Source organism: Caulobacter sp. 602-2 (genome assembly GCF_011043625.1).
In the GTDB taxonomy this organism is placed as follows: Bacteria; Pseudomonadota; Alphaproteobacteria; order Caulobacterales; family Caulobacteraceae; genus Caulobacter.
This window is the reverse complement of sequence record NZ_JAAKGT010000013.1, coordinates 1-53,754: the sequence shown is the minus strand read 5'-3', so window position 1 is coordinate 53,754 and position 53,754 is coordinate 1. Positions and strand designations below refer to the sequence as shown.

61 protein-coding genes and 1 tRNA gene (1 of these 62 only partly in view) are annotated in these 53,754 nt (G+C 69.7%); 32 read left to right on the top strand and 30 right to left on the bottom strand.

Features of this window, described 5'->3' with window-relative positions:
• The 3 genes from nagZ to G5B46_RS20885 all read right to left on the bottom strand — a co-directional run.
• A protein-coding gene (gene nagZ / locus G5B46_RS20895; RefSeq protein WP_165262069.1) for a beta-N-acetylhexosaminidase crosses the window boundary here: on the bottom strand, positions 1-634 show its 5' portion. It extends 395 nt beyond the left edge of the window; the window shows 634 of its 1,029 coding nt (coding positions 1-634); its start codon is at positions 632-634; its stop codon lies beyond the left edge, outside the window.
• A gap of 11 nt (positions 635-645) precedes the next feature.
• On the bottom strand, positions 646-1,449 hold the full coding sequence (locus G5B46_RS20890) for an SPOR domain-containing protein (protein WP_165262067.1): 804 nt from the start codon (positions 1,447-1,449) through the stop codon (positions 646-648).
• Positions 1,450-1,584: 135 nt separating this feature from the next.
• Entirely contained in the window at positions 1,585-2,769 is a 1,185-nt protein-coding gene (locus G5B46_RS20885; RefSeq protein WP_165262065.1) for a deoxyguanosinetriphosphate triphosphohydrolase, read from the bottom strand.
• Between the two features lie 77 nt (positions 2,770-2,846).
• Here G5B46_RS20885 and erpA point away from each other — a divergent pair, with 77 nt between their 5' ends.
• The 5 genes from erpA to xth all read left to right on the top strand — a co-directional run bounded on the left by erpA (position 2,847) and on the right by xth (position 5,968).
• The gene (gene erpA / locus G5B46_RS20880; RefSeq protein ID WP_165262063.1) at positions 2,847-3,179 is read left to right on the top strand and encodes an iron-sulfur cluster insertion protein ErpA; all 333 of its coding nucleotides are present in this window, start codon (positions 2,847-2,849) and stop codon (positions 3,177-3,179) included.
• A gap of 18 nt (positions 3,180-3,197) precedes the next feature.
• Positions 3,198-3,716, top strand: coding sequence for a hypothetical protein (locus G5B46_RS20875; RefSeq protein WP_165262061.1), 519 nt, complete (start codon positions 3,198-3,200; stop codon positions 3,714-3,716).
• Between the two features lie 68 nt (positions 3,717-3,784).
• A complete protein-coding gene (locus G5B46_RS20870) occupies positions 3,785-3,868 on the top strand; it encodes a hypothetical protein (RefSeq protein WP_165262165.1) in 84 nt (27 codons plus the stop codon).
• A 97-nt stretch (positions 3,869-3,965) separates the two neighbouring features.
• Positions 3,966-5,063, top strand: a complete 1,098-nt coding sequence (locus G5B46_RS20865) for a 3-deoxy-7-phosphoheptulonate synthase (RefSeq protein ID WP_165262059.1) — start codon at positions 3,966-3,968, stop codon at positions 5,061-5,063.
• 116 nt (positions 5,064-5,179) lie between these two features.
• Complete coding sequence (gene xth, locus G5B46_RS20860) at positions 5,180-5,968, top strand: exodeoxyribonuclease III (protein ID WP_165262057.1); 789 nt, start codon at positions 5,180-5,182, stop codon at positions 5,966-5,968.
• Here the strand turns inward: xth and G5B46_RS20855 are convergent.
• Positions 5,965-6,297, bottom strand: a complete 333-nt coding sequence (locus G5B46_RS20855) for a hypothetical protein (RefSeq protein ID WP_165262055.1) — start codon at positions 6,295-6,297, stop codon at positions 5,965-5,967. The genes xth and G5B46_RS20855 overlap by 4 nt on opposite strands.
• Positions 6,298-6,418: 121 nt before the next feature.
• Between G5B46_RS20855 and G5B46_RS20850 the strand changes: the two genes are divergently transcribed.
• The 4 genes from G5B46_RS20850 to G5B46_RS20835 all read left to right on the top strand — a co-directional run bounded on the left by G5B46_RS20850 (position 6,419) and on the right by G5B46_RS20835 (position 11,512).
• Positions 6,419-7,324 (top strand): hypothetical protein, encoded by a 906-nt coding sequence (locus G5B46_RS20850; protein ID WP_165262053.1) that lies wholly within the window; start codon positions 6,419-6,421, stop codon positions 7,322-7,324.
• A 67-nt stretch (positions 7,325-7,391) separates the two neighbouring features.
• A complete protein-coding gene (locus tag G5B46_RS20845; RefSeq protein WP_165262051.1) occupies positions 7,392-7,766 on the top strand; it encodes a hypothetical protein in 375 nt (124 codons plus the stop codon).
• Positions 7,767-7,936: 170 nt separating this feature from the next.
• Positions 7,937-10,429: a TonB-dependent receptor plug domain-containing protein gene (locus tag G5B46_RS20840; RefSeq protein ID WP_165262049.1), complete on the top strand. Its 2,493-nt coding sequence runs from the start codon at positions 7,937-7,939 to the stop codon at positions 10,427-10,429.
• A gap of 3 nt (positions 10,430-10,432) precedes the next feature.
• On the top strand, positions 10,433-11,512 hold the full coding sequence (locus G5B46_RS20835; RefSeq protein ID WP_165262047.1) for a cytochrome c peroxidase: 1,080 nt from the start codon (positions 10,433-10,435) through the stop codon (positions 11,510-11,512).
• 138 nt (positions 11,513-11,650) lie between these two features.
• Here G5B46_RS20835 and G5B46_RS24765 read toward each other — a convergent pair whose 3' ends face one another.
• Both G5B46_RS24765 and G5B46_RS20825 read right to left on the bottom strand, forming a co-directional pair.
• Positions 11,651-12,322, bottom strand: coding sequence for a TonB family protein (locus G5B46_RS24765; protein WP_165262045.1), 672 nt, complete (start codon positions 12,320-12,322; stop codon positions 11,651-11,653).
• 134 nt (positions 12,323-12,456) lie between these two features.
• Positions 12,457-13,194 carry a glutathione S-transferase family protein gene (locus G5B46_RS20825; protein ID WP_165262043.1) on the bottom strand — a complete coding sequence of 246 codons (738 nt, stop codon included), beginning with the start codon at positions 13,192-13,194 and terminating at the stop codon, positions 12,457-12,459.
• A gap of 95 nt (positions 13,195-13,289) precedes the next feature.
• On the opposite strand from G5B46_RS20825, the gene G5B46_RS20820 reads away from it, so the two are divergent.
• Positions 13,290-14,030 (top strand): YafY family protein, encoded by a 741-nt coding sequence (locus G5B46_RS20820; protein ID WP_165262041.1) that lies wholly within the window; start codon positions 13,290-13,292, stop codon positions 14,028-14,030.
• Here G5B46_RS20820 and G5B46_RS20815 read toward each other — a convergent pair.
• Positions 14,008-14,670: a hypothetical protein gene (locus G5B46_RS20815; RefSeq protein ID WP_165262039.1), complete on the bottom strand. Its 663-nt coding sequence runs from the start codon at positions 14,668-14,670 to the stop codon at positions 14,008-14,010. The two genes, G5B46_RS20820 and G5B46_RS20815, sit on opposite strands and share 23 nt — an antisense overlap.
• Positions 14,671-14,853: 183 nt before the next feature.
• Between G5B46_RS20815 and G5B46_RS20810 the strand changes: the two genes are divergently transcribed.
• The 5 genes from G5B46_RS20810 (at position 14,854) to G5B46_RS20790 (ending at position 20,125) form a co-directional block, all read left to right on the top strand.
• A complete protein-coding gene (locus tag G5B46_RS20810) occupies positions 14,854-17,166 on the top strand; it encodes a TonB-dependent receptor (protein ID WP_165262037.1) in 2,313 nt (770 codons plus the stop codon).
• Entirely contained in the window at positions 17,163-17,738 is a 576-nt protein-coding gene (locus G5B46_RS20805) for a hypothetical protein (protein WP_346764957.1), read from the top strand. Before G5B46_RS20810 ends, G5B46_RS20805 begins: the two co-directional genes overlap by 4 nt.
• On the top strand, positions 17,738-19,234 hold the full coding sequence (locus G5B46_RS20800) for a PepSY-associated TM helix domain-containing protein (protein ID WP_165262035.1): 1,497 nt from the start codon (positions 17,738-17,740) through the stop codon (positions 19,232-19,234). The genes G5B46_RS20805 and G5B46_RS20800 overlap by 1 nt, the downstream gene beginning before the upstream one ends.
• A gap of 136 nt (positions 19,235-19,370) precedes the next feature.
• Positions 19,371-19,445, top strand: a tRNA-Gly gene (locus G5B46_RS20795).
• An 86-nt stretch (positions 19,446-19,531) separates the two neighbouring features.
• Positions 19,532-20,125 carry an HD domain-containing protein gene (locus G5B46_RS20790; RefSeq protein WP_165262033.1) on the top strand — a complete coding sequence of 198 codons (594 nt, stop codon included), beginning with the start codon at positions 19,532-19,534 and terminating at the stop codon, positions 20,123-20,125.
• A gap of 7 nt (positions 20,126-20,132) precedes the next feature.
• Here G5B46_RS20790 and G5B46_RS20785 read toward each other — a convergent pair whose 3' ends face one another.
• The 9 genes from G5B46_RS20785 to G5B46_RS20745 form a co-directional block, all read right to left on the bottom strand.
• Entirely contained in the window at positions 20,133-21,023 is an 891-nt protein-coding gene (locus tag G5B46_RS20785; protein WP_165262031.1) for a TraB/GumN family protein, read from the bottom strand.
• 51 nt (positions 21,024-21,074) lie between these two features.
• A complete protein-coding gene (locus tag G5B46_RS20780; RefSeq protein WP_165262029.1) occupies positions 21,075-21,749 on the bottom strand; it encodes a hypothetical protein in 675 nt (224 codons plus the stop codon).
• A 1-nt stretch (position 21,750) separates the two neighbouring features.
• The gene (locus G5B46_RS20775) at positions 21,751-21,945 is read right to left on the bottom strand and encodes a helix-turn-helix transcriptional regulator (protein WP_058348510.1); all 195 of its coding nucleotides are present in this window, start codon (positions 21,943-21,945) and stop codon (positions 21,751-21,753) included.
• A gap of 7 nt (positions 21,946-21,952) precedes the next feature.
• Positions 21,953-22,546: a hypothetical protein gene (locus G5B46_RS20770; protein ID WP_165262027.1), complete on the bottom strand. Its 594-nt coding sequence runs from the start codon at positions 22,544-22,546 to the stop codon at positions 21,953-21,955.
• 13 nt (positions 22,547-22,559) lie between these two features.
• The gene (locus tag G5B46_RS20765) at positions 22,560-23,012 is read right to left on the bottom strand and encodes a hypothetical protein (RefSeq protein WP_165262025.1); all 453 of its coding nucleotides are present in this window, start codon (positions 23,010-23,012) and stop codon (positions 22,560-22,562) included.
• Positions 23,013-23,094: 82 nt separating this feature from the next.
• Positions 23,095-23,361 carry a hypothetical protein gene (locus G5B46_RS20760; protein ID WP_101716499.1) on the bottom strand — a complete coding sequence of 89 codons (267 nt, stop codon included), beginning with the start codon at positions 23,359-23,361 and terminating at the stop codon, positions 23,095-23,097.
• A gap of 169 nt (positions 23,362-23,530) precedes the next feature.
• Positions 23,531-24,415, bottom strand: coding sequence for a kinase (locus tag G5B46_RS20755; RefSeq protein WP_165262023.1), 885 nt, complete (start codon positions 24,413-24,415; stop codon positions 23,531-23,533).
• A 27-nt stretch (positions 24,416-24,442) separates the two neighbouring features.
• Positions 24,443-25,318, bottom strand: a complete 876-nt coding sequence (locus G5B46_RS20750; protein WP_165262021.1) for a TraB/GumN family protein — start codon at positions 25,316-25,318, stop codon at positions 24,443-24,445.
• A 76-nt stretch (positions 25,319-25,394) separates the two neighbouring features.
• Positions 25,395-26,423 carry a 2'-deoxycytidine 5'-triphosphate deaminase gene (locus tag G5B46_RS20745; protein ID WP_165262019.1) on the bottom strand — a complete coding sequence of 343 codons (1,029 nt, stop codon included), beginning with the start codon at positions 26,421-26,423 and terminating at the stop codon, positions 25,395-25,397.
• Positions 26,424-26,581: 158 nt separating this feature from the next.
• On the opposite strand from G5B46_RS20745, the gene metZ reads away from it, so the two are divergent.
• From metZ to G5B46_RS20725, 4 genes are all read left to right on the top strand, one after another.
• A complete protein-coding gene (gene metZ, locus G5B46_RS20740; protein WP_165262017.1) occupies positions 26,582-27,766 on the top strand; it encodes an O-succinylhomoserine sulfhydrylase in 1,185 nt (394 codons plus the stop codon).
• The gene (apaG, locus tag G5B46_RS20735; RefSeq protein ID WP_165262015.1) at positions 27,747-28,211 is read left to right on the top strand and encodes a Co2+/Mg2+ efflux protein ApaG; all 465 of its coding nucleotides are present in this window, start codon (positions 27,747-27,749) and stop codon (positions 28,209-28,211) included. Before metZ ends, apaG begins: the two co-directional genes overlap by 20 nt.
• A gap of 73 nt (positions 28,212-28,284) precedes the next feature.
• A complete protein-coding gene (locus G5B46_RS20730) occupies positions 28,285-28,920 on the top strand; it encodes a hypothetical protein (protein ID WP_165262013.1) in 636 nt (211 codons plus the stop codon).
• Positions 28,921-29,013: 93 nt separating this feature from the next.
• A complete protein-coding gene (locus G5B46_RS20725; RefSeq protein ID WP_165262011.1) occupies positions 29,014-29,301 on the top strand; it encodes a hypothetical protein in 288 nt (95 codons plus the stop codon).
• A gap of 113 nt (positions 29,302-29,414) precedes the next feature.
• Here the strand turns inward: G5B46_RS20725 and G5B46_RS20720 are convergent, their stop codons facing one another.
• Complete coding sequence (locus G5B46_RS20720; RefSeq protein ID WP_165262009.1) at positions 29,415-30,323, bottom strand: Hsp33 family molecular chaperone; 909 nt, start codon at positions 30,321-30,323, stop codon at positions 29,415-29,417.
• Positions 30,324-30,491: 168 nt separating this feature from the next.
• A complete protein-coding gene (locus G5B46_RS20715) occupies positions 30,492-31,790 on the bottom strand; it encodes an amidohydrolase (RefSeq protein ID WP_165262161.1) in 1,299 nt (432 codons plus the stop codon).
• Between the two features lie 126 nt (positions 31,791-31,916).
• Here G5B46_RS20715 and G5B46_RS20710 point away from each other — a divergent pair, with 126 nt between their 5' ends.
• The 4 genes from G5B46_RS20710 to G5B46_RS20695 all read left to right on the top strand — a co-directional run bounded on the left by G5B46_RS20710 (position 31,917) and on the right by G5B46_RS20695 (position 34,174).
• Positions 31,917-32,636 (top strand): NUDIX hydrolase, encoded by a 720-nt coding sequence (locus G5B46_RS20710; RefSeq protein WP_165262007.1) that lies wholly within the window; start codon positions 31,917-31,919, stop codon positions 32,634-32,636.
• Between the two features lie 2 nt (positions 32,637-32,638).
• Positions 32,639-33,082 carry a DUF6265 family protein gene (locus tag G5B46_RS20705; RefSeq protein WP_165262005.1) on the top strand — a complete coding sequence of 148 codons (444 nt, stop codon included), beginning with the start codon at positions 32,639-32,641 and terminating at the stop codon, positions 33,080-33,082.
• Positions 33,083-33,163: 81 nt separating this feature from the next.
• The gene (gene rpmG, locus G5B46_RS20700) at positions 33,164-33,331 is read left to right on the top strand and encodes a 50S ribosomal protein L33 (protein WP_004620056.1); all 168 of its coding nucleotides are present in this window, start codon (positions 33,164-33,166) and stop codon (positions 33,329-33,331) included.
• A 90-nt stretch (positions 33,332-33,421) separates the two neighbouring features.
• Entirely contained in the window at positions 33,422-34,174 is a 753-nt protein-coding gene (locus G5B46_RS20695) for a glutaminyl-peptide cyclotransferase (protein ID WP_346764956.1), read from the top strand.
• Positions 34,175-34,181: 7 nt separating this feature from the next.
• Here the strand turns inward: G5B46_RS20695 and G5B46_RS20690 are convergent, their stop codons facing one another.
• Positions 34,182-35,546, bottom strand: a complete 1,365-nt coding sequence (locus G5B46_RS20690) for a PleD family two-component system response regulator (protein WP_165262003.1) — start codon at positions 35,544-35,546, stop codon at positions 34,182-34,184.
• A gap of 6 nt (positions 35,547-35,552) precedes the next feature.
• Positions 35,553-35,921: a response regulator gene (locus G5B46_RS20685; RefSeq protein WP_101711412.1), complete on the bottom strand. Its 369-nt coding sequence runs from the start codon at positions 35,919-35,921 to the stop codon at positions 35,553-35,555.
• 123 nt (positions 35,922-36,044) lie between these two features.
• Between G5B46_RS20685 and G5B46_RS20680 the strand changes: the two genes are divergently transcribed.
• Together G5B46_RS20680 and G5B46_RS20675 are read left to right on the top strand one after the other, a co-directional pair.
• Positions 36,045-36,701: a hypothetical protein gene (locus tag G5B46_RS20680; protein ID WP_165262001.1), complete on the top strand. Its 657-nt coding sequence runs from the start codon at positions 36,045-36,047 to the stop codon at positions 36,699-36,701.
• Positions 36,698-37,954, top strand: coding sequence for a DNA polymerase IV (locus G5B46_RS20675; RefSeq protein WP_165261999.1), 1,257 nt, complete (start codon positions 36,698-36,700; stop codon positions 37,952-37,954). The genes G5B46_RS20680 and G5B46_RS20675 overlap by 4 nt, the downstream gene beginning before the upstream one ends.
• Before the next feature lie 139 nt (positions 37,955-38,093).
• Here G5B46_RS20675 and G5B46_RS20670 read toward each other — a convergent pair whose 3' ends face one another.
• The gene (locus G5B46_RS20670) at positions 38,094-39,005 is read right to left on the bottom strand and encodes a LysR family transcriptional regulator ArgP (protein ID WP_165261997.1); all 912 of its coding nucleotides are present in this window, start codon (positions 39,003-39,005) and stop codon (positions 38,094-38,096) included.
• Positions 39,006-39,074: 69 nt separating this feature from the next.
• Between G5B46_RS20670 and G5B46_RS20665 the strand changes: the two genes are divergently transcribed.
• The 4 genes from G5B46_RS20665 (at position 39,075) to G5B46_RS20650 (ending at position 41,318) form a co-directional block, all read left to right on the top strand.
• A complete protein-coding gene (locus G5B46_RS20665) occupies positions 39,075-39,713 on the top strand; it encodes a LysE/ArgO family amino acid transporter (RefSeq protein ID WP_165261995.1) in 639 nt (212 codons plus the stop codon).
• A gap of 256 nt (positions 39,714-39,969) precedes the next feature.
• Complete coding sequence (locus tag G5B46_RS20660) at positions 39,970-40,539, top strand: hypothetical protein (RefSeq protein WP_240903593.1); 570 nt, start codon at positions 39,970-39,972, stop codon at positions 40,537-40,539.
• Between the two features lie 2 nt (positions 40,540-40,541).
• Positions 40,542-40,838: a transcriptional regulator gene (locus G5B46_RS20655; RefSeq protein WP_165261991.1), complete on the top strand. Its 297-nt coding sequence runs from the start codon at positions 40,542-40,544 to the stop codon at positions 40,836-40,838.
• A gap of 51 nt (positions 40,839-40,889) precedes the next feature.
• Entirely contained in the window at positions 40,890-41,318 is a 429-nt protein-coding gene (locus G5B46_RS20650; protein WP_165261989.1) for an OmpA family protein, read from the top strand.
• On the opposite strand, the gene rodA is transcribed toward G5B46_RS20650, so the two are convergent.
• From rodA to G5B46_RS20615, 7 genes are all read right to left on the bottom strand, one after another.
• On the bottom strand, positions 41,319-42,476 hold the full coding sequence (gene rodA / locus G5B46_RS20645; protein ID WP_165261987.1) for a rod shape-determining protein RodA: 1,158 nt from the start codon (positions 42,474-42,476) through the stop codon (positions 41,319-41,321).
• Positions 42,473-44,512 carry a penicillin-binding protein 2 gene (gene mrdA / locus G5B46_RS20640; RefSeq protein ID WP_165261985.1) on the bottom strand — a complete coding sequence of 680 codons (2,040 nt, stop codon included), beginning with the start codon at positions 44,510-44,512 and terminating at the stop codon, positions 42,473-42,475. Before mrdA ends, rodA begins: the two co-directional genes overlap by 4 nt.
• Before the next feature lie 4 nt (positions 44,513-44,516).
• Positions 44,517-45,026 carry a hypothetical protein gene (locus tag G5B46_RS20635; protein WP_165261983.1) on the bottom strand — a complete coding sequence of 170 codons (510 nt, stop codon included), beginning with the start codon at positions 45,024-45,026 and terminating at the stop codon, positions 44,517-44,519.
• The gene (mreC, locus tag G5B46_RS20630) at positions 45,023-46,123 is read right to left on the bottom strand and encodes a rod shape-determining protein MreC (RefSeq protein ID WP_165261980.1); all 1,101 of its coding nucleotides are present in this window, start codon (positions 46,121-46,123) and stop codon (positions 45,023-45,025) included. Before mreC ends, G5B46_RS20635 begins: the two co-directional genes overlap by 4 nt.
• 49 nt (positions 46,124-46,172) lie before the next feature.
• Positions 46,173-47,216: a rod shape-determining protein gene (locus G5B46_RS20625; protein WP_010919417.1), complete on the bottom strand. Its 1,044-nt coding sequence runs from the start codon at positions 47,214-47,216 to the stop codon at positions 46,173-46,175.
• A gap of 367 nt (positions 47,217-47,583) precedes the next feature.
• A complete protein-coding gene (locus G5B46_RS20620; protein ID WP_165261978.1) occupies positions 47,584-48,462 on the bottom strand; it encodes a DMT family transporter in 879 nt (292 codons plus the stop codon).
• Positions 48,459-49,043: a class I SAM-dependent methyltransferase gene (locus tag G5B46_RS20615; RefSeq protein WP_101716523.1), complete on the bottom strand. Its 585-nt coding sequence runs from the start codon at positions 49,041-49,043 to the stop codon at positions 48,459-48,461. The genes G5B46_RS20620 and G5B46_RS20615 overlap by 4 nt, the downstream gene beginning before the upstream one ends.
• Before the next feature lie 123 nt (positions 49,044-49,166).
• Between G5B46_RS20615 and G5B46_RS20610 the strand changes: the two genes are divergently transcribed.
• Positions 49,167-49,640, top strand: coding sequence for a hypothetical protein (locus tag G5B46_RS20610; RefSeq protein ID WP_165261976.1), 474 nt, complete (start codon positions 49,167-49,169; stop codon positions 49,638-49,640).
• A gap of 69 nt (positions 49,641-49,709) precedes the next feature.
• On the opposite strand, the gene G5B46_RS20605 is transcribed toward G5B46_RS20610, so the two are convergent.
• Positions 49,710-51,299 (bottom strand): 2-isopropylmalate synthase, encoded by a 1,590-nt coding sequence (locus tag G5B46_RS20605; protein WP_165261974.1) that lies wholly within the window; start codon positions 51,297-51,299, stop codon positions 49,710-49,712.
• A 245-nt stretch (positions 51,300-51,544) separates the two neighbouring features.
• Positions 51,545-52,258, bottom strand: coding sequence for a TVP38/TMEM64 family protein (locus tag G5B46_RS20600; RefSeq protein WP_165262157.1), 714 nt, complete (start codon positions 52,256-52,258; stop codon positions 51,545-51,547).
• A gap of 217 nt (positions 52,259-52,475) precedes the next feature.
• Between G5B46_RS20600 and G5B46_RS20595 the strand changes: the two genes are divergently transcribed.
• On the top strand, positions 52,476-53,141 hold the full coding sequence (locus tag G5B46_RS20595) for a ParA family protein (protein WP_165261972.1): 666 nt from the start codon (positions 52,476-52,478) through the stop codon (positions 53,139-53,141).
• Between the two features lie 61 nt (positions 53,142-53,202).
• Positions 53,203-53,736 (top strand): NADPH-dependent FMN reductase, encoded by a 534-nt coding sequence (locus tag G5B46_RS20590; RefSeq protein WP_165261970.1) that lies wholly within the window; start codon positions 53,203-53,205, stop codon positions 53,734-53,736.
• The last annotated feature ends 18 nt before the right edge of the window (positions 53,737-53,754 follow it).

Genomic DNA, 53,754 nt, shown 5'->3' with positions numbered 1-53,754 from the left:
TGTCCGACAGCACCCGGAACGGGGCGAAGTCGCGCGCGTCGAGCTCGGCCAGCTTGGCCTTCACCACCGGCAGTTCCAGGTGGCTGTCGCTCATGGCGCGGCCGTGGCCGGGGATGTGCTTGATGATCGGCAGCACGCCGCCGGCCAGAAGGCCCTCGGCGGCGGCGCGGCCCAAGGTCGCCACCTGCTCGGGCGTGTCGCCATAGGCGCGGTCGCCGATGATCTCGTGGCCCTTGGGATCGGGCACGTCCAGCACCGGCACGCAGTCGACGTTGATCCCCAGCGAGGTCAGGTCGTGGGCGATCAGGCGCGCGCCCAGGCGGGTGATCTCGCGCGCGACCAGCGGGTCGTTGGCGACGAGTTCGCCATAGGCGCGGCCCGGCGGATACTTGTTCCAGTGCGGCGGCTGCAGGCGGGCGACGCGGCCGCCCTCCTGGTCGATCAGGATCGGCGCGTCGGGGCGGCCGACCGTATCGCGCAGCGCGGCGGTCAGCTTGCGAACCTGGTCGGGCGTGTCGATGTTGCGCTTGAAGAGGATGAAGCCCCAGGGCCGCACGTCGCGGAAGAAGGCGGCTTCCTCGGCCGACAGGACGGTCCCGGCGCAGCCGAGGATGGCGGCGGACGACGTGCTCATGGGCCCCTCGCCTACTTCACGAAGCAGGATTTGCCGGCGGCGCTCAGGGCGTCGCAGAACGCCTTGGCGTCGGCGCGGCTGGAGAAGCCCGTGACCGAGGTGCGGTAGAGGGTCGAGCCGTTCTTGTCGATCGCCTCGACCTTCTTGCCTTTGCCGGCGGCCAGGCCCGGCGCGATGCGGGCGGCGTCGTTCCAGGCCTTGTCGGCCAGGGCGGTCGACGACAGGGCGCCGATCTGGACGCTGGCCGGACCCGAGGCGGCGGCGGCCGGCTTGGGCGCGGCGACGGGCGCCGGCTTGGGCGGCGCGACGGCGGCGGTGGCCAGGCTTTCGATGCTGGGCGCCGGCGCGGGCTTGGCGGCCGGCTTGGCCGCGGGCGGCGCGGCCACGGGAGCGCTGGGCGCCGTGGCGGCGGGCTTGGCCGGCGGCAGGCTGGCGCTCTGCACCGGAGCGGCCGGCGGCGGCGCGGTCGGACGGGCCATCGGCTCTTCCGGCGGCGCGGCGTAGGTCGGCGAGGCCGTCGGGTTCTCGTGGCTGTAGATCTGCAGGCCGGCGGCTTCGTCGGGCTTGTTCTGGTCAGGCGCCGGGGCGGCCTTCATCTCGGCCACCGGCTCGCCCACGGTGCGCGGCGGCTCGTTGGGGCCGCGGATGCCGTTGCGGTAGATCAGGAAAACGGCCACCAGCAGGGTGCCCAGCACCACGGCGCTGATGATCAGGGTCAGCGGCAAGGGCCGCGACCCGCGCACCGGCTGGCGCGCATCGAACGAAAGCGGCGCATCGGTGGGCGGCGCATAGGCGCCGCGGTGCGGGTCGGACATCGAAAAAGGCTCCAGAATTCCGGCGCGCGTTCACCATGTGCGAATCACGCGCGCAAGTTCCTACTCTACTGGACCCGATGGCCGTTCAGAACTGTCGCACCCTCGACGGTCGTGCGTCGCCCGGCGCTCGCCCCGTCAGCTCCACACATCCAGATGGAACAGCTTGCGGTGTTCCTCGATGGCGAAACGATCGGTCATGCCGGCGATGTAGTCGCACACCACGCGAGCCCTTCCGGCTTGGTCGCGGTTCTGCGACTTGGCGAACCATTCCGATGGCAGCACCTCGGGTTCGGCCAAGAACAGCGTGAACATCTCGGCCAGAATGCGGCGCGCCTGGCTGCGGGTGCGGTTCACACGCCAGTGGCGGTACATCCGGGCATGCAGGAACTCGCGCAGGCGGGCCAGGTCCTCAAGCATGTCGGACGAGAACGACACCAGCGCGTGCGGCAGGGCCCGCACCTCGTCGGCCGAGGCGACGCCGGTGATGGCGGCCCGCTGCAGGGTTTCGCCCATCACGTCGTCGACCATGGCGCCGATCATCCGGCGCACGGCTTCCAGGCGGGTGATGCGGGCGTCGAGGTCGGGCCGCTCGCTGCGAACGGCCGCCAGGATCGGACCGATCAGCGGCACGTCCATCAGCTCGTCCAGCGTGAAGAGCCCCGCCTCGACCCCATCGTCGATGTCGTGGTTGTTGTAGGCGATGTCGTCCGACAGGGCCGCCACCTGCGCCTCGGCCGAAGCCCAGGTGTCGAGCTTGAGCCCGTACTCGCCGTCGTACTTGGAGATCGCCTTCCACGACGGCTGGCCCAGCTTATGGATGACCGGGCCGTTGTGCTTGATGACCCCTTCCAGGGTCTCCCAGGTCAGGTTCAGGCCGACGAAGTCGGGATAGCGGTGCTCCAGCTCGGTCACGACCCGGAAGGTCTGGACGTTGTGGTCGAAGCCGCCGAACTCCTTGGTCTGCAGCTCCAGCTCGTCCTCGCCGGCGTGGCCGAACGGCGGGTGACCCAGGTCGTGGGCGAGCGCAATGGTCTCGGCCAGGTCGGCGTCCAGGCCCAGCGCGGTGGCCAGCGAGCGGGCGATCTGGGCCACTTCCAGCGAGTGGGTCAGGCGGGTGCGGAACTGGTCGCCCTCGTGGGCGACGAACACCTGGGTCTTTTCCTTCAGGCGGCGGAAGGCCGAGGTGTGGATGATGCGGTCGCGGTCGCGGGCGAAGGGCGTGCGGGTGCGGCTCTCGTCTTCCTGGTAGCGCCGCCCGCGCGACTTGCTCGGATCTTCGGCGTAGGGGGCGCGGGGGACGGCGAACGGAGACGTCGACATGAGCGGCCTTTGCTGATCGCCCCTTTTCCCGGGACGCGGTCGCCCTCATATATGCGATAGATCAAGTTTCCACAGCCATGACCGACACCACCGTTACGCTTTCTTCCAACGCCGCACGCCGGCTGCACGCCCTTTCCCAGGCCGAAGGCCGCGAAGTGATGCTTCGCGTGGCCGTCGACGGCGGCGGCTGCTCGGGCTTCCAGTACCGGTTCGACCTGGTCGAGGCCGCCGAGCAGGACGACCTGAAGATCGAGCGCGACGGCGCCTCGGCCCTGGTCGACGTGGTCTCGCTGGCCCTGCTGAAGGGCTCGGAGATCGACTTCGTCGACGAATTGGCCGGCGCCGAGTTCCGGGTCAGGAACCCCAACGCCAAGTCCAGCTGCGGCTGCGGCGTCAGCTTCTCGATCTGACGCACGGGCCCAAGGGCCATGTGCCACTTCATCACCCTGATCGTTCCCACCGAGGACGAGGCCGCCTTGCGGGCGGTGATGAAGCGGCATGGCCGAACCGCCGAGGCGATCGACAATCCGTCCGTGCGCCGCGTCCTGCGCGCCGACGAGCGCCAGTACCTGACCTGCATGCGAGAGTGCGACTGCGGCACGGTCCTGGCGCCGTCGCTCGAAGGCCCCGCCGAAGGGGACGAAGCCCGGCGCCTGGCCGCCAAGGGATGGTCCAAGGCCAAGATCGACCGCGCGCTGGCTGATCGCCGCAAGGCCTCGACCCGCTCGCAGGAGGGCGTCGACAGCTTCGAACTGTGGGCGGCCGTGATCGCCGACGTCCAATCCTCCCTGCGCCTGCCCCGAGCGGGCCTCTTCCTGCACCTCTATTCCGGCGGCCTCGAGGACGAGATCACGCCGCCGCGCCGTCGCGACGCCCCGCCGCGCGGCGACCGGCTGGACGCGCTGCGCTCGCTTGCCCCCGACGAAGTGCTGATCTTCCCCGCCTGAACGCGGCTGGACGCTCGCGACGCAGTAAGGGGGTGACAGGCCGCAAACTACGCTCTACGGTCAGGTCGATGACCCTCGCCGCCAGCCAACAGCTGTTTTGGTACTTTAGCTATCCGACGCCTCTGGCGCCGGGAGGGGATCGTTTGGCCTGAGATCTGGCCGCCAAAAACGCCTTTCACCAGCCGCCAGGGGTTCCCCGGGCGGCTTTTTTGATGGCCGCCGGACCCCGCGAATTTTCCGGAGCACGCCATGCCATCCTCGACCGCCGCCAATCTCGTCTCGCTGCCCGTCCCCACCGACGACCTGCGCATTTCCCGCCTGCAGACCCTCAGCCCGCCCGCCCAGGTGATCGGCGAGGCGCCGGCCACCTCGACGACCGCCGAGATCGTCAAGGACTCCCGCCAGGCGGTGCACGAGATCCTGCACGGTCGCGACGACCGCCTGGTGGTGGTGATCGGCCCCTGCTCGATCCATGACCCCAAGGCCGCCATCGACTACGCCAGCCGCCTGGCCGCCGAACGCGAGCGCCACGCCGGCGAGCTGGAAGTGATCATGCGCGTCTACTTCGAAAAGCCGCGCACGACCGTGGGCTGGAAGGGCCTGATCAACGATCCGGGCCTGGACGGCGGCTTCCACATCAACGAGGGCCTGCGCCTGGCGCGCCGGGTGCTGCTCGACGTCGCCGCCCAGGGCCTGCCGGCGGCCTGCGAGTTCCTGGACGTCACCACCCCGCAGTACATCGCCGACCTAGTGGCCTGGGGCGCGATCGGCGCCCGCACCACCGAAAGCCAGATCCACCGCGAGATGGCGTCTGGCCTGTCGTGCCCCGTGGGCTTCAAGAACGGCACCAACGGCGACGTGAAGGTGGCGGTCGACGCGGTCACCGCCGCGGCCCAGCCGCACCATTTCCTGGCCGTGACCAAGGAAGGCCGCGCCGCCATCGCCACCACCACCGGCAACGCCGACAGCCACGTCGTGCTCCGCGGCGGCAAGACGCCCAACTACGACGCCGCCAGCGTCGCGGCGGCGGCGGAGGCCCTGACGAAGGCCGGCCTGCCGCCGCGCCTGATGGTCGACGCCAGCCACGCCAACAGCGGCAAGAACCACGAGAACCAGCCGGCCGTGGTCGCCGACATCGCCGCCCAGGTGGCGACCGGCGCCTCGCCGATCATGGGCGTGATGATCGAGAGCAACCTCGTGGCCGGCCGCCAGGACATCGTTCCCGGCAAGGCCCTGACCTACGGCCAGTCGGTCACCGACGCCTGCATCGACTGGGACACGTCGGTGCGCGTGCTGGACGAACTGGCCGCCGCGGTGCGCGCCGGTCGCCAGGCCCGCAACGCCTGACCGCGCGAACGGAGGGACGCCCTGCGGCGTCCCTCCCTATCCCCGGAAATCTCCTTGCCATGGCTTGAGCGCGAGGCCGCCGCCCCCTAGCCTCCGCGCGCCTATCGGAGCCCGCCATGCGCATCGCCACCTGGAACGTCAATTCGGTCAACGCCCGCCTGGAAAACGTCCTGGCCTGGTTCGAGGCCGAGGCGCCCGACGTCGCGGTGCTGCAGGAGATCAAGTGCGTCGACGAAAAGTTCCCGGCCGAGGCCTTCGAGCGCCTGGGCTACAACGTCGTCGTCCATGGCCAGAAGACCTATAACGGCGTGGCCCTGCTCTCCAAGCACCCGGTCGAGGACGTCCGCAAGGGCCTGCCGCTGCTGGACGGCGACGCCGAGGACGAGCAGGCCCGCTATGTCGAGGCGGTGATCTCGGGCCCCAAGCCGGTGCGGGTGATCGGCATCTACCTGCCCAACGGCAATCCGATCGGCACCGAGAAGTTCGCCTACAAGCTGTCGTGGATGCGCCGCCTGCACGAACACGCCAAGGGCCTCCTCGCCTTCGAGGAGCCGTTGGTCATCGCGGGCGACTACAACGTCATCCCCGAGGTCGAGGACGTGGCCAATCCCGAGGCTTGGCTGGGCGACGCCCTTTTCCAGCCCGAGAGCCGCGCGGCCTTCCGGGCGCTCAAGAACCTCGGCTTCACCGACGCCTACATGCAGGCGGACGGGACGCCCGGCGGCTACACCTTCTGGGACTACCAGGCCGGCGCCTGGCCCCGGAACCTGGGCATCCGCATCGACCACCTGCTGCTGTCGCCGCAGGCGGCCGACAAGCTGGCCGAGGTGAAGATCCACCGCGACGAGCGCGACAAGGAAAAGCCCTCCGACCACGTGCCGGTGGTGGCGACGCTGGCGCTCTAGGAGCCCGGACGGTCCACCTGGGCCCAGAGTCCGGCCGCGTCGCGACGGTAGCTGACCGTAACGGACCTCCACGGCCGATTCAGGAACTTGCGCTGAGTGCGACAGACCGCGAGGGTCGGATCGCCCGCCGCCCAGCGGCAACGGGCCGTCGAGTAATCCATCGCCGGATAACTCACCGAGCCTCCCGCGGCGAGAATGCCGGCGTCGAACCCGGCGCGCACCCGCTCGACGTCGTCGATCTGATCTTGCCTGGAGATCTCGAACGAGGCCGAAGCGCACCCTGAGAGCATCGCCGCGCCGATCGCCATTCCGATGAGCGGCATCCGCATATCGCGCTCCATAGTTGTGCGCAGCTAGAATGTCCTTCTGAAACGGCGCCGCGCAAGCGCTCACGGCGCCGGTAGCCGGCGCCTCTGTCGCGAATCCGCGAACGCCGCTAGCCTCCGCGCCATGAGCGAGTTCTGGCGCCTCCTGTTGCTTGTCGCCATCGCCGGGTCGGCCGTCACCTTCATGGGCAGCGCGGCCATCTGGTTCATGGACGAAGAGCGTCGCATCCGCCGCGCCCTGCGCCATGTGCTCAAGGGCGAGCCGGAGACCGTCATCATCGCTCGCGGCCGCGGCAAGGGCGTGGGCTTCTCGTTCGACACCAACACCGCCGCCGTCGCCTGGGACAGCGGGACCTGGTGCCTGCTCTATCGCATCGACGAGCTGATGGGCGCCGAGCTGTCGGTCGACAACCAGGTGGTGGGCCGGGTGTTCCGCGGCGAGCAGCGCCGGGCGATCGACCAGATCGTGCAGCAGGCCGCCCGCGTCTGCCTGCGGCTGATCTTCGACGATCCGCGCCACCCCGACTTCGAACTCGACCTCTGGCTGGAGGGCGACGAGCAGCAGCGCCAGAGCCGTTCGCCCGCCCTGGCGATCCAGGAGGCCAACCGCTGGCTGGCCCGCGCCGAAGCGATCGTGCGCCGGCCGCTGGCCCCGCGCGGCGCCTCGCCCGCCGCCAAGGCCTCCGAACCCGAGATCGCCCGCCGACCGGAACCGGCCGCCCAGGCCGACAAGCCCAAGCCTTATCGTTCGGCCCGCGAGGCGGTGACCGCCGGCGCCGGCGCGACCGCCGCGGCCGTCGCCACCGCGCCGCTGTTCGAGGAGATCGACGACGGCCCCGAGGCCGCCGATCCGCCGTGGTCGGACCCGGACGCGCCGATCCAGGGCTGGGCCGACGACGGCGATACCGCCGACGAACCGGCCTACCTGCCGCCCGATCGTCCCTACAAGCCGGTGTCCAAGGCCGCCCGCGAGGCCAAGGGCGACCAGGACGAACTGCCGTTCGATCTCGACGGCGACGACGAATACTGACGGCTCTCGCCCGAGTTGCGCGCCGCCGCGGTCTGAGTCACGCTGCGGCGTTCCGTGGAGACGCGCCATGATCCGCCTCGCCGCCCTCGCTCTGCCCCTGCTGCTGGCCGCTCCGGCCATGGCCCAGGCGCCAGCCGCCTCGCCGCTGGCGCCGCAGAGGCTGGTGCTGAACCTGGCCGACCGGGACGGCGACGGCGTGGTCAGCCCGGCCGAGGCCGCCGAGCAGCTGGCTTCCCAGAACGCCGCCGAACTGCCCGCCGCCGAGCCGGAGAGCGCGCCCCACCGGGGTCCGCGCTTCAGGCCCGCCAGCGCCAAGACCGAGCGGGCCGACGAAGCCGGGTTTCCCGGCCTCTCGATGAAGCGCCGCTTCGTCGAGGCCAGCGAGTTCGAGCAGGCGCTGGAATATCGCTTCCTGGAAGAGCTGAAAGAACGACGCAAGTAACGGTAGTCGCCAACCGACGACCGGTTCGCAGTTCTTCCCAGGTTTCGCCCATTTTTTGCCGGCTGCGGCGATCCCTTAGTTGCGAACCACTCTCAACGTCCGTATGACCCCCGCCCTTGATGCGATTGATACGCACGAGCGTTGATACGGGGCGAGTGATGAAGCGAGTGATGATGACGACCGCGGCCATGGCCGTGGCGATGGGCGCGGCCAGCCAGGCCTGGAGCCAGGACGAAAAAGCCGAGCGCCTGCCGAAAGTCAGCATCGAGGCGACCAGCGCCGCGCCGCCCGCCGCGGCCTACGAGGCCAACGACCCGGTCGATTCCGGCACCTCGAAGATCACCCGCCGCGCGATCGAGGACCGCTCGCCCGGCACCGGCGACGTCATCGAGACCCTGAAGATCCTGCCGTTCGCCAACTTCGACTCCGACCAGGGCCTGGCGACGCAGGAAAGCATCCAGGACATGCGTCCGGCCAAGGTCTCGATCTCGGGCGGCCAGTTCTACGACAACTACTTCTCGATCGACGGCGTGGGCGTGAACAGCCGCCTGGACGTCGTCGATATCGGCAACCCCCAGGACTACAACGAGGCCGCCGGCGGCAGCGCCCAGTCGATCTGGCTGGACAGCAACCTGCTGGAATCGGTGACCGTGCGCGACAGCAACGTCTCGGCCCGCTATGGCGGCTTCACCGGCGGCGTCGTGCAGATCGAGACCCGCCAGCCCGCGCACGTCTTCGGCGCCTCGGTCACGGCCGGCTGCACCAACGACAGCATGACCTCGTTCAAGATCCCGGGGGTCGTCCGCGACGCCCTGAACGGCGCCGAGCCCGAGCCGCCGAACTACGAGAAGTGCCGCGTCAGCGGCTCGGTCGACCTGCCGATCAACGACAAGGTTCGCGTGCTGCTGGCCGGCGGCCGCCAGCAGACCGACATGACCTACTACCGGCACGCCAACTACGGCGGCACGCCCTTCGGCCTGAAGAGCCGCACCGACAACGCCCTGGCCAAGGTCGAGGTCGACCTGGCGCCCGACCTGACCCTGCGCGGCCAGGTCGCCTACAGCCCCTATACGAGCCAGAACTCGGCCTCCAACTCGCGCAACGCGGTGATGACCCAGAAGGGCGGCGGCGTGACCAGCAAGATCGAACTGCTGGGCAAGCGCGGCGAGGCCGACTGGTCGCTGACCGCCACCTACGCCAAGGCGCGCAGCGGCCGCGAGGCCCCCTCCACGCTGTTCACCTGGTCGTCGGCCGCCGCCTACGCCAACTGGTGCTCGGCGACCAACTGCGTCGACGGCAGCTTCGGCGACCTCGACCAGTGGCAGGAGGACCTGGGCCTGCAGGCGCGCTGGAACCAGCCGCTGCTGGGCGGCGACCTGCGCCTGGGCATCGACTACAGCCACGTGGAGGCCCGCAAGAGCCGCCCGGTCGACAACTACGCCTACCGCACCACCACCGTCGACAGCCGCATCGTCTGCTCGCAGGGCGACCCGGCCTGCATCGCCGGCGACGCCGCCCTGACCGTCTACAGCCTCTACAAGGCCTATGACGCCTCGGCCGAGGTCGACGCCGTGGCCGCCTTCGCCGAGTACGAGGTCAGCCGCGGTCCGCTGACCGTGCGGGCCGGCCTGCGCTACGACCACGAAAGCCTGGTCGCCAAGCACAACTTCGCCCCGCGCCTGTCGGTGGTCTACGAGATGCCGTGGGACGTCACCGCCACCGTCGGCGCCAACCGCTACTACTCGCGGGACTTCCTGGGCTACGCGATCAAGTCGCAGTACCCTGGCAACTACGTCTACAACCGCACCAGCTCGATCGTGAACGGCCAGCGGGTGATGAACGCCTGGACGCTGAGCACGCACTCGGTGTCGGCCGGCGTCGCCGGCTCGGGCCTGGCGATCCCCTATTCGGACGAGCTGACCTTCGCGCTCTCCAAGCCGCTGTTCGGCGGCGTGGCGCGCCTGAAGGGCGTGGCCCGCGAGACCCGCGACCAGTTCACGGCCGGCGTCGAGGAGGTGCAGAACTACATCCGCGAGACCAACGGCCAGACCTACACCTACCGCACCACCTATCTCGGCAACGACGGCGAGACCTCGTTCCGCAGCCTGTCGGCGGAATGGACCCGGGGCGTGGGCCGTCACACCTTCAGCGTGAACGGCTCGTGGGCGAAGACCGAGGACAACATGGGCGACAACACCCTTGTCGATCCCTCGGACGAGGCCGAGTACGGCGACGAACTGGTCTACTACAAGGGCCAGGTCCGCAGCCTGCTGTCGGTGATCGCCACCAACCAGCGCCTGAACTACGCCGCCCCCGGCCTGATCAACGGCGACTGGAGCGCCGACTGGTGGAAGGGCCGGATCCGCACCAACCTCAACGCCCGCTGGCGTTCGGGCTATGACCAGATCGAAGAGACGGGCTCGACCCAGACCGTCGACGGCGTGCGCTATGCGGTGTGGGACGTGATCCGCTACAAGGCCCAGACCACCTTCAACGCCAACGTCTCGGCCCTGGTGGCCAAGACCGCCTATGGCGAGGCGCGGCTGGACGTGAAGGTGACCAACCTGTTCGACACCCTGCCCCAGACGGTGACGGCCTCCTCGATCAGCCAGCCCTACCGCATGGGCCGGTCGTTCTGGGTGGGCATGAGCTACAAGTTCTAATCCATGAAGCGCGCGGCGAATCTCCTTCTCCTGCTGGGAACGGCGGCGGCCCTGATCGGGCTGGCGCCGCTTCCGGACCCGACGGCGCTTCGCCGCGCCGCCTTCGTGGGCAAGCCCGACAGCTGGCCCGCCCCCACCCTGCTGCCGGGGGCCAGCTTCACGCCCTTCGGCGCCCTGCCCGCCCCGAGCGTCCCGGCCGACAATCCCCAGACGCCGGAAAAGATCGCCCTGGGCCGCAAGCTGTTCGACGATCCCAAGCTGTCGGGCTCGGGCCAGATCGCCTGCGCCTCGTGCCACAATCCCGAACTGGCCTTCGGCGACGGGGTGAAGACCTCGTTCGGCCACGACCGCCAGCGCGGCCGCCGCAACGCCCCGACGCTCAGCGTCGTGGCCTGGCGCACGCCGCTGTTCTGGGACGGCCGCGCCGGCAGCCTGGAGACCCAGGCCCTGGGCCCCGTGGTCGACCACAAGGAGATGGCCGGCGACCCGCGCGAGATCGAACGCCGCCTGGCCGCCGATCCCGACTACCGCAAGGACTTCCAGGCGGTGTTCGGCGCCCGTCGCCCGACCCTGCCCGACGCGGCCAGGGCCCTAGCCGCCTACCAGCGCACCCTCAAGCCGCGCAGCAGCAAGTGGGACCGCATGCTGTCGCTGGGCGGCCGGGTGCTGAGCGACCAGGAACTGCAGGGGCTGGAGCTGTTCCAGGGCAAGGCCGGCTGCGTGAACTGCCACAACGGCCCGCTGCTGTCGGACGGCAAGTTCCACAACATCGGCCTCAGCTTCTACGGCCGCAAGCTGCAGGACCTGGGCCGCTACGAGGTCAGCGGCGACCCGGCCGACGTCGGCGCGTTCCTGACGCCGTCGTTGCGCGGGATCTCCAAGACCGGGCCCTACATGCACAACGGCATCTTCCCCACGCTGGAGGGGACGGTGAACTTCTACAACGAGGGCGGCGCGCGCCCGCGGCCCAAGCCCGAACAGGCCGGCGACCGCCTGTTCCCGACCACGACCCCGCTGCTGAGGCCGCTGGGCCTGAGCCGCGAGGAGAAGGCCGCGCTGGTGGCGTTCCTGGAGACGCTGTAGGCGCCTGCCCCTCGGGAGCGCCAAGATGCTCCCCCTCTGGGGGAGCTGTCGGCACAGCCGACTGAGGGGGTTCCTGGCGCCTACGCCAGCCCCCTCCGGCCCTCCGGGCCACCTCCCCCCAGAGTGGAATGACCTCGATCAGCCCTTCACGGCGTAGGAGATCGGGGTCTCGAAGCGGCGGCGGTTCCAGTCGGAGTCGCGGGGGGCCTTGGGGAACGGGGCGGCGGTGGACAGCAGGTCCATGGCCGCCGCGTCGAGCGCGCGGTCGCCGCTGCTCTCGACGATCACCGCCCGCGACATCCGGCCGAAGCGGTCGAGGGTGAAGGCGACCACCACCACGCCGTGGGTGCGGCGGCGCTTGAGGGCCTCGGGCATCACCTTGCGCGCCTCGATCCACGACAGCACCTGGGCCGCGTAGGGATCGTGGCTCTTGGCCGCCTCGCCGCGCACCTGCGCGGGGGCCCCGCCGCCGGCCGGGGCCGACGCGGCCGAGGTCGCGACCGCCACGGGCGTCGCCGTCGAGGCCGAGCGGATCTCGACGGGCTGGGGCGCGACCTGCGGCGCGGCGATCAGCGGGTCGGGCGCGGGAATCGGAACCGGACGTGGCCGGATCGGAGAAACGGCCCGCATCTCCCGAGGTACGGCCCGCTCGCGCCGCTGGCTGGACGCACGGGACGGCGAGGGCTCGGGACTGGGCGCGATGGCCTCGAACAGCGCCGCCTCCATGGCCGGCGGTTCGGCCAGGCCCGGCATGGCGCGAACAAAGCCCACCAGCCCGACGATGACGGCCGCATGCAGCCCCACCGACACGCCGGCGGCGAGGACCTTGTCCCCGCCCCGCCGGCGCGTCCGGGATCGTCCCAGGCCTATGGATTCCGCGACAGTCATAAGAATGCGTCGCATCTACAGGATGGACGGCCCCGGCACAACGCCCGGGCGGCTACCTAGGCCGCCTTGAGCGCCTCGGGCGCAATGTCCGACGCGAAGGCGGGGTAGAAGGTCGCCAGCATCCGCTCGGCATAGGCCACAAGGTTGCAGAAGCCCTCGGCCCGGCGACGGATCGGCGAGTCGAAGAACGGCGTCAGGATCTGGGCCAGCACGCCGAAGACGATGGCGTCGACGCTGGTCGGCGCCGGCCCCATCATGAAGGCCTTGTCGCCGAGCATCTCCGACAGGGCGGTCAGCGACCACGAAGCCAGCTCGACGATCTCGTCAGGCGAATGGCGTCCGATCCCGACGGCCTTGAGGTTGGCCTCGACGGCATCCAGCAGCCCCGCCTTCAGGTCCTGGCGGATGGCTTCGGGCGCGCCGTCGAACCAGCGGGCCGGCCCCTTCTCGAAATTGTCGAAGTCGAAGAAGCGGAAGTAGCAGTTGGCCCAGCCCAGCTGGTTCTCGACCATCCGCTCGATCGCCCAGGCCTGGGCCCGTTCGACGCGGGAGAGGCCCGCATCCAGGTCGAGCCCGTAGCTGCGCTCCAGATAGGCGCGGATGAAGGTGGAGTCGGCGACCTTGACGCCGTCGTCGTCGATCCAGGGCAGCTGGCCCTTGGGCGAGGTCTCCGGATGGGCGGGGACCTTGCGGTAGGCCAGGCCCGCCATCATCAGGTGGATCTCGGTCTTGGTGACATAGGGGCTGCCTTCGGGGAGACCGTAGGCCGGGCCGGCGGCGTAGAGCGTGATCATCTCGAGGTCCCTCTCGTGCGGTATTGCGATGGGGAGAGACTGCCGCCACCCTGCTGCCAGCATGCTGTCAGCAACGATCCGGCACAGTGAGACCCATGAGACGCGCTGAACGCCTATTCCAGATCATCCAGATCCTTCGCCGCAGCCGAGCGCCGGTCACCGCCGACGCCATCGCCGCCGAACTGGAGACCTCAAAGCGCAGCGTCTATCGCGATATCGCCGCACTGGTCGGTCAGAGGGCGCCCATCCGCGGCGAGGCGGGCGTCGGCTACGTGCTGGAGGCCGGATACGACATGCCGCCCCTGATGCTGACGCCGGACGAGATCGAAGCCGCCGTGCTGGGCGCCCAATGGGTGGCCGGCCGAGGCGATCCGGCCCTGGCCACCGCCGCCCGCGACCTGATCGCGAAGATCGCCGCCGCGGTGCCCGACAACCTGCGCCCCTACGTGCTGGAGCCCGCCACCCGCGCCCCCGCCCCGTGGAACCCGGCGCCCGACGGCATCGACATGGCCCAGACCCGGGCCTGGATCCACGCCGGCCGCAAGATCCGCCTGGACTATCGCGACGAGAAGGGCGCGGTCAGCCAGCGCGTCGTCTGGCCGGTGACCGTCGGCTACATGGCCACCACGCGCATGCTGATCGCCTGGTGCGAGCTTCGCGACGACTTCCGCAACTTCCGCACCGACCGGGTGGTGGCCGCGCAGTTCCTCGACGACCGCCACGGCCAGCGCCCCGCCGTGCTGCGCGCCCGCTGGCAGCGGCAGATGGAAGAGGAATGGGCCGCCTACGACGCGGCCAAGGCGGCCGGAACCGCTATCCCGCATAACCCGGGCTGAAGCAGCGGGCCGGCAGCTTGCGTTCGGGCGAATGGAGAACGAGATGGACCGGCAAGGGCTCGGCCGCTCGCCATTCCTGGCCCTGCCGCATCCAGATTTCGGTTTCGGTCTTCTGGTCCCAGCCCGTCCAGACCGGGTCTCGGTCGCGCCTCACCTCGCAATGCGTCGTCGACATCAGCGCATAGCGACCGCCGGGCAGGAAGACGACCCGCGAGTAGCGGATCCGCCCCAGCACACTCAGCTGCTCTTCGGGCACGCCGGCATGGTTGCCGACTGAGTGGGGAACACGCGCCTGATCGAGGGCCGCGTCACAGTCGATCGCTCCGGCGCGCCCGGGTCGCGAAAACGCGAGCAACGCACCGATCGCCTTGACCTTCAACGAACGCCCCTCCCCTCGCAGCCGACCAGGAGCGCCTTCGACGGCTTCGGCGCGCCGCCACACCATCGGCTTGGCGGCGACCCGCTCGTCCGCATCGAACAAGCGCTGGCGCTCAATCGAGGCCACCACCTGGCACTCGCGGGCGACGTGCTCGGCGGTGTCGATGGGATCGTGCAGCCATAGGGCCAGTGCGACCGCCGAAGTCGCCGCTGCGCCCAGCACCACCCCTACCCCGATCGCCAACCTCTTGCCGACACCCATGCCCCGCCCCACGCCAACACCCTAGATTGCATGCAGCCGACCGATCGCCAATTCAAGCGATCCCGAAGGTTTCAACCCTCGCGCAAGCGCTCGCCCGGCGATTAATCCTGAGAATGAGATTGCATTTGACTCGCAATTAAACCGCCGCTAGCTGCGACCCGTTCTTAAATAACGGGGGAATGCATGAAGTCGCGGTTGATGATGGCGAGCGCCGTCGGCGTTTGGGCGGTGCTGGCCAGCCTGGCGCAGGCCGAAGCCCCGGTCGCCACGGCGCCGGAAGCGCCGACGCAGGTCGACCAGGTGGTCGTCACCGGCGAGAAGACCAGCCGCAGCGTGCAGGACACCGTCACCAGCGTGGCCGTGACCACCGCCCGCACCATCGAGCGCGAGCAGATCCGCGACTTCTATGACGTGGTCGCCAAGACCGCGAACATGAGCGAGACCTACGGCAAGACCGGCTTCACCATCCGGGGCGTGGCCAACAACAACGTCTCGGGCGGCGGCACCGGCGGCCTGGCCACGGTCTATGTCGACGGCGCGGCGATCCCCGAGCGCGCCATGTACGGCGGCCCGCTGGACATGTGGGACGTGGGCCAGGTGGAAGTTTTCCGCGGTCCGCAATCGACCCTGCAGGGCCGCAACGCCCTGGCCGGCGCGGTCATCGTGCGCACCACCGACCCGACCAACGACTGGAACTTCAAGGCCCGCGTGACCTCGGCCAGCGGCGACGACCGCGCGATCGCCCTGGCCGGCGGCGGCCCGATCGTTCAGGACCAGCTGGCCTTCCGCCTGGCCTTCGAGGACCATCAGAGCGACGGCTTCATCTACAACACCACGCGCAAGCTGGACGACGACGCGCTGGACACCCGCATGATCCGCGGCAAGCTGCTGCTGACCCCGGCGGCCGCCGAAGGCTTCAAGGCCGTGGCCACGATGAGCCACAACGAGCGCAAGTCGGGCTATGTCTTCACCTACAGCCGCACCGACACGCCGGACTATTTCGACCACCGCGTCACCACCACCAACGATCCCAACACCAGCGACATCACCACCGACATCGCCACGCTGGAACTGGAGCAGAAGCTGGGCGAGCGCTTCACCCTGTCGGGCGTGGCCTCGTGGAGCCAGGTGGATCTGATCCAGCGCTATGACGCCGACCTCGGCCCCCAGCGCCTGTCGTACGGCGGGCAGAACGAACTGGTCGAGACCTCCAGCCTGGAGGCGCGCCTGAACTATGACGGCGAGCGCCTGAAGGGCGTGGTCGGCGTCTATCGCGCCACCCGCGACGCCGAGCGTAGCTCGGCCAGCCTGACCAACGTGGCCTTCCCGCGCGCCACCCTGGTCAGCGTCTTGACCTCGACCCTGATGGGCAGCGTGCCGGGCATCACCCAGCCCCAGGCTCAGGCTCAGGCCAACGCCTTCGCCAACCTCTACATCGCCGCCCTGCCCGTCATCCCGGTCGACTACACCTCGGACGCGCCGGAACTGGTGGAGACCACTGCGCTGTTCGCCGACGGCAGCTTCGCCCTGACTCCCAAGCTCAGCGTGCTGGCCGGCTTCCGCTACGATCGCGAGAAGAACACCCAGAGCTCGGTGCAGACCGCGCGCTTCGCCGGCGTCTACCCGACCCCGTCGGCCTTCGGCGCCTATGCGCCCTACGTGGTGCTGGTGAACCAGTTCGTCGGCTCGATGGTCGCCCAAGCCGGCGCGCCCTCGCCCGAGACGACGCGTGAGTTCGAGGCCTTCCTGCCCAAGCTGGGCGCCAAGTACGCCCTCACCGACGACGTCTCGGCCAGCTTCGTGGTGCAGCGCGGCTACCGCTCGGGCGGCACGGCGATCAACACCGCCCGCGCCACCGTCGTGCCCTATGATCCCGAATACACTTGGAACTACGAGTTCTCGCTGCGCACCTACTGGCCGCAGTGGGGCCTGACGGCCAACGCCAACGCCTACTATGTAGACTGGACCGACCAGCAGGTGTCGCTGAACCTGGGCCTCAACCAATACGACTACCAGGTCGAGAACGCGGGCTCCTCGCACCTCTACGGCTTCGAGCTGGAACTGGCCCAGCGCGTGACGCCGAACGCCGGCTGGTGGGCCTCGCTGGGCCACACCAAGACCGAGTTCGACGAGTTCAACGTCCAGACCGGCACCGACACCCGCAACCTGTCGGGTTCGGAGTTCCCCTACGCCCCGCACTGGACCTTCGCGATCGGCGGCGACTATCGCTGGAACAACGGCCTGGTGGCCAACCTCAACGCCAACTACCGCGCCAAGGCCTTCACCGAGGCCGGCGGCGAGCAGGACGGCCGCATCGCCGACGCCCGCACCCTGGTCAACGGCCGCTTCGGCTACGAGAGCCGCGCCTGGGGCGCCTACGTGTTCGGCAAGAACCTGCTGAACGAGAAGTACAGCCAGTACAGCCGCTCGGACATTCCGGTCGCCCTGCTGGGCGAGCCGCGCGTACTGGGCGTCAGCCTGGAGGCGCGCTGGTGATCGGGCCCATGGTCGGATTGGGCGGACTGGCTCTAGCCCCGCTGGCCCTGGGGGGCGCGCTGCTGCTTCGGCGCGCCTGGACCCACGCCGACGCGCGGCGGCCCTGGCTGATCGTCGGCGGCTGGGCGCTGCTGGCGATCGCCGTGGCCCTTTCCGTGCCGTTCCTGGGCGCGGCGCGCGGTCCCTCAATCGTGCTGGCGCTCGCCTCGACGGCGGCCCTGGCCCTGGTGGCCGCCGGGGTCGAACTGCGCGAGGCCAAGCGCAAGGCGCCGCGCGAGCTGGCGCTGGAGCCGTCGGACCGCCGTCGCGTGGCCTGGCGCGGCTGGCTGCGCGGCTTCCTGGCCGGTCCGCTGGGCGGCGCTGCGGCCATGGCCGTGGGCCTGGCCGTGGCCGTCTGCTTCCCGGCCGAGGTCAAGACCCGCCTGATCATCGGCGGCATGCTGGTGCCGTTCCTGTGGGCCGGCGGCATGGCCTGGACCCTGTCGGACGACAAGATCCTGCGCGCCCTGGCCGTGCTGATCGGCGTCACCGTCGCCGGCTTCGGCGCCGTGTTCCTGAAGGGCTCCCTCTGATGCATGCCCCGCAACAAAAACCCAAACCCGGCAAGCCGATCTGGCCGAAGATCCCTGCCCCCTTCGTGCGCGCCATGCTGGCCGGCCACTCGGCCCTGGGCCTGACGTTCGCGGCGCTGATCTACCTCGTCTGCTTCTCGGGCGCGGTGGCGGTGTTCACCAACGAGTTCAATCGCTGGGAGCAGCCCACCGTCCCCGTGCTGCACAGCGTGACGCCCGCCGCCGTCGGCGCGGCCTTCGAAGAGGTGCTGGCCAGGAACCCCAAGGCCCACGACCTGTTCATCCGCATGCCCGAGCCCGCCCTGCCCCGCCTGTCGGTGCACGGCGACGACGCCAAGGGCGGCGAGCACACCTTCTTCGCCGACGCTTCGGGCAAGATCGTCGCCGAGCAGCGCACGCCGTTCAGCGAGTTCCAGGCCAAGCTGCACACCGCCCTGCACCTGCCGGGCAGCTGGGGCTTCTTCCTGGTCGGCCTGACGGGCGTGGCCCTGCTGTCGTCGCTGGTCTCGGGCGTGCTGTCGCATCCGCGCGTGTTCAAGGACGCGTTCGCGTTTCGCTGGGGCGGCTCCAAGCGCCTGCAGGAGGCCGACCTGCACAACCGCATCTCGGTGTGGGGCCTGCCCTTCCACGTGGTCGTGTCGCTGACCGGCGCGTTCCTGGGGCTTTCCGTCCTGATCGTCGGCGTGCTGGCCATGGTGGTGTTCGACGGGAACCGCGAGAAGGTCTTCGCCCTGTTCAGCGGCCCGGCCGTGGCCGACGACCCGCGCCCGGCGCCGGTGGTCGACGTGGCCAAGGGCCTTTCGGTCCTGCAGGCCAAGCACCCCGAAGCGGGCTTCAACTACATCTTCGTCGAACATCCCGGCGAGACCGGCCAGCACCTGACCATCAACCGCGTCACGCCCGGCAAGCTGTCGCGCGGCGAGATGTTCATCGTCGACGGAAACGCCAGGGTGCTGGGCGAGGCCGGCTTCGAGAGCGGCAATGTCGGCATGGCCATCTACGCCAGCCTGACGCCGCTGCATTTCGGCTGGTTCGGCGGCTGGCCGGTGAAGGTCGCCTACTTCCTGCTGGGCCTGGGACTGACGGCGGTGACCGCCAGCGGCGTGGCCATCTGGCTGGCCCGCCGACGCGACAAGGGCCGCCCGGCCCCGCGCTGGGAGCGGGTGTGGGTCGCCTTCTGCTGGAGCCAGCCCCTGGCCTACGGCGTGGCGGCCATGGTCGCCCTGCTGGCCCAGGGCGTCCCGCCGGTGGCGGTGTGGGGCGGAGTGACCCTGCTGGCCGCCGCCAGCGCGTTCCTGTGGACCCCGCAGGTGATCTCGATCCGCCTGCGCCTGGCCTCTGCGGTCAGCCTCGTTCTGGTGGCCCTGGTCCACCTGGCGCTGAACACCGGCCATAGCGTCGATCCGGTCGCCTGGATCATGGACGCCAGCCTGGTGCTGGGCGCGGCTGTGCTGGCGCTGTCGGTGCGGCTGACCAAGACGCCGGCGACGGCCTGATCCCGCCGCCCGGAAACGAAGGGGGCCCGCCGGCGACGGCGGGCCTTTTTCTTTGGCTGTGAAAGGCCGTCCTTCAACGCTTGAGCGATGCGGCAAGACCGGCTAAGCACGACCTCCACGGTCGCTCGCGACCCGTGCGGGCGTAGTTCAGAGGTAGAACGTCAGCTTCCCAAGCTGAATGTCAGGGGTTCGATTCCCCTCGCCCGCTCCAATCTCCTCGCCTCATCTCGAAACGTTGACGCCCGCCCGCGCGCGGCGCACGCTGGCCGTCAAACAGACGTTCGGGAGGAGAACGCGATGGCCGACGGCGAGGATCACCCCCGCGCGCGCTTCCACGCCATGACCGAGGGCACGGCCGAGGACTGGGGCATCATCGCCCAGGCGGCCGGCGAGTACGGGCGCGAGCTGCCCGACCGGCTGATCAAGCACCTGCAGCTGCTGCAGGGCGATTGCGGGGGTTTCGCGGTGGACCGGCTGGAGCACAGCCTGCAGACCGCCACCCGGGCCCACCTGGCCGGCGAGGACGAAGAGTACGTCGTCTGCGCCCTGCTCCACGACATCGGCGACATCCTGGGCCCGCGCAACCACGCCGACATCGCCGCCGCCATCGTCCAGCCCTTCGTGTCGGAGGCCAACCACTGGATGGTGGCCAACCACGCGATCTTCCAGGGCTACTACTTCTTTCATCACCTGGGGCTCGACCGCGACATGCGCGAGGCCTTCCGGGGCCATCCGCACTTCGAGCGTACGGCCAAGTTCTGCCACCAGTACGACCAGCCGGCCTTCGATCCGGCCTATGAGACGATGCCGCTGGAGGCGTTCGAGCCGATGCTTCGGCGCGTGATGAGCACGCCGAAGCGATCGATCTACCTGCGGACCGCGGAGGGCTGAACGCGTCCTACTGGACGCGCTCGACCTTGATCCCGCGCTTGGCCAGCAGCGCCTGGACGCTGTCGGGACCGACGAGGTGGCCAGCGCCGACGGCGACGAAGCTGACGCCCTTGCCGTCGAGCTTGGTCTTCAGCTGGTCGGCCCAGGCCGTGTTCCGGCCGACGATCAGGGTGTGGTAGAGCGGCTGGTACTTGGTCCGCATCTCGGTGACGAACTGGCTTTCCAGGGTCGTCAGGTCGCCCTCGGCCCAGGCCTTGACCAGGGCGTCGAGCTTGGCGGGACCTTCATCGACCTCTTCCAGCGTCGACTGCAGCAGCGACACCTCGTCGGCGGCCGGCAGGTCGGCGAAGAAGCGGATCTGCTGCTCGGCGGTCTCCAGCGAGCCCAGGCCCTTGCCGCCGGCCTTGACCTCGGCGGTCAGCACCTGCTCGACGCCCTTCTTGGGGTCGAAGCCGGCCTTGACCATCGGAGCCATGGCCAGGGTGATGGCGGCCATCCACGGACGGAAGGCCTCGAGCGCCGCGGCCGGCATGCCCATCTCCTGGCCGTAGGCCCTGGTCTTCTCCCAGTCGGCCGGGGACAGCTTCTTGGACAGCGGCGTGGACTGGTCGATGCCGTACTTCATGATCAGCGGCTGCATCACCGCCATGTCGTCGGCGCCGACCACTTCCAGCACCAGTTCGTCGGTCGACTTCAGGGCGCCGTCCAGCTTGGCCGAACGCCACTGGGTCTCGGGACGCAGCACGTGGACGGTGCCGAAGAGATAGATGGTGGAGTCGTGGTCCTTGATCTTCCACAGGGCCGGATCGGCCAGGGACGGCGTGGCCGCGCCCAGGGCGAGGACGGAAACCAGGCCCACGACGAGGCGACGGGCGGCTTTGACGGACGAACGCAGCATACGGATCCTCTTGAGTGAAATCGGTTCGGGAACGGTGGTGGAAACCGGGGGCTAGTCGACGAAGCCTCGCCGCCAGGCGATGATCATCGAGATCAGCAGGTAGCCGATCATGTTGACGTTGACGGCGTCCCACAGGGTGAGCGGCGGCAACAGGGCGAGCTTCTCGCCGGCCGCCCACAGGAACAGCAGCCCCTGCAGCAGGCCGTAGGAGACCGCGGCGGTCTCGGCCATGGTCCGGCGCATCAGCTCGTCGCTGCGCACCCACAGCGTGATGTTGCCGACGGTCTGGACCAGGAAGACGGTGATCAGGCCGGTCATGACCGCCGAGGCCAGCAGCGGCGACAGCGGCACGAACAGCGCGCCGGCCAGGGGCGGCGCGGCCAGCATCACGCCGGCCAGCACCAGCACCCCGCCCTGCCCCGCATAGAAGCTGGCCTGGGCCGGGGTGGCGGCCCTGGTCTGGTCGTCGCCGTTGATCTGGCGGCCCAGCGCCTTGCGGCTGAGGCTGACGATCATGGTCGCCAGGCCCACGGTGACCAGGAAGGCGGCCAGTCCCAGCGAGACGACGTCGCCGCCCGACAGCTCCAGGCCCTGCCAGTAGCCCTGGCGCTTGAGCCAGATCAGGACGCGACCAGCGATGAAACCCGCCGGCGCGCCGACGGCCAGCATGATCAGGGCGCGACGGGTGCGGGGCGAAAGTTTCTGGCTTTCCGAAGCGACGGTCATGTCAGTCCTCGTCCTGGAAAATGGCTTCGATGGGCTGGCCGAACAGGCGGGCGATCTTGAAGGCCAGCGGCAGGCTGGGATCGTACTTGCCCGTCTCCAGCGCGTTGATGGTCTGGCGCGAGACGTCGAGCCTCTGGGCCAGGTCGGCCTGGCTCCAGTCGCGTTCGGCGCGCAGCACCTTGAGGCGGTTCTTCATCGCGGCCTCAGCGGTAGCGCCAGGACACCAGGCCCTGGGCGAGGCCGAACACCACGGCGAAGACCGGCGCGACCACCCACAGCTGCAGGTGCGGCGCCTTGCCGAAGGCCTCCAGCACGCCCCAGGCTGTGGCCAGCGACAGGGTCGCGCCAAGGGCCCACAGCAGGCTCTCGACCGTGATCCGCCGCAACAGTTCGTCGGTCTCGCGCAAGACGTAGAGGCCGAGGCTGGCGAAGGCGGCGACCAGGGCGATCACCGGGGCCAGGGCTGCGGCGTAGCCGAGCGCGCCCTGCGTCAGCCCCGCCATGTAGAGCTGGACCGCCCCGAGCAGCAGGACGACATAGGCGGTCATCGCGCCCAGGAAGCCGATCAGGAAGCCGCGCATCGCCGGACGCACCGGCTCGCCGCCATAGAGCCGGCGGGCGGTGGAGGCGAAGGCCGCGGCCGCGAAGGCCATGGCGACGGCGCCGACATAGGTGGGCCACTGGCCGCGCCCGAGCAGCAGCATCGCCATCGAGCCGCCGACGCCGACCACGCCGACGAGGACCAGAATGGCGACCTTGGCCGGCGCCGGGCGGGTGTTCTTGAGAAAGGCGTTCATGGCGTTCCCTCCCCTAGCGCCGCTTCAGCCACCAGCCGATCCAGAACAGGCCGTAACCGACCAGCTGGAAGCCGCCGAGCAAGGCCATGCCGAACAGCACCGCCTCGGTGGTGGTCATGCCGACCGGCAACACGGCCTCGGTGGCTCCGGGCATGGCGTGCAGCAGGATGTAGGGCACGGCGGCCAGGGCCAGGCCCGTCGAGCCGCCCCAGTACCAGGACCACTTATGGGCTTCCCGGGCGGCCTCGTCGGCGGCCCGCCACCAGCGCGCGCAGAGCCACAGCACCAGGGCCATGACCGCGAGGACCGAGAACGCGATGGCGACCAGCGAAAAGACGGCGAACTCGGGCTTTCGCTTACCCAGCTCGCCGATCAGGGAGGCCGCGACGCCGAGCACCAAGGCCGCGCCAAACGAATAAACCACCGCGGCCACAAGCCGTCGCCGCGCCAGTCTTTGCCCCGACATGCCAAGTTCCCCCGTCAAAATGACAAGGAACATTGACATCAAAGCGCAGAGCCGTGTCAAGGACCCTGGACAAAATTCGCGTTTAGGCGGCGATGCGCCCGCTGCGCCAGTGCAGCGGCGCCGGGGCGGCCACGCCCAGGGCCTTGGCCAGCCAGTGGGCCTTGGGATCGGCATGGATCAGCCAGCCGTACTGCGAGAAGCGGTCGCCGTAGTCGTCCCAGCGGATCACCCGCCCGTCGGCGTCGCAGCGCCACACGGCCTTGTCGCAGCCGGGGATACGCTCGGCGCGCTCCCAGGCGGCCACGCGCTGGCTGTGGGTCGAGAACGGGCCGGAGAAGAGGCGGTTCATGACGCGGGGCTCCCGTCGACGCGGCGCGGATCGAAAATCGAATCTGCGTGTAATCGCAACAACCCGACACTAGCACTTGGTGACGGTTAACGTAGCCGACACCATATGTAGTGCGACGCCATGCCGCGCGACAGCTTGAACATGTTCATCGACTTGCGCTTTGCGCGACTCAGGACGGCGTAAGCGGTCGCCGCGCCGCATCCAGCGCCACGTGCAGGTCGGCCCGTCCAGGAAGGTCCTGGGCGCACCATGCCGTCAGCCGTTCGTAGTGGTCCAGGAAGCGTTCGAGAGCCGCCGGATCCAGCCCGCCCCGCGCCCCGCACGCCGCCAGCTTCGCCTGGAGCTTGGCCTCCTGCTCGCGACGCCAGAGCCGCACGGCGGCGAAGTCGGGGGCGGTCAGCACCGCCAGCCAGTCGATCCGCGAGAACAGATCGCAGTACGATCCGGCCAGGGCGGCGTCGATAAAGCCGCGCCAGGCGCCGTCCGGGTCCTCGTCGCGCTCCAGGGCGTTGACCGGCGCGACCAGCGCCGCGGCCCCCTGCGGGCGCGCGCCCAGGCACCAGCCCTCCAGCAGCACCACGTCGGCCGGCCCGTCGAACACCGGCCAGTCCTGGCGTGGGGCGCGGTCGTCGGCGGCCTTGTCGAAGCGCGGCAGGGCGATCGCCCCCTGCCCGGCCAGTCCATCGAGCACCGAAAGGCCGAGATCCACGTCGTGCGTGCCCGGCGGCCCGCGCGTGACCAGCAGCGGATGGACCTCCCGCGCCAGGACCTGGCGCTCGGCACGGGTCAGATAGAGATCGTCCAGCGACAGGACGGCGACCTTCAGGCCCTCGCCCTCCAGCAGCCGGGCGACCGCCGCCATCAGGGTCGACTTGCCCGACCCTTGCGGTCCCGACAGGCCGGCGACGAAGCCCGGCCGGCCATGGGCGCGCGCCGCCGCCCCGATCCGCTTAGCCAGGGGACGGTGCAGGCGGCGAAAGATCTCGACGAAGCCGGCGTCCAGGCGCTCGACGCGCATGAAGTCGGCAAGCCAGTAGGGGTCGGGCGCGGTCATGGGCCGACCATGCACCGCTTCGCGCGGTTACTGCACCCGCCGCAAGCGATAGCCGCGCGCCTTCATCAGGGCCGGCAGGCCGTCGGGTCCTGCCATGTGCAGGGCCCCGACCGTGACCAGCTCGACGCCGGCGCCGGCCATCTCGCGATCCAGGACTTCGGCCCAGGCCAGGTTGCGGCGCTTGAGCAGGGCTTCGTAGAGCTCTGGCCGGTCGCGGCGCATGCCCTCGACCAGGATCGCGCCCAGGCGGTCGACATCGCCCTTCAGCCAGGCCTGCTGCAGATCGACGCCCCGGCGCGGCGGCGCGACCTGCTCGGCGGCGACGTCGTCGAGGTACTGCACCTCGACGGTCTCGGGCAGGTCGGCGAACAGGCGCAACTGCTGCTCGAAGCTCTCGAAGGCCAGCACCGGCTTTTCGGCGCGCACGGCCTGGCGGGTGACGGCCGCGTCAGCTCCGGCCTCCACCGAGCCGCCCGCCTGGGTCATCGGCAGCACCGACAGCATCATCGCCGCCGCCCAGGGCCGCAGGCGGTCGACGCGGTCGAGGCTGGCGCCGCGGCTGTCGAGCGCCGCGCGCAGGCTGGCCACGGTGCGCGGCGGCAGCTTCTCGGTCAGGGAACGGTCGAGGTCGACGCCGTAACGGTCGACCAGGGCCTTCACGGCCACCGGATCGGCGTCGACGCGGGTCTCGAACCACAGCTTGTCGGCGCGGGCGTAGGCGCGGTCGAAGGCCGGGGTGCGCCAGCGCACATCCGGCGACAGCACGTGCATCGAGCCGAACAGATAGATGCGGGAGTCGCCGTCGCTGACCTCCCACATGGCCGGCGCCGCATGGGCCGCGCCCGACAGCGCGGCCAGCGCCACGACGGCCGCCGCCGCGCCCCTGATCCAAGCCAGAACCATACGCCGTCCCCGACTAAAACACGGGGACCACGCTAGGCGAGAGCGGGTTAACCAGGCGAGCGCGACGCGCCGCGGCCTAACGCCACGCCTTGAAGTGCTTCGAAAGCTTCAGGCCCTGGCGCTGGTAGTGCGAACCGCCCTCGCCGTAGAGGCGCGCGGGCCGCTCGGTCAGGGGCTCGTAGACCAGGCGCGCCACCGTCTGGCCGTCCTCCAGCAGGAACGGCGTCTCGTGGCTGCGCACCTCGAGCACGCCCTTGGAGCCGACGGCGCCGGCCTCCTCGGTGCCGAAGCCCGGGTCGAAGAAGCCGGCGTAGTGGACGCGGAACTCGCCGACCGACGGATCGATCGGGGTCATCTCGGCCGCTTCCATGACCGGGATCTCGACGTCGTCCTTGGAGGCCAGGATGTAGAACTCGCCCGGATCGAGCAGCAGCTCGCCATGGCGGGTCTCCAGCGGCTCCCAGAAGTCGCGCGGGTCGTGGCCGTCCTCGTGGTCGAGGTCGACGACGCCGGCGTGGCGGCGGCCGCGGAAGCCGACGATGCCCGTGTCGCCCGGCGTCAGGTCGACGCCGACGCTGCGGATGGCCAGCTTGACCGGGTCGCCGCGCTTGAGGCGCAGCTGGTTCAGGCGCGTGCCGGCGCGGACCAGCACCGAGAAGGTCTGCGGCGCGATCTCGATATAGAGGGGGCCCTCATAGCCGGCCTCGATGTCGTCGAAGGCCTTGGAGTGGTCGCTGAGCAGGCGGACGAACACGTCGACCCGGCCGGTGGAGCTCTTCGGGTTGCCGCGCGCGGCCACATTGGCCGGCAGCGCCAGGCGCTCCTGGATCTCGGCGATGTAGACGCAGCCCTTCTCCAGCACCGCGCCCTTCGACAGGTCCAGCTCGTGCATGGCCACGTCCTTGAGGCGGTCGGGCACGCGGCGGGCGACGCCCGGCAGGAACGAGGCCCGCACGCGCCAGCAGCGCACGCCCAGGCGCAGGTCGAGGCTGGCGGGCTGGACCTGGTCGCGGTCGAACGGGGTCTGCGAGGTGATCGCCTCCTGGGCGATCAGGGACTCGATGGTCTGGCAGGGCAGAATCCCTGCGGCGTGGGCGTCGGTCATCGGCGGCACACTCTCTAAACCTCGCGCGTAAGGCAAGGCTGAGCGCGCGCGGCTCGCCTCCAGGCATTCTGATGTTGAAATAAGACCCTGGGCGCTTGACCCTGCGGGCCGCCAAACCCCTTATGCCGCCAAATTGTGACTGCTGCGTCGAGGAAGCCGTGTCCGAAGATCCGAAGAACTGGGACGTCGCCACCAAGCTGATCCGCGGAGGGCTGGCCCGTTCGCCGTTCATGGAGACCGCCGAGGCGCTCTACCTGACCCAGGGCTTCACCTACGACAGCGCCGAGGGCGCCGACCGCCGCTTCTCGGGCGAGGACCCGGGCTTCGTCTATTCGCGCTTCAACAATCCGACCGTGAAGATGTTCGAGGACCGCCTGGCCCTGCTGGAAGGCGCCGAGGTGTGCCGCGCCACGGCCACCGGCATGGCCGCCGTCCACTCGGCGCTGATGGGCTTGGTGCGCGCGGGCGACCACGTGGTTGCCGGCAACGCCCTGTTCGGCTCGTGCCGCTGGCTGATCGCCGAGTGGCTGCCGCGTTTCGGCGTCGAGACCACCTTCGTCGACGCCACCGACCTTTCGGCCTGGGAAGCGGCGATCAAGTCCAACACCAAGGCCGTGCTGATCGAGACGCCCTCGAACCCGGTTCTGGAGATCACCGACATCGCCGCGGTGTCGAAGCTGGCCCACGCCGTCGGCGCCAAGGTCATCGTCGACAACGTGTTCGCCACCCCGATCTTCCAGCAGCCGCTGGAGCTGGGCGCCGACGTCGTCGTCTATTCGGCCACCAAGCACATCGACGGCCAGGGCCGCGTGCTGGGCGGGGCCATCCTGACCACCGAGGCGATCAACGAGGAATTCTATCGCGACAGCATGCGCCACACCGGCCCGTCGCTGTCGCCGTTCAACGCCTGGGTGATGCTCAAGGGCCTGGAGACGCTGGACCTGCGCGTTCGCCGCCAGACCGACACCGCCGCGGCGCTGGCCGACGTCATGGCCGGCCACAAGAAGGTGACCAAGGTCCTCTACCCGTTCCGCACCGACCACCCCGGCTACGAGGTGGCCAAGAAGCAGATGACCGGCGGCGGCACCGTGATCGCACTGGACCTCGGCTCGCGCGAGGCGGCCTTCAAGTTCCTGAACGCGCTGGAGATCGTCGACATCTCCAACAACCTGGGCGACGCCAAGTCGATGGCCACGCACCCGCCGACCACCACGCACCGCTCGGTGCCCGAGGAAATGCGCCCGCTGCTGGGCGTCACCGAGGGCGGCGTGCGCCTGTCCGTCGGCCTCGAAAGCCTGCCCGACCTGACGCGAGACGTGACCCGTGCGCTCGACCAGGCGTGAGTCCAGCCCGCCGCTGAAGCGGATCCGTCGGCGCCGCGGCCCCGACACCGGGATCTACGAGGCCCGCACGCGCGACATCGTCGTGCGGGTCGCGCCCTGCTATCTGCCCGAGGAATCCTCGCCCGAGCAGGGTCTCTACCTGTGGGCCTACACCGTCGAAATCGAGAACCACGGCGTCGAGACCGTGCATCTGGTCGCGCGCTGGTGGAAGGTCACCGATGCGATGAACCGCAGCAACGAGGTCGAGGGCTCGGGCGTGGTCGGCGAGCAGCCGGAGCTGAAGCCGCGCGAGGCGTTCCGCTACGTCTCCAACTGCCCGCTGCCCACCCCTTCGGGCACGATGGTCGGCCGCTACCAGATGGTGACCGAGGCCGGCGAGGCGTTCGACGCGCACATCCCCGAGTTCTCGCTGCACCTGCCGGGCGCCTCGCGCCGGGTGAACTAACGCGAGGATCGCGTTTCCGAAAACGCAACCTTGAGATAGTACGTCATCGTTCTCGAACGGGGGAACCGAGGCGATGACGTCCTACACCATCCAGATCTGGAACCAGTCCCAGGCCGCCAGGAGCTACGTGCTGTTCGTGCAGCAGCCTGAGCTGGCCTCGGCCGGCTCGCCGCAGGGCTACACCAACGCCTGGGCGACCTTTCCCAGCGTGACCAACGGCGGCTTCGACCGCATCACCTTCGACGAGACCATCTACGCCTACTGGAGCGAGCCGCCGGCCAACGGCCGGACCCAAAGCGGCGGCGTGGCGCCGGTCAACACCCAGACCCATGACACGGTCGCCTTCAGCGGCGGCTCGCCCACCGGCTTCACCTCGGTCACCAGCCCGGGCTCGGCCCCGCCGGGAACCTTCGCGATCGTCACGGGATCGGACTTCACCCCGAGCAACGGCTACGTGCTGGGGGTGGCGCGCATGGCCGCCTCGCCGATCCCGGTCCCGACCATGACCTTCCTGGCCCTGCCGAACACGATCAGCACCATCCGGCCGATCCACACCTACTATGTGGCCGTCGGGGACTATGCGCCGGGCGAGGTGATGGACGCGGGCCTGGTCGCCGGCGCCGCCGAGATCGACTTCACCGGACGGGCGCAGACCACCGCCACGGTCATCCAGCAGCCGGACGGAACCTTCTCGGTCACCTACGGCTGACGGGGCCGCCGAACGGCGCCGTTGCCAAGTAACGATGTTACGCGTTTACTTCCCTGGCGGCGCAAGACCGCGAACACATAGGGAGGTTGCGGCGTGGCCGACTACGAGCTCACCCTCATCAACCAGAGCGACGACGTCCAGAACTCGACGGTCGTGGTGTTTCAGAAGGCGCCGACCAGGCCCGTGAGCCTGGCGCGGTCGATCCCGCCGGGCGGCTCGTCGAAGATCAGCTTCAACAATCTCGAACCCAGCGCCCAGGCCTATCTGGTGCTGGGCGAGCGCCCCCACCTGGACGGAGGCGAACCGCCGGCCGGCTCGGTGCGACTGGACCTGGACTTGACGCACGAGTACGTCATCCGGCGACCGGAGGGGCGGCACTAGGCCCCCTCCGGCCCTCCGGGCCACCTCCCCCAGAAGGGGGAGGATCTGTTGGCGCAGGCGCTCTTCAAGATGCTCCCCCTCTGGGGGAGCTGTCGCGGAGCGACTGAGGGGGCTTACGCCGCGCCGTCGGGCTCGAGCGCGTAGACGCGCGAACAGTACTCGCAGGTCACGTGGATCTTGCCGTCCGGCTCGATCATCTCGGCCTTCTCTTCGGGCGAGAAGGACTGCAGCACCACGCCGATCCGCTCTTCCGAGCAGCGGCAGAAGGCGCGCAGCGGCTTCTCGTCGATCAGGCGCACGCCGTCCTCGTTGAACAGGCGCCACAGCAGGGTGGTGGTCGGCACGGTCGGGTCGATGAGCTCGTCCTCGCCCGTGGTCTCGAACAGCGCCTGGGCGTGGTTCCAGGCTTCCTTGGTCTCACCGCGCGTCTCGTCGCCGGCGATCGTCTGGATCAGGATGCCGCCGGCGCGCCAGGACAGGCCCTCGCCGGTGTCGACCTGGCCGACGGCCAGGCGCACGCGAGTCGGGATCTGTTCCGACTGCATGAAGTACTGCTCGGCGCACAGTGCCAGACTCTCGCCCTCGATGGCCGTGACGCCCTGGTAGCGCTCCATGTCGGCGCCCTGGTCGAGCGTCATGATGAACACGCCGCCGCCCAGCAGGGTCTTGGCGCCCGGACGCGAAAAGCCTTCCGAGACGGCCGCCACTTCATCGGGATCGAACCGGCAGTAGCCGCGCATGCCGCCGCTGGTGTCGTAGTCGACGACCACGTAGCGCACCGGGCCGTCGCCCTGGGCCTGGACGATCAGGCGGCCCTCGAACTTCAGGCTCGAGCCGACCAGGGCGGCCAGCGCGCAGGCCTCGCCCAGCAGGTTGGCCACGGGCTCGGGATAGGAATGGCGGGTCAGCACCTCGTTGACCGCCGCACCCAGCCGCACCACGCGGCCACGCACGGGCAGGCCTTCGATCTGGAAGGCGGAAACGAGGTCGTCGGACAGGATCTGGGGGGCGGCGTCGGTCATGGGGCGGTTAGATAGGCGCTTTGTGGGAAAATGCGAGGGGGCGGTGCAAAACCCCCTCCGGCCCTCCGGGCCACCTCCCCCAGAGGGGGGAGGATTTATAAGCGCCGGCGCAAAGATGCTCCCCCTCTGGGGGAGCTGGCGGCGAAGCCGACTGAGGGGGTCCTCCCCTTACTTCTTCGCCAGGTAGTCCAGCGCCATGAACACCTCGGCCTTCACGCCGGTCTCCAGCACCGCCTCGTCGATGTCGAAATAGGGCGAGTGGTTGGCCGGGGCGCCGGCGGCCGGCACGTCGGCCTTGCGGCCGCCCAGCTGGACGAACACGGCCGGGACCTTCTGGCCGTAGAGCGAGAAGTCCTCGGCGCCGGTGACCAGGGCGGCCTGGTCATCGACCTTGCCGGGCGAGGCCTTCTCCAGCGAAGCCTTGACCCACTTGGACAACGCCGCGTCGTTCCAGGTGACCGGATAGGGCTGGGTGAACACCGCCTCGGCCTTGGCGCCATAGCGGTCGCCGATGGCGGCCACGGCCTTCTGGGTCTTGGCGATCACCTCGGCCTTCCGCTCGGGGGTGAAGGTGCGCAGCGTGCCGCTCATCACCAGGTCCTCGGGGATGATGTTGTTGCGCACGCCCATGTTGATGGTGGCGATGGTCAGCACCGTGGGCGAGGTCCCGACGTCGATCTGGCGGGCGGCGATCTGGTTCAGGGCCTGGACGATGTCGGCCGAAATGCTGGCCATGTCGATGCCGGCCCAGGGGCGCGCGCCGTGGGTCTGCTTGCCCTTGACGGTGATCGTGAGGCGATCGGCGCCGGCATAGAAGCCTTCGGGACGATAGTTCAGGGCGTGGGCGTCGCCCGGACCGATATGGACGCCGAAGATGGCGTCGACCTTGGGGTTGTCGAGCGCGCCGTCGGCGATCATCAGCTTGGCGCCGCCCTCGTCGCCCGCCTGGGGGCCTTCCTCTGCCGGCTGGAAGATGAACACCACCGTGCCGGCGATGTCGTTCTTCATGCCGGCCAGCACCGTGGCCGCGCCCAGCAGCATGGCCACGTGGGTGTCGTGGCCGCAGGCGTGCATGACCGGCACGGTCTTGCCTTCCCAGGTGGCGGTAGCCTTGGAGGCGAACGGCAGGCCGGTCTTCTCCAGCACCGGCAGGGCGTCCATGTCGGCGCGCAGGGCCACGACCTTGCCGGGCTTGCCGCCCTTGAGCACGCCCACGACGCCGGTCTTGCCGACGCCCTCGCGAACCTCCAGGCCGAGCGCCTTCAGTTCCTTGGCCACCAGGGCCGCAGTGCGGACCTCTTGATTGCCCAGTTCCGGATGCTCGTGGACGTCGCGCCGCCAGGCCACCACCTTGGGCTGGGCCGCCTTGGCCGCCGCCTCGACCTTGGCTGCGGCTGGCGCGGCCAATGCGGGGACGGACATGGCGCTCGCCGCCATCAGGGCCAGAACCGAAACCTTCGCGCGCACGCCCATTCCCGACTCCTAGAGAAGACTTTGCGGCGAGCTTGGCGGTTCCGGCCGCCGGGTCAAGGCCGCCGACGCTTTACCTAAGGAACGGCTTTCCACGCGCCCGCCGAAGACTAAGCTTCGCTCATGACCGAGCCTGCATTCGACTCCAAGGACGACGGCGAGGCGCTGGACCCCGCCTCCGGCGTCATCCGTCCGCGCCACGCCGCCACGCTGATCGTGGTGCGCGACGACGGCCCCGCCCCGCGGGTGCTGATGGGCCGTCGCAATCGCGGCCACGCCTTCATGGCCAGCAAATGGGTGTTTCCCGGCGGCCGGGTCGATCGCGGCGACTATGGCGCGCCGTCGGCGACAGAGCTCGCCCCCGAGGTCGCCGTGCGCCTGACCACCGAGCCCCGCCACCCCTCGCCCGCGCGTCTGGCCCGGGCCCTGGCCCTGGCGGCCGTGCGCGAGACCTTCGAGGAAACGGGCCTGCTGCTGGCCCGGAGCGCGCAGGCCCGCCCGGCGGCGGGCGCCTGGCGGCCGTTCCTGACCCAGGGCGCCCTGCCCGACCTGTCGCCGCTGAGCTTCGTGGCCAGGGCCATCACCCCGCCCTACCGGCCGCGCCGCTTCGACGCCCGCTTCTTCATGGCCCCGGCCAGCGCCCTGCTCAGCCTGGAGCCGCAGCCCGACTGCGGCGAGTTGGACGAGATCGCCTGGGTCACCTTCGAGGAGACCCGCGACCTCGACCTGCCCAGCATCACCCGCATGGTGCTGCGCGAGTCGGCGCTTCGCCTGAAAGACCCCAACCGCCCCGCGCCGTTCATGCGCTTCCTGCGCGGAAACGCCGTGCTGACGGAGCTTTGACCATGCTCGCCCTCCTCCTCGCCCTGCAGGCCGCCCCGGCGCCCGCGATCGACCAGGCCGCCTTCCTCGCCGGCTGCTGGCGGCAGGAGCGCCCGAACGGCGTCGTCGAGGAGCAGTGGCTGGCGCCCGGCGGCGGCATGATGCTGGGCATGAGCCGCACGGTGCGCGAGGGCAAGGCGCGCGCCTACGAGTTCACGCGAATCCAGGAGGCCGAAGGGCGACTCACCTTCTTCGCCCTGCCCTCGGGCCAGCCGGCCGCGGCCTTCCCGCTGAAAAGCGCCGCTCCCGGCGAGCTGGTGTTCGAGAACCCCGCCCACGACTTTCCCCAGCGCGTGATCTACAAAAGCCAGGGCGCGGACGGGCTTCTGGGCCGGATCGAGGGCGAAATCGGCGGCAAGGCGCGGTCCGTGGACTTCCCGTACAAACGATGTTCAGGCGCCGATTGACTTTGGCCCGTTGATGCGTATGTTCCGCGCCTCTCATTTCGACCGCGCGGAGACCTGCGCGACCACCGCAGGGATACGACCATGGCCAAACCGGCTTCGATCAAGATCCGCCTGAATTCGACGGCGGACACTGGCTTCTTCTACGTCACCAAGAAGAACGCCCGCACCAAGACCGAAAAGATGGTGCTGAAGAAGTACGACCCGGTCGTGCGCAAGCACGTCGAATTCCGCGAAGGCAAGATCAAGTAAGATCGCCTCGTCGCACCGACGATTCTCGAAAACGCCCGGCGGCAACGTCGGGCGTTTTTGTTTTTCCGGTCCCTGGAATAGGTTCATCGCGTGATCGTTCGCCTCGCCCTCGCCTTCTCCGTCATGGCCGCCCTGCCCGCCTGCGCCGAGCCCGCGCCGGTGCAGAGCTACGAGGTGGTCCGCACCTATCCCCACGACCGCCAGGCCTTCACCGAGGGCCTCCTGGTGCGCGACGGCCAGCTCTACGAGAGCACGGGCCTGGAAGGCCGCTCGTGGGTGCGCAAGGTGGACCTGGAGACCGGCGCGGTGCAGCAGCAGGCCGACCTTGATCCCAAGTACTTCGGCGAAGGCATCGTCGACTGGGGCGACCAGATCATCCAGCTGACCTGGCAGAACGGCATCGGCTTCGTGCGCGACCGCTCGACCTTCGCCGTCAAATCGACCTTCAGCTACACCGGCGAAGGCTGGGCCCTGACCAAGGACGACCGCCGCATCATCATGAGCGACGGCACCGACGAGCTGCGTTTCCTGGATCCCAAGACCCTGAAGGAAACCGGCCGGGTGAAGGTGACCGACGATGGCAAGCCCGTGGACCAGATCAACGAGCTGGAGTTCATCAAGGGCGAGGTCTGGGCCAACATCTGGCAGACCGACCAGATCGTGCGGATCGATCCCAAGACCGGCAAGGTGGTCGGACGCCTGGACCTGTCCGGCCTGCTGACGCCGCAGGAAGCCGCCCGCGCCGACGTGCTGAACGGCATCGCCTACGACGCCAAGGCCGACCGCATCTTCGTCACGGGCAAGTTCTGGCCGTGGCTGTTCGAGATCAAGGTGGCGAAGTAGGCGGCGCTCAGGCCGCCTTGCAGACCACGGCGTTGCGGCCGGCGGCCTTGGCTTCGTAGACGCCGCTGTCGGCGCGCTTGAGCAGGGCCTCGGGCGTGTCGCCCGCGCCGGTGGTGGCCGAGACGCCGACCGAGATGGTCACCGTCAGCATTTCCTGGCCGCCGGCCACGCGGAACGGCGAGCCGGCCACGTGCATGCGGATGCGCTCGGCGATGCGCACGGCGTCGGCCAGCTGGGTGTCGGGCATGATCACCGTGAACTCCTCGCCGCCGTAGCGGCAAGGCAGGTCGATGGCGCGGACGTTCGAGGCCAGGCGCAGGGCGAACTCGCGCAGCACCTCGTCGCCGACGTCGTGGCCAAAGCCGTCGTTGATCTTCTTGAAGTAGTCGATGTCGATCAGCAGGGCCGAGACCGGGTCGCCGCCCATCGTGGCGCGGTTGACCAGGGCCGACAGCTGGCCGGTCATGTAGCGGCGGTTGTGCAGGCCGGTCAGCGGATCGGTGACGGCCAGCTCCAGCGAGTGGTCGAGGTTGTTGCGCAGATAGTCGGTGTAGCGCTTGCGACGCACCTGGGTGCGGACGCGGGCGGCCAGCTCCTGCGGGTCGATCGGGCGCGGCAGCACGTCGTTGACGCCGATATCCAGCGCCTTGACCATCCGCGGGCGGTCGTCGGGATCCACCACGGCCAGGATCGGCAGATGGCGGGTGCGTTCGTTCGAGCGCAGGGCCGCCGAGAAGCGCAGGCCGTCGAAGCCGCGGGCGGCGGCGTTGACGATGACCAGGTCGACCGGACCGCTGGCGCTGATCTCGGCCTTGGCCAGGTCGGTCTCGATGACCGGGCGGTGCTCGACCGCCAGTTCGGTGGCGACGCGCTGGGCCTGGCGTTCGTTGTCGTCGACGATCAGCACCCGGCCGCCGATGCCGTCGAGGCGGGCGGCGGCGCCGGCGATCACGCCGATGCGGCGGCCCGAGGCCTCGCGCTGGCGCAGTTCGTCGATGACCATCTTCAGGCGGGTCAGGCTGCGCACGCGGGCGAACAGCATGACGTCGTCGATGGGTTTGGTGAGGAAGTCGGCGGCGCCCGCCTCCAGGCCCTGGATGCGATCGGCGCGCCCGTCGAGGGCGGTGACCAGCACCACCGGGATGTGGCGGGTGGCGGCGTCTTCCTTGAGCTTGCGGCAGACGGTGAAGCCGTCCATGCCGGGCATCATCACGTCGAGCAGGATGATGTCGGGCAGTTCCTCGGCCGCCTTGGCCAGGGCGGTCGGGCCGTCATAGGCGTAGGAGACCTGATAATACTCGGCCGAAAGCTTGGCCTCGAGCAGGCGCACATTGGCCTCGATGTCGTCGACGACGAGGATTCGCGCGCTCACGGCCTGTTACCTCTCCAGCAGTCGGCGGATGGTGTCGAGGAAGTGCGACACCGAGATGGGCTTCGAGATATACGCCTCGCAGCCGCCCTCGCGAATCCGCTCTTCATCGCCCTTCATCGCAAATGCCGTAACAGCGACCACGGGTATATGTGACAGATCGTCGTCCTCCTTGAGCCACTTGGTCACTTCCAGGCCCGAAATCTCGGGCAGCTGGATGTCCATGAGGATCAAGTTAGGGCGGTGTTCACGGGCGATCGACAGCGCCTGCAGTCCCTCGCGGGTCTGCAGGGTCTCGTAGCCCTGGGCCTCGAGCAGATCATGAAACAGCTTCATGTTCAGCTCGTTATCCTCGACGATGAGGACCTTCTTCGTCATCCTGACCCCGACCATACGGTCCGTGGCGACACGTGAGGGATTCGCGCCGCTTCTTCATCCTCAGATCGCACGAATATCCTTAAGCCCGCGCTAATCGCGTTTCCAACGACCGATCGCACACAAATGGACGCCCGCTCTCCCGACCTCAAGACCTGCACGCTGGATGCGCACCGCCCGCTCGTCATCGTGGACGTCGACGAAGTGCTGGCCCGCTTCATGGCCGGCTTCGGCGCGTTCATCGGCCGGCACGGCTTCGAACTGCGCGTCGATCGCTTCGCGCTGTTCCAGAACATCTATCGCCCGGGCGAGACCGAGCACCTGGACCTGATCGCCGGCCGGGCGCTGTTCGACGACTTCTTCCGTGACGGCGGCGAGGACCTCGAGCCGGCCGTGGGCGCGGCCGACGCCCTGGCCGACCTGTCGCTGGACGCCAACGTCGTGATCCTGACCAACGCGCCCGAGCACGGCCGCCAGACCCGCGCCCGCTGGCTGAAGACCCACGGCTTCGACTATCCGCTGATCATCAACGCCGGCCCCAAGGGACCGTCCGCGGCCGACCTGGCCGGACGGGTCGAGGCCCCCGCGGTGTTCGTCGACGACCTGCTGCCGCAGCTGGAATCAGTGGCCGAGTACGCCCCGAGCGTGCGTCGCTTCCAGATGGTGGCCGACGAGCGGCTGCGCCCTCTGGCCCCCAGCGCGCCCGACCGCCACGCCCGCATCGACCTGTGGCCCGACCTCAAGGTCGCCATCCGCGAGGCGCTGGCGCTCGACGCACGATGAAGGCCCTCTGCAGGGACTGTCTCTGGACGGGCGATCGCAAGGCGCCGCGCTGCCCGTCGTGCGGCTCGCCGCGCACGGTCTTCCACGAGGAACTGGGCGCCCTGTCGATGGCGCACCTGGACTGCGACGCCTTCTACGCCTCGGTCGAGAAGCGCGACGACCCCACCTTGCGCGACAAGCCGGTGATCGTCGGCGGCGGCAAGCGGGGCGTGGTCACCACGGCCTGCTACATCGCCCGCATGAGCGGCGCGCGCTCGGCCATGCCGATGTTCAAGGCGCTGCAGCTGTGCCCCGACGCGGTCGTGGTGAAGCCCAATTTCGCCAAGTACAAGCACGAGAGCGCGCTGATCATGGCCCGCCTCTCGACCCTGACCCCGCTGGTGCAGCCGCTGTCGCTGGACGAGGCCTGGATCGACCTTTCCGGCACCGAACGCCTGCACGGCGCACCGCCGGCGGTGATGCTGGCCAAGGTGCAGCGCGACATCGAGGCCGAGCAGAACCTGACCGTCTCCATCGGCCTGGCCCCCAACAAGTTCCTGGCCAAGATCGCCTCGGAGCTGGACAAGCCGCGCGGCTTCTCGGCCATCGGCGCGGCCGAGGCGGTGGCGTTCCTGGCGACCAAGCCGGTGTCGATCCTGCCAGGCGTGGGTCCGGCCACGGTGAGCAGCCTCGCGGGGCTGGGCCTGCGCACCGTCGGCGACATCGCCAACGCCGACCTGAAGATGCTGGCCAGGGAACTTGGTGCGGGCGGCCTGCGCCTGCATCGCCTGGCCCATGGCGAGGACGCCCGGGCGGTCGATCCCGACAGCGTGCGCAAGACCATCAGCGCCGAGACCACCTTCAACGACGACCTCTATCGCCGGGAAGACCTGGAAGACCAGCTGTGGCCCCTCTGCGAGAAGGTGGCCCGGCAGGTGAGGCGCGAGGAGGTGGCTGGCCGGGTGGCGACGCTGAAGCTGCGCACGCCCGACTTCAAGATCCACACCCGTCGCCGCACCCTGCCCGTCCCCACCCAGACGGCCCAGACCCTGTTCCAGGTGGCGCGTGAACTGCTGGCCGCCGAGCCGGCCGGACGGTCCTACCGCCTGATCGGCGCGGGCCTTACCGAGTTCGTCCCGGCCGCCGGCGCGGCCGACGACTTCTTCGCCGGCGACGAGCGCCGGGCGCTGAAGAGCGAGACCGCCATCGACGCCCTGCGCGGCAAGTTCGGCATCAGCGCCGTCGTCACCGGCCGGGCGTTGAAGAGCAAATAGGGGCCAAACAGCCGCTCTTCCCCGCGAAGGCGGGGACCCAAGCTGACGTTCGGGAGGGCGCGCGGCGACGGATTGCCCGCAGGCTCGGCTTGGATCCCCGCCTTCGCGGGGAAGGACGGTGGAGAAAGGCTCGGCTTGGCTAGCGTCTGTCCACTGAAGCCTCGACCAGCGCCTCGCCCGCCGTCGTCCGCACGGCCTGGGTTAACTGGTCAAGCAGCCGCGCCGACAGCCGCGAGCGCTGCCAGTAGAGCGTGACGGATATGGCGTGGCCCGGCGGCAGTTCGACGAGGCGTCCGGAGGCCAGATGCGGCTCGGCCAGCGCGCGCGGCGTCATCGCCCAGCCCAGGCCCGCCAGGTTCATGTCGAGCATGCCCTGCGTGGCGGGCGTCCAGTGCACCGGTCCCTCGGGGCGCACGCCCAGCGCCTCTTGCGCCCAGCGGGCCTGCAGGCCGTCGCGGCGGTCGAAGCGCAGCAGCGGCGCGTGGCGCAGGCGCTCGACGTCGAAACCGTCCGGAAAGACGCGGGCCATGAAGGCGGGGCTGGCGGTGGCCAGATACTCGATCGCGCCCAGCGGATAGGTCTTGCAGCCGACGACCGGCGCCGGATCGGCGGTGACGGCGGCCAGCACCTCGCCGTCCCGCAGGCGCTGGGCGGTGTGCGCCTCATCCTCCATGACGAGATCGAGCATGGCGCCGGTCTCCTCGGCGAAGCGCGCGGCCGCCTGCGGAAACCAGGTGCTGACGCTGTCGGCGTTGACGGCGATGCGGACCACGGCCGGTCCCTCGGCCAAATCGGCCAGGCGCGGCAGGTCGGCGACCAGATCGCCCTCCAGCAGCCGCACCTGCTCGACATGGGCGCACAGCCGCGCGCCGATCTCCGTGGGACGACAAGGCTGGCCGCGGGTCAGCAGCACCGCCCCCAGGCGCTCCTCCAGCCCCTTCACCCGCTGGGACACGGCCGAGGGCGTGACGCCCAGCACCGCGGCGGCCTTGTCGAACGCCCCCTCGCGGGCGACCGCCGCCACGGCGGCCAGGGAAGCGTAGTCCAGCATTAGCCAGCCTAATTTTGAATTAGCATCCTTAGTTAGACTACAGGCGCGGCCGCCGCCATCAAGACGGCCATGAGCACCGCCCTCCTCCCCGCCTTCGCCCCGGCCTTCGCAAAGGGCTTCGCCCTCTCGGCCGGCCTGATCGTCGCCATCGGCGCGCAGAACATGTTCGTCCTGCGCCAGGGGTTGAAGCGCGAGCACGTGGCGCCGATCGTGCTGTTCTGCGCCCTGGCCGACGCCACGCTGATCATCGCCGGCGTCAACGGGCTGGGCGCGGTGCTGGCGCTGGTTCCGGGACTGTCGCTGGCGCTCAGCCTGGGCGGCGCGGCGTTCCTGGCCTGGTACGGCGTCAGCGCGCTGCGGCGAGCCGCCAATCCCGAGGCCCTGGCCCTGGCCGACCAGCCGAGCATCACCCTGGGCGCGGCGCTGGCCGGAACGGCCGCCTTCACCTTCCTGAACCCGCACGTCTATATCGACACCGTGATGCTGATGGGCGCGGTGGGCGCCAGCCTGCCGACCGGCGAGCGGCCGCTGTTCATGGCCGGCGCGGCCCTGGCCAGCCTGTCGTGGTTCTCGGCCCTGGGCTTTGGGGCCCGCTTCCTGGTCCCGCTGTTCGCGCGCCCCGCCGCCTGGCGCGTGCTCGATCTCGTCATCGGGGCGGTGATGCTGCTGCTGGCCGCCAGCCTGCTGGTCGGGGCGGCCGGCCGCTAGCAGGGTCGGTAGGCAAGGTCGGCGCTCAATACGTCGGCCGTCGTTCCCATGTCCGACTTTCCCCGCGAAGGCGGGGATCCAAGCCGAGTGGGCGGCTTCCTCACGGCCCAGCCTCATCCTGAGCCCCTGCTTGGACCCCCGCCTTCGCGGGGGCGCTCGGAGGATGGCGCACCAAACTCAGAGAACTCTGCTTGACAGAGTCACCTAGCGCTATCACTCTGCACCACAGAGAACTTTGAGCCCCATGGAGGATGTGATGGTGCTGACCAAGGACGAGGCCGCCGCCGCGCTGGCCGACATACAGGCGACCACCCGCCGGGGCGCCACCCTGCGCGGCTATCGGATCGGCGGACCGATCCTGATGCTGTGGAGCGTGATCTGGATGCTGGGCTATCTCAGCATGGGCCTGCTGCCGTCGCACCAGTGGGGATGGGTGTGGCTGGTGCTCGATACGGTCGGCGCGATCGGTTCGATCCTGCTGGCCCGTCCCGCGGAAAAGGCGGCGCGCGTCGCCGGCGCCAAGAGCGACCGCAGCTCGCTGAAGATGATGGGCGGCATGGCGGTGGCCATCGTGTTCGTGATGTCGACCTTCTACGTGCTGCGCCCCACCGATCCGGCCGCCTACCTGGCGTTTCCGGGCCTGATGGTGGGCGCGATCTACGCGGCTGTCGGGGTGTTCGTGGCGGGGCGCTATCTGGGGATCGGCGCGGTGATGTTCGCCCTGACCCTGGTCGGGTTCTACGCCTTCCCCGAGATCCTCGCCTTCTGGATGGCCAGCGCCAGCGTGGCGCTGTTCGTCAGCGGCGTCTGGCTGGCGAGGGCGTGAGCATGGCCAAGGCCGACGACCTGATCCACCAGCCCCTGCGCCTGAAGATCATGGCCGCCCTCTATGCCGAGCGCGACGGCGAGCCGCCGGAGTTCTCGCGCCTGAAGACGATCACCCAGGCCACCGACGGCAACCTGGGCAGCCACCTGACCGCCCTGGAGAAGGCCGGCTATGTCGAGATCCTGAAGGACCACGTCGGCAAGCGTCCCCGGACCCGGGCCAAGGTCACGCCGACCGGCGCCAAGGCCTTCCGGGACCACGTCGCCTATCTGCGCGAACTGGTCGAAGGGATCGACTGACGCAAGCAAGGATTGAACGACGGAATGGCGGGCGCCACAGTGGCGCTCGCCATGATCGCATTGCTTATCGTCGCCGCCCTGCAGGGAGCCCCGACGCCTCCGCCCCCTCCGCCGCCGGTGCTCCACACCTATGACGAGCTGCTGATCTATTTCGGCCCCGGCCCCATGGACATGCGGGACAGTTCGCGCCCGGCGATCGGCGAGGCCGTCAGGCAGATCGAGCTCTACAAGCCGGCCAGGATCCTGGTCACGGGGCACACCGACTCGCTGGGTCCGGCGGATCGCAACATGCAGCTTTCGGCCCGGCGCGCAGAGCTGGTCAGGCAGGCCCTGATCAAGGCCGGCGCTCCGGCGGACCGGCTCGAGATCGTCGCCCGGGGAGAGAGCCAGCCGGCGGTGTCCAGCGGCGACGAGGTCGCAGAGCCCCTCAACAACCGCGTGATCGTGATCCTGAAGGACCCGATCGCGCCGCCGCGCTGACTACATCAGCGAGCCCTTGCCGCTGGTCACTTCGGTGTAGCGGTGCACGCGCACGGCCTGCACGAGGCCAAAGCCGATCATCACGGTCATCATCACGGTGCCGCCGTAGGACAGCATCGGCATGGGCACGCCCACGACCGGCGCTAGGCCCATGACCATGGCCCCGTTGATCAGCACATAGAGGGCGAAGGTCGCCGTCACGCCCGAGGCCGCCAGGCGGCCGAAGTGGCTGTGGCTGATCGAGGCGATGCGCAGGGCCATGAAGATGACCACGCCATACAGCGCCAGCACCCACAGGCAGCCGACGAAGCCGAACTCCTCGGCCAGGGTGGCGAAGATGAAGTCGGTCTGCTTTTCCGGCAGGAAGTTCAGCTGGCTCTGCGAGCCGAGGCCGAAACCCTTGCCCAGCAGGCCGCCTGAGCCCAGGGCGATCTTCGACTGGTAGATGTGGTAGCCCGAACCCGACTGGTCGGCCTCGGGGTTGAGGAAGGTCAGCACGCGCTTGCGCTGATAGTCGTGCAGCACGAACAGCACGAAGGGCGGGATGGCCACCAGGGCGCCAATGACGCCGGTGGCGATCACCCGCCAGGACAGCCCGGCCAGCACCACGATGGCCAGGCCCGTCATGGCGATCAGCATGGCGGTGCCAAGGTCGGGCTGGTGGGCCACCAGCAGCACCGGCGCGCCGATCATCGCCGCCGGGACCAGCAGCCGCCAGGAGAACCGGGCGCTGTCGGCCGACAGGCCGTGGTAGTAGCGGGCCAGGGCCAGCACCACGCCGATCTTCATGATCTCGGACGGCTGGAAGCGGAAGCCGCCGATCGACAGCCAGCGCTGGGCGCCCAGCGACACGTCGCCGATCAGCTCCACGGCCACCAGCAGCAGAAGGCCGACGCCATAGATCGGATAGGCCAGGGTGAACCAGACCCGCAGGTCGACCATCGCCAGGATGATCATCATGATGAAATAGAGGCCGAACCGCAGCAGGTGCTTGTCGGCCCAGGGCTCCCACGAGGCGCCCGCGATCGAGAACAGCATCAGCGCGCCCGAGCCCGCGATCAGGCACAGGAGCAGGCAGAAGGTCCAGTCGATCTCCATGAACTTGATGATCGGCCGGTCGCGTTCGCCGGGCCGGGAGAGGCCGCCGCTGAGGGTCATATGTGGCCTCCCTGGGGTGGCTGGCCGGTCGCCGGGGTCGCCTCGGGCGGCGGCGGAGCGCCCTCCTCCGGCTCGTCGGGCGCGGCGCCTTCGACGACGCCGTCGGCGGTCTCGACCGGGGCCTCGGGCAGAGGCATGGGACGTTCGATGCGGGCGCGGATCTCCGGATCCTTCAGGAGGGCCACGCGCATCACCTCGCGGGCGCGCGGCGCGCCGGCGGTGGCGCCGCCCAGGCCGCCGTGCTCGACCAGCACCGCCACGGCGTAGCGCGGATCGTCAAACGGCGCGAAGGCCACGAACAGGTTGTGGTCCTTGAGCTTCCACTGCACCGAAGCGCTGTTGCGGCTCTTGACCTTGTCGTAGCTGCGGACCTGGGCCGTACCGGTCTTGCCGGCCATCTGCACGTCGCCCAGGCCCAGCTGGCTCTGGCGATAGGCCGTGCCGCGCACGTCGTTGGCCACGGCCGCCATGCCGCCGCGCACGTAGTCGAGGTGCTCCTTGGAGAACGGCATGTCGGGCACGTCGGCGCCGCTGGGCTGCTCGACGCCGCCGACCGACTTGATCAGGCGCGGGTTCAGGGCCTTGCGGCCGTTGGCCAGGCGCGCGGTCATCACCGCCAGCTGCAGCGCGTTGACGCTGAGCGCGCCCTGGCCGATGCCGTAGCTGGGGGTTTCGCCCGGAAACCAGATCTGGTTGGCCGGATTGCGCTTGAAGGCCCGCTTCTTCCACTCGCGGTCGGGGACGATGCCCTTCTTCTGGCCGGGAATGCCGATGTCGAAGATCTCGCCGAAGCCCACGCCGCGGGCGGCCGTGGCGATGGCGTCGGGGCCGATCTTCAGCGCCGTCTGGTAGAAGTAGATGTCGCACGAGTTCTTGATGGCGTCGTGCATGTTCTGGGGGCCGTGGCCGCCCTTCTGCCAGCAGCGCCAGGTGCGGCCGCCGTAGTACCAGCTGCCCGGGCAGTTGATGCGGATATTCGGATCGATGCCGGCCGCCAGCGCGGCCAGGCCCACCGTGGGCTTGAAGGTCGAGCCCGGCGGATAGGTGCCGGTCATCGCCTTGTCGAGCAGCGGCTTGCGCTCGTACTCCGACAGCGCCCGGTACTCCGCGCCCGACAGGCCCTTCACGAAGCGGTTGGCGTCGAAGCTGGGGGCCGAGACCATGGCCAGCAGGTCGCCGTTGCGCACGTCCATGACGACGATGGCGCCGCTCTCCTCGCCCATCACCTCGAGGGCGCGGTTCTGGATGTCGGCGTCGAGGGTGAGGCGCACTTCCTTGCCGGGCGTGGCGGGGATGTCGCCGGCCGGGTCCAGGCTGACCACGCGGCCCTGCGCGTCGACCTCGGCCTTGATGGCCCCCGCGCGGCCGCGCAGGTCGAGGTCGAAGGCCTTCTCCACGCCCTGGCGACCGATGCGGAAGCCGGGGTTGTGCAGCAGTTCTTGGTCCTGGGTCGGATCCTTCCTGGCCGCCTCGACGTCGCGGTCGGACACCTTGGCGACGTAGCCGATGACGTGGGCGAAGGCGCCGCCGAACGGATAGACCCGCACCTCGCCCATGTCGGCGCTGATGTTGGGCAGTTCGGGCGCGCGGATATTGATCCGGGAGAACTCCTCCCAGGTCATGTCCTCCATCACCACCACCGGCGCCTTGCGCGGGGCGTTGTTGATGTCCTTGAGCAGGCGGGCGCGGCGCGTGCCGTCGATCGGCACCAGGGTCGCCAGGTCGTCGAGGGTGGCCTCGACGTCCATGCCCTTCTCCTTGATCACCATCAGGCGGAAGTTCGGGCGGTTCGAGGCCAGGGCCACGCCGTTGCGGTCGAGGATCAGGCCGCGCGGCGGCGGCACCAGGCGGTAGTTGAACTGGTTGCCGGCCGAAAGCTTCTGGTAGCGCTGGGCCTCGACCAGCTGCAGCTGGGCCAGGCGACCGGTCAGGGTCAGCAGGCCCGCGCCGGCCAGGCCGCCTAGCAGGAACGCGCGGCGGTGGAAGACCCCCTGCCGCTCGTTGACCTCGAAGAAGAAGATCGACGGTTCGCTCATCGCCTCACCGGAACCGGACGTCGGCGTCTTCGAAGCGATCGATCAGCCGGTGCGCGAACGGGAACAGCAGCGCCGTGGCCAGGAACTGCCAGAACACGGCCACCAGGCTGGGCATGGCCAGGCTGTCCATCATCGTGAACAGGAAGCCGGCGGTCATGGAAAGCGCGCTGGCCCCGGCGTACCAGGCCCACAGCATCGGCCGGCTCTGGCCGGTCAGCATGTTGCGGCCCGCCAGCACGCAGGCGTAGGCGACCAGCAGCGACAGACCCCACAGGCCCGTGGGGCCGCCCCAGAAGGTGTCGAGGAACAGGCCCAGCAGCAGCAGCGCGAACGGCGCCAGGATCGACGGGCGGATGACGGCCCAGGCGAAGGCCGGGACCATGGCGAAGATCGGCTCGGGCAGTTGCAGGCCCCACATGCGGATCGGCGCCGCGAACAGGATCGTCGCCAGGATCACGAACAGCATGGGGACGCCCAGCCAGCGCCCCGGATTGAGGGGCCGGGCGCCGGTCATTGCGGCGTCCGGGCCGGCGCGGTCGCCGGCGTGCTGGTTGCGGGACGGGTCGCGGCGGGCGGCCGGGTCGTCGTTGCGGCGGGCGTCGTCGTCGGCTTGGGCGCGGCCGGAGCCGCCCCCGTCGTCGCGCCCGGAGCCGCCGGAGCGGCCGGCGGCGGGGTCGCGGGCTTGGCCGGACCCAGGATCGACTGCTCGGGGTTCTCGGTGATCACCGGCGGCAGCACCTTGGCGGCCAGGGCCTGCTGGTCCGCCAGTTGGGCGAAGTCCTTGAACAGCAGGATGCGGATGTAGTCGATCGAGGCGCTGTCGGCGAACAGCACCACGCGCCAGCGGCCGTCGAGGCCCTTCACCGCCGCGCCCACGGGCAGGCCGCGCGGCACGACGCCGCCGTCGCCCGAGGTGACGACCCGGTCGCCGGCCTGGATCGGCTCGGAGCCGCGCAGGTATTCGAGCTTGGGGTTGGGGCCGCCGTCGCCGGTCAGGATGGCGCGCGAATTGGTGCGGTCGATCATCACCGGCGTACGCGAGGCGATGTCGGTCAGCAGCAGCACGCGGCTGGCCCCGGGGGCGACGCCGACGACGCGGCCGACCAGGCCCCGCTCGTTCATCACCGGATTGCCGACCACGACGCCCTTCTCCTTGCCGGCGTCGGCCAGGCGGGTGTTGGCGAAGGGGCCGCGGCTGTCGGCCACCACGCGGGCGGCGACCATCGGGATCGGCGGATCGGTCTTGAGGCCCAGCAGCGACTTGTAGCGCTCGTTCTCGTCGACGAGGGCCAGGTAGCGGTCGCGATAGACCCGCATCTCGCGCAGCTCTTCCTTCAGCCGGGCGTTCTCGGAGCCGGCGAAGAAGTAGTTGCGCACCGCGTCGACGCCGACGCCGGTCCAGCGGCCCGGCGCGGCGATGACGCCGCTGACCGGCTTGGAGACGGTGTCGACGGTCTGGCGGGTGACGCCGTAGGCCTGCTGCTGCAGCGTCTCGCGCCGGTCGGCCAGGAGGAAGGCCACCGCGATCACGACCGCGACGATGAGCGCCACGGCCGCGGTCCAGGTGAGCGGCACTTTCAGGTCGCCGAGCGGACCTTCGCGAAAGGGCACGAACTGTTCTCCTGGCGCCCCCCGGCGCCGATGCGGATTGTACTAGGGCTTAGGCGAGGGTCGATTCCAGGACGCCCTTCATCCACTTGGGATGCTCGAGCACCTTGCCGCAGCCCAGGGCCACGCACGACAGCGGGTCGTCGGCCACGGTCACCGGCAGGCCGGTGTGGTCGCGGATCTCGGCGTCCAGGCCGCGCAGCAGCGCGCCGCCGCCGGTCAGCATGATGCCCTTGTCGGCGATGTCCGAAGCCAGTTCCGGCGGGGTGGCTTCCAGGGCCACCTTCACGGCTTCGACGATCTGCCCGACCGGTTCGGCCAGGGCGTCGGCGGCCTGCTTTTCGCTGATGCGGACTTCGCGCGGCACGCCCTGCATCAGGTCGCGGCCCTTGACGTCGATCGACAGGCCTTCGCCGTCGGCCGGGGCCCGGGCAGTGCCGATTTCCTTCTTGATGCGCTCGGCGGTCGTCTCGCCGATCAGCAGGTTATGGTGGCGACGCATGTAGCTGATGATCGCCTCGTCCATCTTGTCGCCGCCGACGCGGACCGAGCGCGAGTAGACGATGCCCGACAGCGACAGAACGGCCACCTCGGTGGTGCCGCCGCCGATGTCCACAACCATCGAGCCGGTCGGCTCGTGGATCGGCAGGCCCGCGCCGATGGCGGCGGCCATCGGCTCGTCGATCAGGCCGACGCGGCGGGCGCCGGCGTTCAGGCAGCTGTCGTTGATGGCGCGGCGTTCCACGGCGGTGGCGCCCGACGGCACGCACACGATCACCTTCGGGTTCACGAAGCCCTTGCGGTTGTGAACCTTGCGGATGAAGTACTTGATCATCTCCTCGGCGACTTCGAAGTCGGCGATGACGCCATCGCGCATCGGGCGGATGGCTTCCATGTGGCCGGGCGTGCGGCCCAGCATCTGCTTGGCCTCGATGCCGACGGCGTGCACGACCTTGCGGCCGCCGACGTTGCGCAGAGCCACGACGGACGGCTCGTTCAGCACGATGCCCTTGCCCTTCTGATAGATCAGGGTGTTGGCGGTGCCCAGGTCGATGGCGATGTCGTTCGAGATGACGCCGAAGAGGGAAGAGAACATCGAAAACCCTGACTGAGGGGTAGAAGGGGCGAGACGTCAAAAACCACGGAGAAGACCGCGGGTGCGGAGCCCTTTCCGCCGAATGACCGGAGGAGCAGGCGAGAAAAAGGCTCCTACTGCAAATCAGGAAGAGGACAACATGATTCCCCGCGTACGCGGATCATCGTCCCTTCCCGCCTTGCGCCTTCTTGTGGCGACGGGAGCGCCGCCGCCGGGCCGCGCCGTCGTCCAACCACCGGAAGAGTGAGGGAGACGCCGCCCGTTTGCACCGCGAAAGCGTTGATTTCAAGGTCTATTCGCCAAGCCTTCTCACCTGTTTCAAACTCGTGTGCGAGCCGGCAGGGGGAACGCATAAAAGTGTCTATTTCTAGCCGAGCGCGGCCATGACGACTCCGAGCGCCGTGACGACCCCGGCGGCCATCTGAAACAGGCTCAACCGCTCGGCGAAAAGGCGACGTCCGGCCAGGGCCGCCATCGGCATCTCGACGACGCCCACCGCCCTCACCGGCCCCACCGGCGACAGCGCCATGGCCGTGAACCACAGGCCCGAGGCGGCCGCGCCGCAGAAGCCCGCGCCCAGCGACTTGCGCCAGGCCGCCAGCACGGCGACCACGGCGTCGGGATTGCGCACCAGCAGGATCGAGGTCAGCACCACCGACTGGATGGCCTGGACGACCATCACCGTCACGAAGGCCGAATAGGCCAGGTGGGAAGGATCGAAGGTCAGCGAGGCCTGGCGGAAGCAGTTGGCGCTCAGCGCGAACATCGCGCCCGAGCCCAGGCCCGCCAGCACCGCGCCGTGCTTGAGAACGACCGCCCCGCGCGGCCAGGACAGGGCGGCCAGCCCCGCGGTGGCCACCAGCCCCCCGCCCCACTGCATGGCGGTGATCCGATCACCGAACAGCAGCGCGCCCCAGACCAGCGCGAACGGCAGGCCGCTCTGCTGCATGGCGGTGCCCAGCGCGAACGACGAGCGCTGCATGGCCACCAGCAGCGCCGCGGTCGCCGCCATCTGCAGGCCCGCGCCCGCGAAGGCGGCCAGCCAGAAGCGCATCGTCAGGTGCGCCTGCGGGTCCTTGGTGACCAGGAAGGCGATCCCGGCGAAGACGATCGCGAACGGCAGGCCGAAAAGGAACCGCACGAGGGTCGCGCCCCAAGGGCCCGCCCCGCCCATCACCGAGCGCTGCGCCGCGTTGCGGGCGACCTGCAGGGCCGCGGCGGCGATGGTGATGGGGATCCAGATCATGCCGCTCTCTTGGCCGCCACCAGCACGCCCGAGGCCCAGTCCATGCCGACGATCGCGAAGCGCGGATCGCCCGCCAGGCGCAGCACCAGGTCGTCGACCCGGGCCTGGTGGCCCTCGGGCCAGTTCGGCTGGGGCGACATGTCGTCGACCACGTAGACGCCGCCCACCTGCAGCAGGCGCAGGGCGTCTTCCAGACCCTCGTACTTGCCTGGCATGGCGTCGGCGAAGATCAGGTCGAAGCCGCCGTCGCTCTGGCCGGCCAGATAGGCCGCGCCGTCCTCGGTGATGAAGTCGACGCGCGGATCCTCGCCCAGCACTTCACGGGCAACGGCCTGGACCTTGGGGTCGTTGTCGACGGTGGCCAGGCGCGCGTCCTCGTCCATGCCGTCCAGCAGCCAGGCGGTGGCCGAGCCGGTGCCCGTGCCCATCTCCAGCAGCGCCTTGCGGCCGACGGCGAGCGTGCGGAGCATTTCGCCGATGCGCGCTTCGGACGACATGTCGAAGCCGGCCTCGATGGTGCGCCTGGCGATCTCGTGCCAGCGGGGCGGCGAAGCAACGCTGTTTTCCAAGGTCGAACCCATCGATTGGCTCCTTATGCCGCCCTTACGCCGGCGGCGGGTTTACGAATGGCGCCCTGACGCGGGGCGGCGTCAGAACAGCGGGGTTGGCGCACATAAGCTGCGTTTCCTAACAAGGCGTTCACCATGTCTCTCCATCCGCTCCGTCAAGCCGCTCAGTTTCTGCTGGGCGTCCCGACCGACGGGATCGATCCGACGCTCGACCGTATGCTGGAACTGGCCCAGGCCACGCCGCTGTGCTTCGTGGCGGTGACCGGACCAGACGCCGCCGAGGCCATGGGACAGCTGTGGCGGCGCGGCTACCAGCGGGTGGAAATCGCCCGCCGGGCCACCTGCGTGGCCGCCGACGAGCGCAGCGACGTACTGCTGGTCGTGGGTTGCCCCACGGCCGACGACATGCGCGCGACCGCGGCCTCGACGCTGGGCCTGTTGCGCCCGGGCGGAGTGATGGTGATCGACGTGGGCGCCCTGGTCGACGCCGAGCAGCGCATGGCCCTGTGCGAAGGCCTGTCGCAGCTGGGTCTGGACGTGCAGCCGCAGGCGCACCTCGCCGCCGAGATCCTGGCGACGCGCCGCTGGGGCTGGCGCAAGGCGGCCTGAAGCCGCCCTTCCCCACTTGTCCGCAACGCATCGCCCGGCTCGTCCGGGCGATGTCGTTTCAGGACCCGATCAGAAGCCGCTGGCGATGGCCGCCGGCGCGCTCTTTTCCTTGCGGGCGAAAAGGTTGTTGAGGGCGTTGACGTAGGCCTTGGCCGAAGCGGTCAGGGTGTCGGTGTCGGCGGCCGCGCCGGTGGCGATGCGGCCGTCCTCTTCCAGACGCACCGAGACCTGGGCCTGGGCGTCGGTGCCTTCGGTGACCGCGTGCACCTGGAACAGGCGCAGGGCGGCGCTGTGCGGCACGATCTTGTGGATGGCGTTGAACACCGCGTCGACCGGACCATCGCCCGAGGCCTCGGCGCTCTTGGCCTGGCCGTCGACGTCCAGGGTCAACTCGGCCGACTGGCCGTCAGTGCCGGCCACCACGCGCAGGTGCGAGACGCGGATCTTTTCCGAGCCGCGCGCCAGGGCGTCGTCGACCAGGGCGATGATGTCGTCGTCGTAGACGTGCTTCTTGCGGTCGGCCAGGTCCTTGAAGCGGCCGAAGGCCTCCTTCAGGGCGTTCTGGCCCAGCTCGTAGCCCAGGTCCTTCAGCTTGGCGCGGAAGGCGTGGCTGCCCGAGTGCTTGCCCATGACCAGGCTGGACGGCGCCTGGCCGACCGATTCCGGGGTCATGATCTCGTAGGTCTCGCGGTTCTTGAGCATGCCGTCCTGGTGGATGCCGCTCTCGTGCGCGAAGGCGTTCTTGCCGACGATGGCCTTGTTGTACTGCACCGGGAAGCCGGTGATGGCCGATACGTAGCGGCTGGCGCGGGTGATGTGGGTGGTGTCGATGCCGGTCTGGAAGGGCAGCTTGTCGCCGCGCACCTTCAGGGCCATCACCACTTCTTCCAGCGCAGCGTTGCCGGCGCGCTCGCCCAGGCCGTTGATGGCGCACTCGATCTGGCGCGCCCCGCCCTGCACGCCGGCCAGGCTGTTGGCCACGGCCAGGCCCAGGTCGTTGTGGCAGTGGGTCGAGAAGATCACCTTGTCGGCGCCCTCGACGTTGTTGACCATCCAGTTGAACAGGTCGGCGTATTCCGACGGGTAGGTGTAGCCCACCGTGTCGGGCAGGTTGATCGTGGTGGCGCCCGCCTTGATGGCGGTCTCGATGGCGCGGCGCAGGAACTGGCGGTCGCTGCGGGTGGCGTCCTCGGCCGACCACTCGACGTCGTCGCGCAGGTTGCGGGCGTGGGTCACCGAACGGGCGATCACGTCGATGACGGCGTCCGGCTCCATCTGCAGCTTGTGCTTCATGTGCAGGTCGGAGGTGGCGATCACCACGTGGATGCGGCCGCGCTGGGTGGGCTTCAGGGCCTCGGCGCAGCGGTCGATATCCACCTGGTGGGCGCGGCACAGGCCGGCGATCGTGCTGTTCTTGACGATCTTGGCGATTTCGTTGACCGACTGGAAGTCGCCGTTCGAGGCGATCGGGAAGCCGGCCTCGATGATGTCGACCCCCATCTCCTCGAGGATCTTGGCCAGCTCCAGCTTCTCTTCCAGCGACATCGAGGCGCCGGGCGACTGCTCGCCGTCGCGCATGGTGGTGTCGAAGATGACGACGTTGTCGCGGCCCGACCCGATTTTGGAGTCAACGGCGACGGGCGAGATGGGGGCGGTCATGGGGGTGTCTTTCGCGAGGTCCGGAGGGCTGAAGGGCGGTTGTCCCCTGAGCGACCGGCCGCGACGATACGTACGCGCGGCTAGACGGACGCCCAGGGGCGGCTAAGCCCCAGCGCAAGGAGAAGAAGGTTGTCGCGTTCGCGGCACATGCGGTTGTATTACCCAACCACGCCAAATCCAGCAAGCCGTTTGCTCACAATGCAGTCAATTCGCCGCGACGGAGGCAATAAATGCCTCAAACCGGATTATTGGTCGGCTTGTTCTTCCTTGGCCTTCAGCCAATTGCGGGCGACCCAACCCGCACCGATCCAGATCGCGGCCGCAACGACCAGCAGGATCAAGTGCTGCACGCCGCCGCCCCGCATCGCCTGGACGATCGTGTTGCCGGCGAAGGCGGTCAGGGCGATCTTCGGAATGATGCCGATGGCCGTGCCGGCGACGAAGTCGCGCACCTTCATGGGCGTGACGCCCGCGGCCATGTTGACGACGATGAACGGCGCCGACGGCACCAGGCGCACGATCAGGCTGGCCATGAAGCCGTTCTTGCCGATCAGCTTCATGAACTTGTGCACGCCGTCGCTGGGCAGGCTGGCCAGCATCTTGCCGCCGAACGCCCGGCCGACCCAGAAGCCGACCATCGACGAGACCAGGGTGCCGATCCAGCTGTAGGCGAAGCCGCTCCACGGCCCGAAGGCCACCACCGCGGCGGCGATCAGCACGAACTGCGGAACGCCCACGAAGGCCAGGGCCGCGAAGGCGCCCACCGCCACCGGCAGGGCCCAGGGGCCATGCGCCGCGCTCAGCCAGTGCTCGACCGTGGTCTCGCCGTCGAGGCCCAGGAGCTGGGCGCCGAACAGGAAGACGATCCCCACCCCGCCGAACAGCACGAAGGAGACGGCCACCGCGCGCCAGGCGCGGGCGTCCATGTTGGTGAAGAAATCGATGAGACGGCGGATGATCACGGCCCCTGCCTCGCGCATGGCTATCGCCGGGTCAAGCGCCCCGATGGCGTCAAAAGCGTGGCCGCTGCGCATTCGCGGCCAAACTTCGCCGTTCAGGCGGGCGCCTGAGCCGGGATTCCCGCTTCGCGACATTTACGTTGCGATAACGTCGTAGAGCGACGCTACTTATCCACAGGCCTACAGGGGGACGCGGGCGCTTGGTGAGGAAACGTACGTGAAGACCTTGGCCGTCATCTCGCGCAAGGGGGGCGCGGGCAAAACCACTCTATCCGTCAATCTGGCGATCGCCGCCCATCTGGCCGGCTGCCGCACGATCCTGGCGGACATCGATCCGCAGCGTTCGGCGTCGGACGTGCTGCGCGGCCGCGAGAGCGAAGGCCCCGCCCTGCTGGAAAGCAGCGCCGGCAAGCTGTTCCAGGCCCGCTACCACGCCGAGCACGAGCGGGTGGACCTGATGTTGATCGACACGCCCGCCTCGCCCGAGGCCGACGTGGTCACCGCCATCAACACCGCCGACCTGTGCCTGCTGGTCTGCCGGCCCACCTTCCTCGACATCGCCGCCGTCGCCCGTTCGGCCGAGGCCGTGCGGCGCCTGGGCAAGAACGGCCTGATCGTCATCAACCAGGCGCCGGCCAAGCGCGGCGGCCAGGAGCCGGCCAGCGTGGTCAAGGCCGCCGAGGCGCTGCGGTTCTGCGGCCTGCCGCTGGCCAGCGTGGGCCTGCGCTCGCGCGCGGCCTTCCAGCAGTCGATCGCCCACGGCCGCTCGGTGCTGGAATGGGAGCCCGCCGGCGCCGCCGCCCAGGAGATCGGACGCCTGTGGACCCAGGTCGCCGGCCAGCTGGCCCTGCCGGTCGCCGTCCCGGCCGCCCGCGCCAGCTGAACCTTGCCCGGCCCGCCCGGCGGCGGGCATGGTCGCGGCTCCTAAAGTTTCGGAGTCGCGCATGAACCTTCTCGGCATTTCCGGCAGCCTGCGGGCCGGCTCGTTCAACACCGCCCTCCTGCGCGCCGCGCAGGCGCTGGCGCCCGAGGGCGTGTCGATCACCCTGTTCTCGCTGCGCGACCTGCCCTTCTTCGACCAGGACCTCGAGGCCGAGGGCGACCCCGCCGCCGTCGTCGCCTGGAAGGAGGCGGTGCACGCCGCCGACGGCCTGCTGATCGCCTGCCCCGAGTACAACGGCGGGATCACCGGCGTGCTGAAGAACGCCGTCGACTGGGCCTCGCGCGGCAAGCCCGCGCCGCTGGCGGGCAAGCTGTGCTGCCTGGTCGGCGCCTCGCCCGGCATGACCGGAACGGTGCGCGCCCAGGACGCCCTTCGCCTGTCCCTGCGCCGCGCCGGCGCCCGCACCGAACCCCAGGGCGACGTCCTGGTCGGCCAGGCCCACACCAAGATCGAGGACGGCGTCCTGACCGACGAGCGCACGATCGAAGCCCTGCGCCGGCACCTGAAGGCGTTCGCCGAGGCGGTGCGGGCGTAGGCCAAATCCTCCCCCCTG

Excerpts from the sequence above, each read along its gene's own strand:
- G5B46_RS20890 (WP_165262067.1), bottom strand. The coding sequence starts at position 1,449 with ATGTCCGACCCGCACCGCGGCGCCTATGCGCCGCCCACCGATGCGCCG.
- G5B46_RS20885 (WP_165262065.1), bottom strand. The coding sequence starts at position 2,769 with ATGTCGACGTCTCCGTTCGCCGTCCCCCGCGCCCCCTACGCCGAAGAT.
- erpA (WP_165262063.1), top strand. The coding sequence starts at position 2,847 with ATGACCGACACCACCGTTACGCTTTCTTCCAACGCCGCACGCCGGCTG.
- G5B46_RS20875 (WP_165262061.1), top strand. The coding sequence starts at position 3,198 with ATGTGCCACTTCATCACCCTGATCGTTCCCACCGAGGACGAGGCCGCC.
- G5B46_RS20870 (WP_165262165.1), top strand. The coding sequence starts at position 3,785 with ATGACCCTCGCCGCCAGCCAACAGCTGTTTTGGTACTTTAGCTATCCG.
- G5B46_RS20865 (WP_165262059.1), top strand. The coding sequence starts at position 3,966 with ATGCCATCCTCGACCGCCGCCAATCTCGTCTCGCTGCCCGTCCCCACC.
- xth (WP_165262057.1), top strand. The coding sequence starts at position 5,180 with ATGCGCATCGCCACCTGGAACGTCAATTCGGTCAACGCCCGCCTGGAA.
- G5B46_RS20855 (WP_165262055.1), bottom strand. The coding sequence starts at position 6,297 with ATGCGGATGCCGCTCATCGGAATGGCGATCGGCGCGGCGATGCTCTCA.
- G5B46_RS20850 (WP_165262053.1), top strand. The coding sequence starts at position 6,419 with ATGAGCGAGTTCTGGCGCCTCCTGTTGCTTGTCGCCATCGCCGGGTCG.
- G5B46_RS20845 (WP_165262051.1), top strand. The coding sequence starts at position 7,392 with ATGATCCGCCTCGCCGCCCTCGCTCTGCCCCTGCTGCTGGCCGCTCCG.
- G5B46_RS20840 (WP_165262049.1), top strand. The coding sequence starts at position 7,937 with ATGATGACGACCGCGGCCATGGCCGTGGCGATGGGCGCGGCCAGCCAG.
- G5B46_RS20835 (WP_165262047.1), top strand. The coding sequence starts at position 10,433 with ATGAAGCGCGCGGCGAATCTCCTTCTCCTGCTGGGAACGGCGGCGGCC.
- G5B46_RS20825 (WP_165262043.1), bottom strand. The coding sequence starts at position 13,194 with ATGATCACGCTCTACGCCGCCGGCCCGGCCTACGGTCTCCCCGAAGGC.
- G5B46_RS20820 (WP_165262041.1), top strand. The coding sequence starts at position 13,290 with ATGAGACGCGCTGAACGCCTATTCCAGATCATCCAGATCCTTCGCCGC.
- G5B46_RS20815 (WP_165262039.1), bottom strand. The coding sequence starts at position 14,670 with ATGGGTGTCGGCAAGAGGTTGGCGATCGGGGTAGGGGTGGTGCTGGGC.
- G5B46_RS20810 (WP_165262037.1), top strand. The coding sequence starts at position 14,854 with ATGAAGTCGCGGTTGATGATGGCGAGCGCCGTCGGCGTTTGGGCGGTG.
- G5B46_RS20800 (WP_165262035.1), top strand. The coding sequence starts at position 17,738 with ATGCATGCCCCGCAACAAAAACCCAAACCCGGCAAGCCGATCTGGCCG.
- G5B46_RS20790 (WP_165262033.1), top strand. The coding sequence starts at position 19,532 with ATGGCCGACGGCGAGGATCACCCCCGCGCGCGCTTCCACGCCATGACC.
- G5B46_RS20785 (WP_165262031.1), bottom strand. The coding sequence starts at position 21,023 with ATGCTGCGTTCGTCCGTCAAAGCCGCCCGTCGCCTCGTCGTGGGCCTG.
- G5B46_RS20780 (WP_165262029.1), bottom strand. The coding sequence starts at position 21,749 with ATGACCGTCGCTTCGGAAAGCCAGAAACTTTCGCCCCGCACCCGTCGC.
- G5B46_RS20775 (WP_058348510.1), bottom strand. The coding sequence starts at position 21,945 with ATGAAGAACCGCCTCAAGGTGCTGCGCGCCGAACGCGACTGGAGCCAG.
- G5B46_RS20770 (WP_165262027.1), bottom strand. The coding sequence starts at position 22,546 with ATGAACGCCTTTCTCAAGAACACCCGCCCGGCGCCGGCCAAGGTCGCC.
- G5B46_RS20765 (WP_165262025.1), bottom strand. The coding sequence starts at position 23,012 with ATGTCGGGGCAAAGACTGGCGCGGCGACGGCTTGTGGCCGCGGTGGTT.
- G5B46_RS20760 (WP_101716499.1), bottom strand. The coding sequence starts at position 23,361 with ATGAACCGCCTCTTCTCCGGCCCGTTCTCGACCCACAGCCAGCGCGTG.
- G5B46_RS20755 (WP_165262023.1), bottom strand. The coding sequence starts at position 24,415 with ATGACCGCGCCCGACCCCTACTGGCTTGCCGACTTCATGCGCGTCGAG.
- G5B46_RS20750 (WP_165262021.1), bottom strand. The coding sequence starts at position 25,318 with ATGGTTCTGGCTTGGATCAGGGGCGCGGCGGCGGCCGTCGTGGCGCTG.
- G5B46_RS20745 (WP_165262019.1), bottom strand. The coding sequence starts at position 26,423 with ATGACCGACGCCCACGCCGCAGGGATTCTGCCCTGCCAGACCATCGAG.
- G5B46_RS20730 (WP_165262013.1), top strand. The coding sequence starts at position 28,285 with ATGACGTCCTACACCATCCAGATCTGGAACCAGTCCCAGGCCGCCAGG.
- G5B46_RS20720 (WP_165262009.1), bottom strand. The coding sequence starts at position 30,323 with ATGACCGACGCCGCCCCCCAGATCCTGTCCGACGACCTCGTTTCCGCC.
- G5B46_RS20710 (WP_165262007.1), top strand. The coding sequence starts at position 31,917 with ATGACCGAGCCTGCATTCGACTCCAAGGACGACGGCGAGGCGCTGGAC.
- G5B46_RS20705 (WP_165262005.1), top strand. The coding sequence starts at position 32,639 with ATGCTCGCCCTCCTCCTCGCCCTGCAGGCCGCCCCGGCGCCCGCGATC.
- rpmG (WP_004620056.1), top strand. The coding sequence starts at position 33,164 with ATGGCCAAACCGGCTTCGATCAAGATCCGCCTGAATTCGACGGCGGAC.
- G5B46_RS20685 (WP_101711412.1), bottom strand. The coding sequence starts at position 35,921 with ATGACGAAGAAGGTCCTCATCGTCGAGGATAACGAGCTGAACATGAAG.
- G5B46_RS20680 (WP_165262001.1), top strand. The coding sequence starts at position 36,045 with ATGGACGCCCGCTCTCCCGACCTCAAGACCTGCACGCTGGATGCGCAC.
- G5B46_RS20675 (WP_165261999.1), top strand. The coding sequence starts at position 36,698 with ATGAAGGCCCTCTGCAGGGACTGTCTCTGGACGGGCGATCGCAAGGCG.
- G5B46_RS20670 (WP_165261997.1), bottom strand. The coding sequence starts at position 39,005 with ATGCTGGACTACGCTTCCCTGGCCGCCGTGGCGGCGGTCGCCCGCGAG.
- G5B46_RS20665 (WP_165261995.1), top strand. The coding sequence starts at position 39,075 with ATGAGCACCGCCCTCCTCCCCGCCTTCGCCCCGGCCTTCGCAAAGGGC.
- G5B46_RS20660 (WP_240903593.1), top strand. The coding sequence starts at position 39,970 with ATGGTGCTGACCAAGGACGAGGCCGCCGCCGCGCTGGCCGACATACAG.
- G5B46_RS20655 (WP_165261991.1), top strand. The coding sequence starts at position 40,542 with ATGGCCAAGGCCGACGACCTGATCCACCAGCCCCTGCGCCTGAAGATC.
- G5B46_RS20650 (WP_165261989.1), top strand. The coding sequence starts at position 40,890 with ATGATCGCATTGCTTATCGTCGCCGCCCTGCAGGGAGCCCCGACGCCT.
- rodA (WP_165261987.1), bottom strand. The coding sequence starts at position 42,476 with ATGACCCTCAGCGGCGGCCTCTCCCGGCCCGGCGAACGCGACCGGCCG.
- mrdA (WP_165261985.1), bottom strand. The coding sequence starts at position 44,512 with ATGAGCGAACCGTCGATCTTCTTCTTCGAGGTCAACGAGCGGCAGGGG.
- G5B46_RS20635 (WP_165261983.1), bottom strand. The coding sequence starts at position 45,026 with ATGACCGGCGCCCGGCCCCTCAATCCGGGGCGCTGGCTGGGCGTCCCC.
- G5B46_RS20625 (WP_010919417.1), bottom strand. The coding sequence starts at position 47,216 with ATGTTCTCTTCCCTCTTCGGCGTCATCTCGAACGACATCGCCATCGAC.
- G5B46_RS20620 (WP_165261978.1), bottom strand. The coding sequence starts at position 48,462 with ATGATCTGGATCCCCATCACCATCGCCGCCGCGGCCCTGCAGGTCGCC.
- G5B46_RS20615 (WP_101716523.1), bottom strand. The coding sequence starts at position 49,043 with ATGGGTTCGACCTTGGAAAACAGCGTTGCTTCGCCGCCCCGCTGGCAC.
- G5B46_RS20610 (WP_165261976.1), top strand. The coding sequence starts at position 49,167 with ATGTCTCTCCATCCGCTCCGTCAAGCCGCTCAGTTTCTGCTGGGCGTC.
- G5B46_RS20605 (WP_165261974.1), bottom strand. The coding sequence starts at position 51,299 with ATGACCGCCCCCATCTCGCCCGTCGCCGTTGACTCCAAAATCGGGTCG.
- G5B46_RS20590 (WP_165261970.1), top strand. The coding sequence starts at position 53,203 with ATGAACCTTCTCGGCATTTCCGGCAGCCTGCGGGCCGGCTCGTTCAAC.